This window comes from Natronospirillum operosum (assembly GCF_004768465.1).
GTDB lineage: Bacteria > Pseudomonadota > Gammaproteobacteria > Pseudomonadales > Natronospirillaceae > Natronospirillum > Natronospirillum operosum.
Window position 1 is genome coordinate 1,247,913 of sequence record NZ_SRMF01000001.1, and the last position, 57,121, is coordinate 1,305,033.

59 protein-coding genes, 1 tRNA gene and 1 riboswitch (2 of these 61 only partly in view) are annotated in these 57,121 nt (G+C 61.5%); of the genes, 18 read left to right on the forward strand and 42 right to left on the reverse strand.

Annotation, left to right across the window (positions count from 1 at the left end):
- A protein-coding gene (locus E4656_RS05815) for a Na(+)-translocating NADH-quinone reductase subunit A (RefSeq protein WP_135481963.1) crosses the window boundary here: on the reverse strand, positions 1-28 show its start. 1,313 nt of this gene lie to the left of the window's left edge; only the first 28 of its 1,341 coding nucleotides appear in the window; it begins with the start codon at positions 26-28; its stop codon lies beyond the left edge, outside the window.
- A gap of 438 nt (positions 29-466) precedes the next feature.
- On the opposite strand from E4656_RS05815, the gene mfd reads away from it, so the two are divergent.
- Positions 467-3,964 carry a transcription-repair coupling factor gene (gene mfd / locus E4656_RS05820; protein WP_240753900.1) on the forward strand — a complete coding sequence of 1,166 codons (3,498 nt, stop codon included), beginning with the start codon at positions 467-469 and terminating at the stop codon, positions 3,962-3,964.
- The gene (locus tag E4656_RS05825; protein WP_135481967.1) at positions 3,961-4,896 is read left to right on the forward strand and encodes a CsiV family protein; all 936 of its coding nucleotides are present in this window, start codon (positions 3,961-3,963) and stop codon (positions 4,894-4,896) included. Before mfd ends, E4656_RS05825 begins: the two co-directional genes overlap by 4 nt.
- Before the next feature lie 7 nt (positions 4,897-4,903).
- Here the strand turns inward: E4656_RS05825 and E4656_RS05830 are convergent, their stop codons facing one another.
- The 4 genes from E4656_RS05830 to E4656_RS05845 all read right to left on the reverse strand — a co-directional run bounded on the left by E4656_RS05830 (position 4,904) and on the right by E4656_RS05845 (position 9,102).
- Positions 4,904-5,512, reverse strand: a complete 609-nt coding sequence (locus tag E4656_RS05830; RefSeq protein WP_135481969.1) for an ATP-binding cassette domain-containing protein — start codon at positions 5,510-5,512, stop codon at positions 4,904-4,906.
- Entirely contained in the window at positions 5,505-7,124 is a 1,620-nt protein-coding gene (locus E4656_RS05835) for an ABC transporter permease family protein (protein ID WP_135481971.1), read from the reverse strand. Before E4656_RS05835 ends, E4656_RS05830 begins: the two co-directional genes overlap by 8 nt.
- A complete protein-coding gene (gene thiB, locus E4656_RS05840) occupies positions 7,121-8,104 on the reverse strand; it encodes a thiamine ABC transporter substrate binding subunit (RefSeq protein WP_135481972.1) in 984 nt (327 codons plus the stop codon). The genes E4656_RS05835 and thiB overlap by 4 nt, the downstream gene beginning before the upstream one ends.
- Before the next feature lie 66 nt (positions 8,105-8,170).
- Positions 8,171-8,309: riboswitch (TPP riboswitch) on the reverse strand.
- A 37-nt stretch (positions 8,310-8,346) separates the two neighbouring features.
- Complete coding sequence (locus tag E4656_RS05845) at positions 8,347-9,102, reverse strand: S-methyl-5'-thioinosine phosphorylase (RefSeq protein ID WP_135481974.1); 756 nt, start codon at positions 9,100-9,102, stop codon at positions 8,347-8,349.
- Between the two features lie 212 nt (positions 9,103-9,314).
- On the opposite strand from E4656_RS05845, the gene E4656_RS05850 reads away from it, so the two are divergent.
- Complete coding sequence (locus E4656_RS05850) at positions 9,315-11,543, forward strand: beta-glucosidase (protein WP_135481976.1); 2,229 nt, start codon at positions 9,315-9,317, stop codon at positions 11,541-11,543.
- On the opposite strand, the gene E4656_RS05855 is transcribed toward E4656_RS05850, so the two are convergent.
- From E4656_RS05855 to hemA, 4 genes are all read right to left on the reverse strand, one after another.
- Positions 11,461-12,690 (reverse strand): multidrug effflux MFS transporter, encoded by a 1,230-nt coding sequence (locus tag E4656_RS05855; protein ID WP_135481978.1) that lies wholly within the window; start codon positions 12,688-12,690, stop codon positions 11,461-11,463. The genes E4656_RS05850 and E4656_RS05855 overlap by 83 nt on opposite strands.
- Before the next feature lie 76 nt (positions 12,691-12,766).
- Positions 12,767-13,633 carry a peptide chain release factor N(5)-glutamine methyltransferase gene (gene prmC / locus E4656_RS05860; protein ID WP_240753901.1) on the reverse strand — a complete coding sequence of 289 codons (867 nt, stop codon included), beginning with the start codon at positions 13,631-13,633 and terminating at the stop codon, positions 12,767-12,769.
- The gene (gene prfA, locus E4656_RS05865; protein WP_135481980.1) at positions 13,630-14,721 is read right to left on the reverse strand and encodes a peptide chain release factor 1; all 1,092 of its coding nucleotides are present in this window, start codon (positions 14,719-14,721) and stop codon (positions 13,630-13,632) included. The genes prmC and prfA overlap by 4 nt, the downstream gene beginning before the upstream one ends.
- Entirely contained in the window at positions 14,722-16,002 is a 1,281-nt protein-coding gene (hemA, locus tag E4656_RS05870; RefSeq protein ID WP_135481982.1) for a glutamyl-tRNA reductase, read from the reverse strand. It lies immediately after the preceding gene.
- A gap of 125 nt (positions 16,003-16,127) precedes the next feature.
- On the opposite strand from hemA, the gene E4656_RS05875 reads away from it, so the two are divergent.
- The 7 genes from E4656_RS05875 (at position 16,128) to ychF (ending at position 22,989) form a co-directional block, all read left to right on the forward strand.
- Entirely contained in the window at positions 16,128-17,888 is a 1,761-nt protein-coding gene (locus tag E4656_RS05875; RefSeq protein WP_135481984.1) for a tetratricopeptide repeat protein, read from the forward strand.
- The gene (lolB, locus tag E4656_RS05880) at positions 17,885-18,496 is read left to right on the forward strand and encodes a lipoprotein insertase outer membrane protein LolB (protein WP_167855950.1); all 612 of its coding nucleotides are present in this window, start codon (positions 17,885-17,887) and stop codon (positions 18,494-18,496) included. Before E4656_RS05875 ends, lolB begins: the two co-directional genes overlap by 4 nt.
- Before the next feature lie 30 nt (positions 18,497-18,526).
- A complete protein-coding gene (ispE, locus tag E4656_RS05885; protein WP_135481987.1) occupies positions 18,527-19,408 on the forward strand; it encodes a 4-(cytidine 5'-diphospho)-2-C-methyl-D-erythritol kinase in 882 nt (293 codons plus the stop codon).
- A gap of 38 nt (positions 19,409-19,446) precedes the next feature.
- Positions 19,447-20,373: a ribose-phosphate pyrophosphokinase gene (locus tag E4656_RS05890; RefSeq protein WP_476703732.1), complete on the forward strand. Its 927-nt coding sequence runs from the start codon at positions 19,447-19,449 to the stop codon at positions 20,371-20,373.
- 110 nt (positions 20,374-20,483) lie between these two features.
- Complete coding sequence (locus E4656_RS05895; protein ID WP_135481989.1) at positions 20,484-21,146, forward strand: 50S ribosomal protein L25/general stress protein Ctc; 663 nt, start codon at positions 20,484-20,486, stop codon at positions 21,144-21,146.
- A 107-nt stretch (positions 21,147-21,253) separates the two neighbouring features.
- Positions 21,254-21,850, forward strand: a complete 597-nt coding sequence (gene pth, locus E4656_RS05900) for an aminoacyl-tRNA hydrolase (RefSeq protein WP_135481991.1) — start codon at positions 21,254-21,256, stop codon at positions 21,848-21,850.
- Positions 21,851-21,894: 44 nt separating this feature from the next.
- Positions 21,895-22,989, forward strand: coding sequence for a redox-regulated ATPase YchF (gene ychF, locus E4656_RS05905; protein WP_135481992.1), 1,095 nt, complete (start codon positions 21,895-21,897; stop codon positions 22,987-22,989).
- A gap of 175 nt (positions 22,990-23,164) precedes the next feature.
- On the opposite strand, the gene E4656_RS05910 is transcribed toward ychF, so the two are convergent.
- From E4656_RS05910 to E4656_RS05920, 3 genes are all read right to left on the reverse strand, one after another.
- Positions 23,165-23,401, reverse strand: coding sequence for a hypothetical protein (locus tag E4656_RS05910; protein WP_135481994.1), 237 nt, complete (start codon positions 23,399-23,401; stop codon positions 23,165-23,167).
- A 158-nt stretch (positions 23,402-23,559) separates the two neighbouring features.
- Entirely contained in the window at positions 23,560-24,000 is a 441-nt protein-coding gene (locus tag E4656_RS05915; RefSeq protein WP_135481996.1) for a DUF192 domain-containing protein, read from the reverse strand.
- Between the two features lie 79 nt (positions 24,001-24,079).
- Positions 24,080-24,547 (reverse strand): hypothetical protein, encoded by a 468-nt coding sequence (locus E4656_RS05920; RefSeq protein WP_135481998.1) that lies wholly within the window; start codon positions 24,545-24,547, stop codon positions 24,080-24,082.
- Between the two features lie 243 nt (positions 24,548-24,790).
- On the opposite strand from E4656_RS05920, the gene E4656_RS05925 reads away from it, so the two are divergent.
- Positions 24,791-25,177, forward strand: a complete 387-nt coding sequence (locus E4656_RS05925) for a helix-turn-helix domain-containing protein (RefSeq protein WP_135482000.1) — start codon at positions 24,791-24,793, stop codon at positions 25,175-25,177.
- Positions 25,178-25,210: 33 nt separating this feature from the next.
- Here the strand turns inward: E4656_RS05925 and E4656_RS05930 are convergent, their stop codons facing one another.
- The gene (locus tag E4656_RS05930; RefSeq protein WP_135482001.1) at positions 25,211-25,609 is read right to left on the reverse strand and encodes a hypothetical protein; all 399 of its coding nucleotides are present in this window, start codon (positions 25,607-25,609) and stop codon (positions 25,211-25,213) included.
- Between the two features lie 113 nt (positions 25,610-25,722).
- On the opposite strand from E4656_RS05930, the gene dsbD reads away from it, so the two are divergent.
- From dsbD to E4656_RS05945, 3 genes are all read left to right on the forward strand, one after another.
- Positions 25,723-27,525 (forward strand): protein-disulfide reductase DsbD, encoded by a 1,803-nt coding sequence (gene dsbD / locus E4656_RS05935; RefSeq protein ID WP_167855951.1) that lies wholly within the window; start codon positions 25,723-25,725, stop codon positions 27,523-27,525.
- 91 nt (positions 27,526-27,616) lie between these two features.
- Complete coding sequence (locus tag E4656_RS05940) at positions 27,617-28,132, forward strand: hypothetical protein (protein WP_205849104.1); 516 nt, start codon at positions 27,617-27,619, stop codon at positions 28,130-28,132.
- A gap of 29 nt (positions 28,133-28,161) precedes the next feature.
- On the forward strand, positions 28,162-28,473 hold the full coding sequence (locus E4656_RS05945; protein ID WP_135482005.1) for a BolA family protein: 312 nt from the start codon (positions 28,162-28,164) through the stop codon (positions 28,471-28,473).
- An 18-nt stretch (positions 28,474-28,491) separates the two neighbouring features.
- On the opposite strand, the gene E4656_RS05950 is transcribed toward E4656_RS05945, so the two are convergent.
- Positions 28,492-29,034, reverse strand: coding sequence for a YecA/YgfB family protein (locus E4656_RS05950; RefSeq protein WP_135482006.1), 543 nt, complete (start codon positions 29,032-29,034; stop codon positions 28,492-28,494).
- Between the two features lie 103 nt (positions 29,035-29,137).
- Here E4656_RS05950 and E4656_RS05955 point away from each other — a divergent pair.
- From E4656_RS05955 to E4656_RS05965, 3 genes are all read left to right on the forward strand, one after another.
- Positions 29,138-29,214: transfer RNA gene (locus E4656_RS05955), tRNA-Arg, on the forward strand.
- A 24-nt stretch (positions 29,215-29,238) separates the two neighbouring features.
- Positions 29,239-30,354 carry a phosphoserine transaminase gene (locus tag E4656_RS05960; protein WP_135482008.1) on the forward strand — a complete coding sequence of 372 codons (1,116 nt, stop codon included), beginning with the start codon at positions 29,239-29,241 and terminating at the stop codon, positions 30,352-30,354.
- A 3-nt stretch (positions 30,355-30,357) separates the two neighbouring features.
- Positions 30,358-31,560 (forward strand): GGDEF domain-containing protein, encoded by a 1,203-nt coding sequence (locus tag E4656_RS05965; RefSeq protein ID WP_135482010.1) that lies wholly within the window; start codon positions 30,358-30,360, stop codon positions 31,558-31,560.
- Here the strand turns inward: E4656_RS05965 and E4656_RS05970 are convergent.
- From E4656_RS05970 to E4656_RS06015, 10 genes are read right to left on the reverse strand one after another with little or no spacing between them, the layout of a single operon-like run.
- Positions 31,553-32,437: a hypothetical protein gene (locus E4656_RS05970; RefSeq protein ID WP_135482012.1), complete on the reverse strand. Its 885-nt coding sequence runs from the start codon at positions 32,435-32,437 to the stop codon at positions 31,553-31,555. The two genes, E4656_RS05965 and E4656_RS05970, sit on opposite strands and share 8 nt — an antisense overlap.
- Positions 32,434-33,363 (reverse strand): 50S ribosomal protein L3 N(5)-glutamine methyltransferase, encoded by a 930-nt coding sequence (gene prmB, locus E4656_RS05975; RefSeq protein WP_135482014.1) that lies wholly within the window; start codon positions 33,361-33,363, stop codon positions 32,434-32,436. The genes E4656_RS05970 and prmB overlap by 4 nt, the downstream gene beginning before the upstream one ends.
- Positions 33,363-34,238: a DUF4892 domain-containing protein gene (locus E4656_RS05980; protein ID WP_167855952.1), complete on the reverse strand. Its 876-nt coding sequence runs from the start codon at positions 34,236-34,238 to the stop codon at positions 33,363-33,365. The genes prmB and E4656_RS05980 overlap by 1 nt, the downstream gene beginning before the upstream one ends.
- A gap of 1 nt (position 34,239) precedes the next feature.
- Entirely contained in the window at positions 34,240-35,154 is a 915-nt protein-coding gene (locus E4656_RS05985) for an alpha/beta hydrolase (RefSeq protein ID WP_135482017.1), read from the reverse strand.
- Complete coding sequence (locus E4656_RS05990; RefSeq protein WP_167855953.1) at positions 35,147-36,019, reverse strand: alpha/beta fold hydrolase; 873 nt, start codon at positions 36,017-36,019, stop codon at positions 35,147-35,149. Before E4656_RS05990 ends, E4656_RS05985 begins: the two co-directional genes overlap by 8 nt.
- Positions 36,020-36,030: 11 nt before the next feature.
- Entirely contained in the window at positions 36,031-36,465 is a 435-nt protein-coding gene (locus E4656_RS05995) for a SixA phosphatase family protein (protein WP_240753911.1), read from the reverse strand.
- 2 nt (positions 36,466-36,467) lie between these two features.
- Positions 36,468-36,767: a DUF4389 domain-containing protein gene (locus tag E4656_RS06000; RefSeq protein ID WP_135482023.1), complete on the reverse strand. Its 300-nt coding sequence runs from the start codon at positions 36,765-36,767 to the stop codon at positions 36,468-36,470.
- Entirely contained in the window at positions 36,767-37,789 is a 1,023-nt protein-coding gene (locus E4656_RS06005) for an NAD(P)H-dependent glycerol-3-phosphate dehydrogenase (RefSeq protein ID WP_135482025.1), read from the reverse strand. Before E4656_RS06005 ends, E4656_RS06000 begins: the two co-directional genes overlap by 1 nt.
- 43 nt (positions 37,790-37,832) lie before the next feature.
- A complete protein-coding gene (locus tag E4656_RS06010) occupies positions 37,833-38,324 on the reverse strand; it encodes an STAS domain-containing protein (RefSeq protein ID WP_135482027.1) in 492 nt (163 codons plus the stop codon).
- Positions 38,321-39,505 (reverse strand): SpoIIE family protein phosphatase, encoded by a 1,185-nt coding sequence (locus E4656_RS06015; RefSeq protein WP_135482029.1) that lies wholly within the window; start codon positions 39,503-39,505, stop codon positions 38,321-38,323. The genes E4656_RS06010 and E4656_RS06015 overlap by 4 nt, the downstream gene beginning before the upstream one ends.
- Positions 39,506-39,688: 183 nt before the next feature.
- On the opposite strand from E4656_RS06015, the gene E4656_RS06020 reads away from it, so the two are divergent.
- Positions 39,689-39,985, forward strand: coding sequence for a PilZ domain-containing protein (locus E4656_RS06020; protein WP_135482030.1), 297 nt, complete (start codon positions 39,689-39,691; stop codon positions 39,983-39,985).
- 33 nt (positions 39,986-40,018) lie between these two features.
- Here the strand turns inward: E4656_RS06020 and E4656_RS06025 are convergent, their stop codons facing one another.
- From E4656_RS06025 to fliN, 18 genes are all read right to left on the reverse strand, one after another.
- Positions 40,019-40,453 (reverse strand): DUF2802 domain-containing protein, encoded by a 435-nt coding sequence (locus E4656_RS06025; protein ID WP_135482032.1) that lies wholly within the window; start codon positions 40,451-40,453, stop codon positions 40,019-40,021.
- 85 nt (positions 40,454-40,538) lie between these two features.
- Positions 40,539-41,021 (reverse strand): chemotaxis protein CheW, encoded by a 483-nt coding sequence (locus E4656_RS06030; RefSeq protein ID WP_135482034.1) that lies wholly within the window; start codon positions 41,019-41,021, stop codon positions 40,539-40,541.
- 18 nt (positions 41,022-41,039) lie between these two features.
- On the reverse strand, positions 41,040-41,936 hold the full coding sequence (locus E4656_RS06035; RefSeq protein ID WP_205849105.1) for a chemotaxis protein CheW: 897 nt from the start codon (positions 41,934-41,936) through the stop codon (positions 41,040-41,042).
- Between the two features lie 22 nt (positions 41,937-41,958).
- Positions 41,959-42,741, reverse strand: coding sequence for a ParA family protein (locus tag E4656_RS06040; RefSeq protein ID WP_135482036.1), 783 nt, complete (start codon positions 42,739-42,741; stop codon positions 41,959-41,961).
- 18 nt (positions 42,742-42,759) lie between these two features.
- A complete protein-coding gene (locus E4656_RS06045; RefSeq protein WP_135482038.1) occupies positions 42,760-43,800 on the reverse strand; it encodes a protein-glutamate methylesterase/protein-glutamine glutaminase in 1,041 nt (346 codons plus the stop codon).
- Between the two features lie 42 nt (positions 43,801-43,842).
- Positions 43,843-46,377 (reverse strand): chemotaxis protein CheA, encoded by a 2,535-nt coding sequence (locus tag E4656_RS06050; protein ID WP_135482039.1) that lies wholly within the window; start codon positions 46,375-46,377, stop codon positions 43,843-43,845.
- A gap of 11 nt (positions 46,378-46,388) precedes the next feature.
- A complete protein-coding gene (locus tag E4656_RS06055) occupies positions 46,389-47,225 on the reverse strand; it encodes a protein phosphatase CheZ (RefSeq protein WP_135482041.1) in 837 nt (278 codons plus the stop codon).
- An 18-nt stretch (positions 47,226-47,243) separates the two neighbouring features.
- Positions 47,244-47,624 carry a chemotaxis response regulator CheY gene (gene cheY / locus E4656_RS06060; protein WP_476703730.1) on the reverse strand — a complete coding sequence of 127 codons (381 nt, stop codon included), beginning with the start codon at positions 47,622-47,624 and terminating at the stop codon, positions 47,244-47,246.
- A 132-nt stretch (positions 47,625-47,756) separates the two neighbouring features.
- A complete protein-coding gene (locus E4656_RS06065; protein ID WP_135482045.1) occupies positions 47,757-48,482 on the reverse strand; it encodes an RNA polymerase sigma factor FliA in 726 nt (241 codons plus the stop codon).
- 27 nt (positions 48,483-48,509) lie between these two features.
- The gene (locus tag E4656_RS06070; protein WP_135482047.1) at positions 48,510-49,331 is read right to left on the reverse strand and encodes a MinD/ParA family protein; all 822 of its coding nucleotides are present in this window, start codon (positions 49,329-49,331) and stop codon (positions 48,510-48,512) included.
- A gap of 36 nt (positions 49,332-49,367) precedes the next feature.
- Complete coding sequence (gene flhF / locus E4656_RS06075; RefSeq protein ID WP_135482049.1) at positions 49,368-50,810, reverse strand: flagellar biosynthesis GTPase FlhF; 1,443 nt, start codon at positions 50,808-50,810, stop codon at positions 49,368-49,370.
- Between the two features lie 13 nt (positions 50,811-50,823).
- Positions 50,824-53,064 carry a flagellar biosynthesis protein FlhA gene (flhA, locus tag E4656_RS06080; RefSeq protein ID WP_135482050.1) on the reverse strand — a complete coding sequence of 747 codons (2,241 nt, stop codon included), beginning with the start codon at positions 53,062-53,064 and terminating at the stop codon, positions 50,824-50,826.
- Positions 53,065-53,196: 132 nt separating this feature from the next.
- Positions 53,197-54,336, reverse strand: coding sequence for a flagellar biosynthesis protein FlhB (gene flhB / locus E4656_RS06085; RefSeq protein WP_135482051.1), 1,140 nt, complete (start codon positions 54,334-54,336; stop codon positions 53,197-53,199).
- Positions 54,329-55,111, reverse strand: coding sequence for a flagellar biosynthetic protein FliR (fliR, locus tag E4656_RS06090; protein WP_135482053.1), 783 nt, complete (start codon positions 55,109-55,111; stop codon positions 54,329-54,331). Before fliR ends, flhB begins: the two co-directional genes overlap by 8 nt.
- Positions 55,112-55,121: 10 nt before the next feature.
- The gene (locus E4656_RS06095) at positions 55,122-55,391 is read right to left on the reverse strand and encodes a flagellar biosynthetic protein FliQ (protein WP_135482055.1); all 270 of its coding nucleotides are present in this window, start codon (positions 55,389-55,391) and stop codon (positions 55,122-55,124) included.
- 13 nt (positions 55,392-55,404) lie between these two features.
- On the reverse strand, positions 55,405-56,154 hold the full coding sequence (fliP, locus tag E4656_RS06100) for a flagellar type III secretion system pore protein FliP (protein WP_240753913.1): 750 nt from the start codon (positions 56,152-56,154) through the stop codon (positions 55,405-55,407).
- A 61-nt stretch (positions 56,155-56,215) separates the two neighbouring features.
- The gene (fliO, locus tag E4656_RS06105; RefSeq protein ID WP_135482059.1) at positions 56,216-56,665 is read right to left on the reverse strand and encodes a flagellar biosynthetic protein FliO; all 450 of its coding nucleotides are present in this window, start codon (positions 56,663-56,665) and stop codon (positions 56,216-56,218) included.
- Positions 56,665-57,121 carry the 3' portion of a flagellar motor switch protein FliN gene (fliN, locus tag E4656_RS06110; RefSeq protein WP_135482060.1) on the reverse strand. The gene runs 77 nt beyond the window's last position, so 457 of the gene's 534 nt are visible here — the last part of the coding sequence; its start codon lies off the right edge, out of view — the gene reads right to left on this strand; its stop codon occupies positions 56,665-56,667. Before fliN ends, fliO begins: the two co-directional genes overlap by 1 nt.

Below are 57,121 nucleotides of genomic sequence, written 5' to 3' on the forward strand. Positions count from 1 at the left end.
GGTCCAGACCTTTCTTTATAGTGATCATAGTGTATTGCCCGTCTCTGATTTCAAAGCATAAACCCGATCGTCCGCGCCGGAACCACCGGGACTGAATTCAATGTATTCTCTGGGGCTGAACGCCCTGGGCAGGTGCAGATTAGCAGTTGCCGAACCAGTCGAATTCGGCAGCAGAGCTTGCGGGCAGCACGATCTCGAATTCCGCTCCGTTGGTCACCGTGCTGCGTGAACCAAATCCTGAACACCCCCTGAAATCGGGCGTAAGTATAATAGCCATACATCCGATTTGCTACTGTCGTGCGGCGCCGCAGCCCAATAAATTGGCGACACACAGATGTGATTGACTTGCATCAGTTCACGACCTTGCAGCGAAGGCTGCCATGAGGTCGCCCCCCTGCTACAATACGCCGCCCCGCAGACCAGCCATTACACCTGCACAGAGATGACTGCAACGACAGGAGACACCGTGTCCGTATCAACTCCGACGCCCTGCCTGGCGCCATTGCCTGCCCCGGAACTGCCCACCAGAGCGGGTGACCGACGGCATCTGGGCAACCTGCCCCCGGGTGCCGACGGCTGGGCACTGGCCGGGCTGATCCAGAATCACCCGGGCCAGGTCGTCGTCATTGGTGGCAACACCACGGAACTGGAGCGCCTGCAGAGGGATACCCGCATCTTTCTGGACCGGGATCAACCCGAAGCCCGCTGGTTGCCGGACTGGGAGATACTGCCCTATGACACCTTCTCGCCGCATCAGGACATCATCTCCGACCGCATCAGCATCCTGTATGAACTGCAGCAGGCCGCCGCCACGCCGGCGCCGGTGTTTGCCACGCTGAGCACGGTACTGCATCGTTTCGTGCCGACGGACTATGTGCAGCGCTGGACACTGCGCCTGCAGGTCGGCGATCGCCTTGACCTCGGGACCTTCAGCCACCGACTGCAGGAAGCCGGTTACGAACACGCCAGCACCGTGACCGACCATGGTCAGTACACCCTGCGCGGCGGCCTGGTCGATATCTTTCCGATGGGCGCCGACGCGCCGCTGCGCATCGAACTGTTTGATGACAACATCGAATCGATCCGCCTGTTTGACCCGGATACCCAGCGTACCCGGCGACCGGTGGAGCGCTTCGAACTGCTGCCGGGCCGCGAATTCCCGCTGACGGACGCGGGCATAGCCCGCTTCCGCGAGACTTTTCGGGCCGAATTCGATGTCGACCCCCGACAATGCCCCCTGTATCAGGACATTTCGGACGGTCTGGCCCCGGCCGGCATCGAATATTACCTGGATCTGTTCTTCGAGCAGTTGCATGCCTTTTTCGACTATCTGCCGGACAATACGCTGCTGGTTTTCCAGGGTGACCTGCAGGAAGAGGCCCGGCATTTCCTCGCCGATGTGGCGCAACGCTATGAAAACCGCCGCCATGACATTTCGCGCCCATTGCTGCCACCACACCGCATCTACCTGCGGGAGGATGAACTGTTCGCCCAGTTCAAGCGCTTCCCGCAGATTCACCTGAGTACCGCCCCGGCCAGCGGCAGCGGTGCTGTGAACGCCGACTTCGCCATCCCGCAGCCCTACCCGATCGATCACCGGGCGGCGCGGCCGCTGCAGGCGGTGCAGGCCATGCTCGACAGCACCGATGCCCGCGTGCTGTTCTGCGCCGAAACCCCGGGGCGCCGCGAAAGCCTGCTGGACCTGCTCAATGACACCGGCATCCGACCCGTGCAGCTCGACAGCGTGCATGACTTCCTGGCCGGCCAGCAGCACCTGGCCATTACCGTGGCACCGCTGAGTCAGGGCATTGAACACCCGAATGCGGGCCTGCGCCTGGTCAGTGAAACCCAGCTCTTTGGCGAGCAGCATGTCTCCGCCACCCGCCGCCGGGCCGAGAAAGCCAGCCTGGATCAGGCCGACCTGGCCATTCGCAACCTGGCGGAACTCAAGCCGGGGCAGCCGGTGGTGCATCTCGACCACGGGGTGGGCCGCTATCAGGGGCTGGAAACCCTGCAAGTCGATGGCCAGGCCAACGAATTCCTGAAACTGACCTACGCCAGTGACGCCAACCTCTACGTGCCGGTCACCAGCCTGCACCTGATCAGTCGCTATGCCGGCGGCGAAGAGAGTACAGCGCCGCTGCACCGGCTGGGCTCGGAACGCTGGAGCACCACCCGCCGCAAGGCAGCGGAAAAGATTCGGGATACTGCGGCCGAACTGCTGGATGTCTATGCGCGTCGCGAAGCGCGTGAGGGCCATGCGTTTCCGCCGGTGGGCGAAGACTATCGTCGCTTCGCCGCCGAGTTTCCGTTCGAGGAAACCGACGATCAGCTGGTTGCCATCAATGCCGTCATTCAGGACATGACCCGTGCCCAGCCCATGGATCGGCTGATCTGTGGTGATGTCGGCTTCGGCAAGACCGAAGTGGCCATGCGGGCCGCCTTTATCGCCGCGCATTCCGGCAAGCAGGTGGCCATTCTGGTGCCCACTACCCTGCTCGCCCAGCAGCACCATGAGAGCTTTGTCGACCGCTTTGCCAACTGGCCGCTGCGGGTTGAAGTACTGTCGCGCTTTCGCACCGGCAAGGAAACCGACCGGGTACTGCAGGGGCTCGAGAATGGCCAGGTGGACATCATCGTGGCCACTCACAAGCTGCTCTCCAGGGGTGTCAAGTTCAAGGATCTCGGGCTGCTGATCGTTGACGAGGAACACCGCTTCGGCGTGCAGCAGAAGGAACGCATCAAGGCCTTGCGCGCCAATGTGGACATCCTGGCGCTGACCGCCACCCCGATCCCGCGCACCCTGAACATGGCCATGTCCAGCATCCGTGACCTGTCCATCATCGCGACCCCGCCGGCCCGTCGCCTGTCGGTGAAAACCTTTGTGCGCGAACAGGATCAGCCCCTGATCAGGGAGGCCATCTACCGTGAGATTCTGCGCGGCGGTCAGGTCTATTTCCTGCACAATGAAGTGCAGAGCATCGAACGCGTGGCCGACGAGATACGCGCAGCCATACCGGAGGCACGCGTGGCCATCGGACACGGCCAGATGCGCGAACGGGATCTGGAAAAGGTCATGTCGGATTTTTTCCACAAACGTCACAACGTGCTGGTCTGCACCACCATTATCGAGACCGGCATCGATATTCCCTCGGCCAATACCATCATCATCAACCGGGCCGACAAGTTCGGCCTGGCGCAGTTGCACCAGTTGCGCGGCCGCGTCGGGCGCTCGCACCACCAGGCCTACGCCTATCTGCTGACACCGCCCTGGAAGGCACTCTCCGGTGATGCCAAAAAACGTCTGGAAGCCATCTCCGAGGCGCAGGATCTCGGCGCCGGCTTCATGCTGGCCACGCACGATCTGGAAATACGCGGTGCCGGCGAACTGCTGGGCGAGGAGCAGAGTGGCCATATCGAATCCATCGGTTTCAGTCTCTACATGGAGATGCTGGACCAGGCCGTCCAGGCACTGAAGGCAGGCCGGGAGCCCGACATCAACCTGGCCGACCAGAGCCATGTGGAAGTCAACCTGCACGTGCCGACCCTGATTCCGGAAGCCTACCTGCCCGACATCAACACCCGGCTGACCCTGTACAAGCGTATTGCCAGTGCGCCGGACGACGAGGCACTGCGCGAACTCAAGGTGGAAATGATCGACCGTTTCGGGCTGCTGCCCGAACCTTTGAACAATCTTTTCAGGGTAACCCGGCTGCGCCATCGCCTTGAGGCCATGGGCATTGATAAACTGACCTGCAATGCTGACGGCGGTGTGGTCGAGTTCTCTGGCCAGACGCAGGTGAATCCGTTTACCATCGTGCAACTGGTTCAGCAGCAACCTGCGACCTACCAGATGCGCCAGGGTGACCGCCTCGGTTTCAGGGAAGTGTCCGCAACCGCTGAAGAAAGATTTGCTGTGGTGGACGCTCTATTGGACAGACTTAGCCAGGACCTGCAAGCATGAAGATATCCACCAGAACGGGCCCTGCCCTGCTGTTGATCGCCCTGCTGGCACTGCCGGTCTCGAATCTGCTGGCCCAGGGCGCCAACCCCAATGTCGGGCGCTGGTATCAGGTCGAATTGATTCTGTTCGAACAGCGTCAGGAGCCGGAGTACAACGAAGTCTGGCCGGAGAGCCCGGATCTGACCCTGCTCAATGGCGCCCAACAACTGCGTCGTGCACCCATGGGCAGCGGCGTCATGGCCCCTGTTCCGGCGGCACCCAGCCTTGCAGCCGACAGCGAACTGCCGCCACGCTGGCCGCTGGTGGATCTTGGTCAGGGTAAAGAAGAACCCCTGGTCATTCTGCCGGAGCCCCTGCTGCAACTGACCGATGAAGCCCGACGCCTTGATGAAAGCCGGGGTCGCCGGGTGCTGCTGCACACCGGCTGGAACATGCCCGTCGCCGCCGAGGCAGAGCGGGATGTGATTCGCCTGCACGCCGGCAGCCGTTTTGGTGATGCCTACGAAACCGACGGCACCATTGCCATTCATGTCGGTCGCTTCCTGCATGTGGAAACCGACATCTACCACACCCGTTATGAACAGGAACAGGCACCGTTGCCGCTGCTTTTCGGTGACAGCCTGCCACCGTCACTGATCCCCGAAGGCGAGCGCACGCCGCCGTTGCCAGCCGTGGTCGGCAGCAGTCCGACCTTCCGCATGGGCCCGCACTTTGTGCCCGTGGAGGCTGCCCGCTTCAACGAGCGACGCCGCATGCGCAGCAACGAGCTGCACTATATCGATCACCCCCGGCTGGGCATGATCATCCAGTTCACCCCCTATAACCCGGTCGAGATCACCTCGGGCGGCGATATTATCGAGGGTGAGCTCGACCCGGATGCCGATGACGGCCTGGGCGATCCGGATGATCTGGACGCTATCGACCCGCTCTAGTTCGATACTAGAGCGCCAGCACCTCGTCAGCCCAGCGCGCGGTGTCGTCAGGCTGATGCGTCACGAACAGCAGATGCCGCCGGCTGTCGCGGATCTGCTGATGTACCCAGTCCCCGGCGCGCTGGCGATTGTCGCCATCCAGCGCGCTGAAGGGCTCATCCAGCACCACGATCACCTGCGGCCGCAGCACGGTTCTGATCAGCGCCACCCGCTGGCGCTGTCCCCCGGACAGCTCCCCCGGATAGCGCTCCAGCAACTCATCGACCCCCAGGTGCGCACAGGCCGCCAGCACCTGCGACCAGGATGCCGCATCCGGTCTGCCATGCCGAAAACCCAGTTTCAGGTTGTCCGCCACCCGAATATGCTCGAACAGATTGTGCTGCTGGAACAGCGTCGATACCGGCCGCTGCTCCGGTGGCAGCCCTGTCAGCGCGGTGCCAGCCAGCAGCAACTCGCCCGAATGCACCGGCACAAAGCCGCCCACGGCCTCCAGCAGCGTTGTCTTGCCACTGCCACTGGGTCCGGTCAGGGCCAGTGTGCGTCCCGGTTCCAGCACAAAATCATGGTTCCATTGCCGGTCGCCCCGGCGCAATACCAACTGACGTGCTTCAAGCATGATGTCGATGATCCTCCAGCACCCAGAGCGCAATGAGCGCAAAGGCAAGCAGTAACAGTGAAGCCAGCGCCGCCGCCTGCAGTCGGTAGGACCCGGCCAGGGCATAGATCAGCCAGGGCAGCGTGCGCCAGCTGTCGTGTCCGAAGATGCCGAAGACGGCAAAGTCCCCCAGCGCGATCACAAAGGCCAGCGCCCAGGCCCGCCGCAGTGCCGGCAACAGCCAGGGCAGATAAAGCCGATGCCAGAACGGCCAGCCGCGCAGCCCCAGATCCGCTACCTGGCGCCGATAGTTGGCATCAAAATCGAACACTCTGGGTTTCAGTTGATGGTACACAAACGGGAGGGCCACCAGCGCATTGAGGCCAATGACGGCAACCCAGCCCCAGCGTATCCAGTTCACCCAGGGCAAAAAGAACAGATACAGACCCACCGACAGCACCATGCCCGGGATCACCAGATGGTGCAGGGCCGCAAACTCCACCCAGCGCCGAGCCCCCGGGGCAGTCCAGCGCCGCCACAGTTCCAGCCCCCCCAGCGCCAGCAAGGTGGCCAGAGTGGCGGCCGCAAAGGCAAAGCCCAGCGAGCGCAGGGTGACCGGCATCAGCGTACTCCAGGGCAGGCCCTGCCCACCGCGGAACAGCGCCACCGGAATCAGGGTGGCAATCGGCACTGCCAGAAACAGGATGGCCAGCACGTAGGCCAGCCGGCCCAGCGCCCGCGTGAACGGATGCAGGGCCGGCAGCCAGGGCTGACCCTGTGGCGGTGCCAGCCAGCGCAACCGGCCAAACTGACTGAACAGCAGAAACAGCCCGCCCGCCACCAGCAACTGGGTCCAGGCCAGGGTCAGCGCTTCGGCCGGATTGAAGGCAAATTTCAGCGCCTGATAGATGGCCACCTCTATGGTCGTGGCACGCGGGCCACCGCCCAGTGCCAGCACAATGGCAAAGCTGTTGAAACAGAGCAGGAAGATAAAACCGGCAACCCCCGGCAGCACACCCCGTATTGCCGGCCACTCTACCAGCCGAAAGCGCTGCCAGCCCGACAACCCGAGCTGGGCCGACACCTTCCAGGCGGTATCGGGAATGCTCTGCCACTGAAACACCAGCACGCGCAGCGCAAAGGGCATGTTCAGGAACACATGCGCGATAAGGATGCCGTTCAGGCCGTACAGGTTCCAGCCGGCGCCCAGCCAGGGGGTCAGCCAGCCGGAACGACCGAATACCGACACCAGGCCGGTGATCAGAATCAGGCTGGGCATGACAAAACACAGCAGGGCCCAGCGCAGAAACAGGGCCTTGCCCGGCAGCCGGGCATCCAGTGCCACAGCACGCGCCACCGGCAGTGCCAGCAGCACGGCAAACAGCGTGCTCAGCAAAGCCTGCCAGAGGGTAAAACGCAGAATGCGATGAAAATAGGCGTCATGCAGAATGCTGAGGTCGGGACGCCCCTCACTCCAGCCGAACAACGCCAGAAAGGCGAGCACGGTGGCCAGCAACATGCAGGCCAGAGCCGCCAGACCCCAGATCAGGCTGCCCCACTGACGGTTTGCCGTCGGCAGGGGGCGTCCGGCAAACACCGGCACCCCCTCATCATGACGGCGGTCAGTAGTCACTGACTGACGGCGTTACGCCAGGTACGGATCCAGGCCTGCCGATGCTCGTGGATCTCGGTCGGGCTGTGACCGATACGCTCGGGCGTGGCCAGACGATCGAAAGCTGCCGGCAGTTCCACGTCGGTCCGCACCGGCAGCATCCAGTTGGTCACCGGCAGAATCTGCTGTGCTTCCCGACTCAGCAGAAAATCCAGAAACTCGGCCGCCAGCTCGGCCTGATCGGTAAAGGCAGAAATGGCGGCCACCTCGATCTGTGCCACATGACCTTCCTCGAAGGTTGCCGCCTGATAGCGATCGGTATCTTCCGCCACCATGTGGTAGGCCGGCGATGTGGTATAGCTCAGCACATAGTCGGCTTCGCCTTCCTGGAACATGCCATAGGACTCGCTCCAGCCCTGGGTCACGGTTACTGTGCGCTCTGCCAGAGCCTGCCAGGCCTCGGTCACGCCGTTATCACCATACAGCGCCTGCATCCAGTGCATCAGGCCCTGTCCTACCGTGCTGGTACGCGGGTCCTGATACAGGATGGATACATCGCTGCTCAGGAGTTCCTCCATCGAGGTGGCCGGCGAGTCGATGTTCTCGGTGTCATACACAAAGGCAAAATAGCCGTAGTCAAAGGGCACATAGAGGTCATCCGACCACGCCAGGTCAGCGGCCAGCGGCAGGTCGCTCCAGTCGATACCGTGTGGCTGGAAGAGCTCCAGTGCACGCGCTTCCTCGATCAGGGCATCATCAACACCCAGCACCACATCGGCCTGGGTGTTGACCCCCTCGAGCCGCACGCGATTGAGCAGGGATACACCGTCATCGGAGCTGACAAAGTTCAGCGTGCAGTCACACTGCGCCTCGAAGGCACTCTTGATCTCGGGCCCAGGGCCCCAGTCACTGGTGAAGGAACTGTAGGTATAGACGGTCAACTCGTTGGCACCCAGTGTGCCCGCCAGGGCAAGGCCGGTTGCCAGGGTCAGTGTTCTCATGATTTCTCCCGGTCATTGAATTGCCGGCGAGAAGGGAATCAGCGGCTCTGAAAGGCCGCCCGAAAGGCGGTGTTGCATGCCATTCCCTTCGCCAGTACGAACTGGATCAGGTTCAACGGGTGTGCGGCACTCTGCACTCTGGCGCGAGTACCGACTGATCTCAGCCCGACGGCATTGCTGCTGCCGGGCACCCCGATGGACGTTTGAAGTTTAACAAGCTGACCTGTCTTAGACCAGACTGATCAGTCTTCGTAGAAGATGCGCACCGTTTCACTGATGACGTCGCGCACATCCACCATGCCGACGGTCAGCGTGGCCTGGATGTCCTTCAGCGTGATCACCTTGCTGCTCTTGCCGGCAGCAGGATTCACCACCAGCGCCAGGGACGCATAATTCAGCTTGAGTTCACGCGCCAGTGCGGCTTCCGGCATGCCGGTCATGCCCACCACATCACAACCATCACGCTCCATGCGGGTGATCTCGGCCGCCGTCTCCAGACGCGGGCCCTGCGTAACCCCGTAGACGCCGCCATCGGCAATCGCCTTGCCCGACTCGCGGGCGGCGCGGCGCAGCACATCGCGCAGGCTGTCGGTATAGGGGAAGGACAGGTCAACGTGCTTCACGCTTTCCATGTCACCCTGATAAAAGGTATGTATCCGTCCCCAGGTGTAATCGATGATCTGATCCGGCAATACCATGGAGCGGGTGGGCATGGCTTCGATATTGATGCTGCCTACCGCATTGATCGACACAATGTCCGTGGCGTACAGCTTCTGCAGAGCCCACAGGTTGGCCCGATAGTTGACCTGGTGCGGCGGAATCCGGTGCGGATGCCCGTGGCGGGCCAGAAACAGCACCCGGTTGCCGCCCATGTCACCCTCCAGAATTGGCGCTGACGTATGACCATAGGGCGTCTGGACATCATGCGCATTGACAACCTGTAATCGACTGGGCTCGGTCAGCCCGGTGCCGCCAATGATGGCAATGGTTCGCGTCATGGTGAATCTGTCTCCTTGCACTCGATGCGATCTGCTGCACAGTATAACAGGAATGTGACGGCTCGCATGGCCGGTCTGCAGCGCCTGCAGTGTCTTCTGTGGCCGGAGCGGAAGCCGCTGCTGAATCCACCCTCGGCAAACTGATCTGCGCCTTGAGTGTAATCGCTTACATGATACACTCTGCACCCTGCCGACTGACCCTGGAGACCCCTATGGCCAATTTTGATCCTGCAACCGTATTAAGCCATCTCAGCGTGGAAGAAAAAGTGCGTCTGCTGTGCGGCAAGGACGCCTGGACTCTGCACGGTCTGCCTGCAGAATCAGTGCCGGAAATCGTCATGACCGACGGCCCGCACGGGGTGCGCCTGACCGCAGCGGCCACCCTGAATGACGATACCCACCCTGCCACCGTGTTTCCGGTTGAAGCCGCCATGGCAGCCACCTGGAACCCGGAGCTGATAAAGGAGGTGGCAGCGGCCATCGGGCGGGAATGCCAGGCGCTGGGCGTTGGCGTCATTCTGGGCCCGGGCCTCAATGGCAAGCGCAGCCCACTGGGTGGCCGCAATTTCGAATATTTCTCCGAAGATCCCTATCTGACCGGCGTCATGGCCAGCGCCTATGTGCAGGGCGTGCAGAGCGAGGGCGTCGGTGCCTGTATCAAGCACTTTGTCGGCAACGAACAGGAAACCCGGCGTTTTCAGATCAACACGCAGGTGGATGAACGCACGCTGCAGGAAATCTACCTGGCCCCGTTTGCCCGCGCCATCCGCGAAGCCAGCCCCTGGACCGTGATGGGCGCCTACAACAGCGTCAATGGCGAGTTCGCCTGCCAGAATTCCGATGTGCTGCAGCGCCTGCTGCGTGACGAGCTGGGTTTTGACGGTCTGGTCATGTCGGACTGGTCGGCGGTACAGGACAAGACTCTGGCCCATGCCAATGGCCTGGATCTGGAAATGCCGGGGCCGGCGCTGCGCGATCACGAACTGCTGAATGCCGTGCAGTCGGGCCAGCTTGATGAAGCCAGCCTGGACCAGCGCGTGCTGCGCGTACTGAAGCTGATCCGCCAGGTCACCGACGCACGCAAGGCCGTGACCGTGGACTGGGATGCACACCATGAACTGGCTGTGCGCGCCGCCGCAGACAGCATGGTACTGCTCAAGCATGAACAGGAGTTGCTGCCACTCGCCAAGGCCGACAGCATCGCGCTGATCGGCCAGTTTGCCACCGAGCCCCGTTTTCAGGGTGGCGGCAGCTCCCACATGAAGCCCAAACAGATGAGCACCGTTCTGGATGCGCTGTCGGCACGGGGGTCGGTCTCCTACGCTGCCGGTTACACCGAGACCGAGGTCTCCTCCGCACAGCTGACTGAGGCCGTGGAGACCGCCCGTCAGGCCGACCGCGTGGTCCTGCTCACCGGCACCACAGACAGCATGGAAAGCGAAGGCTTCGACCGCGCCGACATGAAGCTGGCACCCGACCATGTGCGCCTGATTCAAGCCGTGGCGGCCGTCAATCCCAACCTGGTCGTGGTGCTGCACAGCGGCTCCGCCCTGGATACCCGGGACATCGAGGACATCTGCCCGGTACTGCTGCAGGCCTGGTTGCCCGGCCAGGGCGGCGGCGAGGCTCTGGCCCGCGTGCTGCAAGGCGAGACCAACCCGGGCGGCAAGCTGTCGGAAACCTTCCCACTGCGCCTGGAGCACAACCCGACCTATGAAACCTTCCCCGGTAACAAGACAGACACCACCTATCACGAGGGTCTGTTTGTCGGCTATCGCTACTATGATTCCAAGGTCCTGCCGGTGCAGTATCCCTTTGGTCATGGCCTGAGCTACACCCGCTTCGAACTGAGCGATCTCCGGGTCGAGCAGTCGGGCCAGCAGCCGCCCGTCGCGCTGGAAGTCACGCTGAAAAATACCGGCGCGCGGGCCGGCTCTGAGGTCGTGCAGGTCTATATTCAAGATGCACAGAGCACCTACCGGCGCCCCGAACAGGAACTGAAGGGCCTGGCCCGGGTGCACCTGGAGCCGGGCGCCGAACAGAGAGTCCGCATTGCGCTGGACGACCAGGCCTTTGCCTACTATGTCACCCATCTGGGCCGGTTCGCTGTCGAGAGTGGCCGCTTCGAGCTCAGGGCTGGCTTTTCATCGCGCGACATTCGGCTGACCGCATCGGTGGACGTGAACAGCGACACCGAGGTGCGCATTCTGCCGACCATGGAAGATCCGGTGAACGAGTGGCTGGCCGACAGCCGCACCGAGCCGGCCATGACTCAGGTTCTGGCGGACCTCGGCTTCGACGAGGACCATCCGATGTGGGCCATCGTCATGGGGTTCCCCATCCCGCAGCTGCTCAAGTTCATCCCCTGGATGGGCCATGATGAGGCGACAGCGGAGCGCGTTCGGCAGCAGCTGGCAGACCGACGAAACGCAGCAGGCTGAAGGCCAGCAGGCCCATGGCCGCCATGCCCCCGGCCAGGGGTATGGCGGTCGCCTGCGCCAGCGCACCAATACCGAAGGTGGTGACGGTAGCGATGGAGAACTGCATCACACCCAGCAGGGCGGAGGCCGTGCCCACGCGCAGATTCGGCAGCGACAGGGCGCAGGCCGACGCATTGGGATTGATCAGGCCAATACTGGCAATAAAGCAGAAGACCAGCGGCAACAGGAACCACAGCGGCGGCTGTTGCAGCAGCAGGGCGCCGGCCAGCATGGTCAGGCCGGAGATCGGCAGCACCCAGATCACTACCCGCACCACTTCTTGCATCGGCCAGCGGTGCAGCAGCCAGGTGTTGAGCTGGCTGAGGGCAATAAAGCCGGCGGCATTGGTGCCGAAGACGATGGCGTACTGCTCGGGTGTCAGACCATAGGTGCCCATCAGCAGCGCCGGTGACGAGCCCAGATAGGCAAAGAAACCACCCATGGCCAGACCCGTGGTGAGCGCAAACCCCATATATTCGGGGCGCCGCAGCAGCTCTGCGTAGTCACCAAAGACCCGCCGCAGACTGAGCTTGCGCTGGTCACCGGCATGCGTTTCCTCCAGCCCCCAGATCAGCCAGGCCAGGCAGGCCGATGCCGCCAGCGCCTGAAACAGGAAGATCCAGCGCCAGCTGCCCAGCGTCAGCACCAGGGTGCCGGCGATCGGGGCCAGGATGGGCGCCACTCCCAAGACCAGAATCAGCATGGAAAAGGCCTTGGCGGCATCCTGCGGGTCTGTCTTGTCCCGCACCACGGCCCGCGCAATGACCATGCCTGCACAGCCGCCCATGGCCTGCACAAAGCGCCATACCAGCAATGATTCGGCCGTGCTCACCAGCGCACAGGCCAGCGCCGCAATGATATAGAGCACCATGCCCACGATCATGGGCAGCTTGCGACCGAAGCGATCGCTGAGCGGACCATAGAGACCCTGGCCCAGCGCAATACCGATAAAATAGCTGGCCAGCGTCAGTTCGATGGCGTTGGTGGTGGTATCCAGATCATCGGCAATGGCCACAAAGGCCGGCAGATACATGTCGATCGCCAGCGGACCCAGGGCTGTGATCAGCCCCATCAGAATCAGCCAGGGAGGGAAATTGCGATAGGTCATCGGCCGATGTTACCAGATGTAACCGTTTTCTTTTGCCTCTCGAACTGCACACGCTCACGCTGCGGAGCATCGAGTGTCAAGCAGGATTGACAGTGATGCGTTGCGGTCGCCGACCCCAGGTAACGCGCACATGACCACCCAGATCACGCCGCCGCTGCAACTGCTCATAGCCGGCATCGATCAGCAACAGGGCGACATCATCCGCCTGATCATAACCATGCTCCAGAAACAGCCAGCCGCCAGCCCGCAGCACCGCCCGCCCCTGCTGTGCTATGCGTTTCAGGTCGGCCAGCCCGTCCTCTTCGGCCACCAGCGCCGAGGCTGGCTCGAAGCGCAGATCGCCCTGCTGCAGGTGCGGGTCGTCGGCCCGGATATAGGGCGGATTGCTGACCAGCACATCCTGGCTGTGTGGCGCCAGTGCCGCACACCAGTCGCTGCACAGAAACTGCACTCGCGTCAGCTCATTGCGCCGGGCATTGCGGGTGGCCAGTTGCACTGCCGCCAGCGAACGATCGGTGCCCTGCACAGTCCATTGCGGCCGTTCACGCGCCAGCGCCAGCGCAATGGCTCCGGTGCCGGTACCCAGGTCGGTCAGGGTCAGTGGCCGTGCGGGCACTTCCTCCAGCACCGCTTCCACCAGGGTTTCGGTATCCGGCCGGGGGATCAGCGTGCTGGCGTCGGTTTCCAGGTCCAGCGACCAGAAACCCCGGTGGCCGGTGATATGCGCCACCGGCTCGCCGCCCGCCCGGCGCTGCAGGGCGCTGTCCAGACGCTGCTGCTCGGTCGCGGACAGCTCGTGCTCCGGCCAGGTCCGCAGCCAGGTGGAAGAGCGCTCCAGCGCCCAGCACAGCAGATGCTCGACGTCGGTGGCCCGCGTGGTGTCGGGCAGCCCCGCTGTCTGCAGTTGCTGCAGGCCCAGGCGCCGGGCCTCGGCCAGGGTCACGCGTCCCCCTGCCCCAGTTCGGCCAGCAGGTCAGCCTGGTGCTCGGTCAGCAGCGGCTGGATGATGTCACCCAACTGACCGCTCATGACTTCGTCCAGCTTGTACAGCGTCAGATTGATGCGATGATCCGTCACCCGACCCTGTGGGAAATTATAGGTTCTGATGCGTTCCGAACGATCTCCGGAGCCAACCAGCAATCGGCGTTCCGAGGCCTGCTGCTGTTGGGCGCTGTCTTTCTGCGCCTGCTCCAGCCGGCTGGCCAGCAGCGCCATGGCCTTGGCCCGGTTCTTGTGCTGGGAACGTTCTTCCTGACACTCGACCACCAGCCCGGTGGGCAGGTGGGTAATGCGAATCGCCGAATCCGTGGTGTTGACGTGCTGGCCGCCGGCTCCCGAGGAGCGATAGGTGTCGATTCGCAGGTCTTCCTTGCGAATATCCACCGCCTCGGCGGCGTCGGCCTCCGGCAGCACGGCCACGGTACAGGCCGAGGTATGAATGCGCCCCTGCGACTCCGTGGCCGGTACGCGCTGCACTCGGTGCGCGCCGGATTCGAACTTGAGGTCACCATAGACGCCATCGCCGGTAACCCGGCTGATCACTTCGCGGAAACCGCCCTGCTCGCCTTCGCTGGCACTGATCATCTCGATGCGCCAGCCCCGGCTCTCGGCATAGCGGCTGTACATGCGAAACAGATCGCCAGCGAACAGGGCCGCCTCGTCACCGCCAGTGCCGGCCCGGACCTCCAGGAACACGCTCTTGCGGTCATCCGGGTCGCGCGGCAGCAGCAGGGCCTGCAGTTCCCCTTCCAGGCTCTCCAGCCGGGTTTCCACTGCAGCCAGTTCTTCCTCGCCCAGCGCTCGCATCTCGGCATCGCTGTCAGCCAGCATGGTCTGTGCTGCGGCCTGATCACCCAGGGCGCTGCGATAGGCATCGTAGGCGCGCACCACGGGCTCGAGCTCTGCATATTCCTGCGAGTAGCGCCGGAACTGATCCTGCTCGCCGATCACGCCCGGGTCTGCCAGCAGGGCCGACAGCTCATCAAAGCGTTCCAGCAATTGGTCCAGCTTGGCCTGCAGTGATGTTTTCATTCATCTATCCTGTTGGTCGTCGTCGCGGTCATCCAGAGCGAACAGATCCCGCACCTGGCTGATCTGATCCTGCCTGCCTTCGCGGCCCGCCTGGCGCAGGTAGAGTGTCGGCGCATGCAGAAACTTGTTGGTCAGGCCGCGCGCCATCTGCCGCAGCACCTGCTCCGGGTCATCACCCCGGGCCAGCAGGCGGCGAGCCTTGTCCAGTTCCTGCTCGGCCAGTTCCTGGGTGGTCTGACGCAATTCGCGGATGTGAGCGCCGGCCGAACGTTCGCGCTGGCTTTCGGCATAGGTCTGCACCGCCCGCACGATGATCTCGTCGGCCTCGCGGGCCGCGACCTGGCGCGACTGCACATTGTCTTCGATGACCTGCTGCAGGTCATCCACAGTGTAGAGATAGACATCGCCAAGATCGTCCACCTCGGGCTCGATATCCCTTGGCACCGCGATATCCACCATGAACATCGGGCTGTGGCGGCGCTTTTTCAGCGCCTTTTCCACCACACCCTTGCCCAGTATGGGCAACTGGCTGGCGGTGGATGAAATTACGATATCGGCGCCGGCCAGATTGTCCGGAATGTCGCCCAGCAGGATGGCGCGGGCGCCAAACTGCCGAGCCAGGCGTTCGGCGCGTTCCAGGGTGCGGTTGGCTACCGTGATACTGGCGATCCCGCGCTCGTGCAGGTGGCGGGCGACCAGCTCTATGGTTTCGCCGGCCCCGATCAGCAGCGCGTGGCAGCGCGACAGATCCGAGAACAGGTGCGTGCTCATGTCCACGGCGGCATAGGCCACCGATACCGGGTTGCGCCCGATCGCGGTATCGGTACGCACGGACTTGGCCACCCCGAAGCAATGCTGGAACAGCGTATTCAACTGGCCGGAGACGGTGTCTGCTTCGCGGGCAACGGCAAAGGCAGACTTCAGCTGCCCCAGTATCTGCGGCTCGCCGAGAACCAGAGAATCGAGCCCGGAGGCCACGCGGGACAGATGGTTGACCACTTCCAGCTCGTGAAACTCGTAGCTGCAGGAGGTCAGCTGATCACCCGGCACACCATGATAATCAGCCAGCCACGCGCGCAGCTCCGCCCCATCGGCAGACGAAGGCAGATTGCAGTAGATTTCGCTGCGGTTGCAGGTAGACACGATCACCGCTTCAGACACCCGGCCGCTGTCTATCAACTCCCGATGCGCCGCCACCAACTGGTCGGGCGCGAAAGCCACTTTTTCCCGCACCTCGACTGGTGCAGTTTTATGATTGATTCCCACGGCAACGAGCGGCATATTCTTTTGTGTGTCTTTACTGCATATACTGGGGGCGTGAGTTACACTCAGCCAGATTCAAATCGGCTCGCCATTCTACACGAAAAACCGCTGCAGTGGATGTGTTGCGGTCGGGAAGTCTACACTTGAAAAAATTCTGCATACCGTTGTCCACGCTATTCATTCTGCTGCTCTGGGGCTGCACCACAGCACCCTCGGCGCCGGATTCAGACACTTCTGATGATGCCGCACCTGCAGCAGACTCCACCCTGCCCACTGAGCCCCTGTCGCCGCCTCCGGTCCATTATGAGCTGGACGGTTCCGGGTTCTATCGCCTGCTGATGAGCGAACTGGCCCTGCTCAACGAGGAGCCCGAAGTGGCCCTGATGCTGCTGGGCGAGGCGCACGAACAATACCCGCGCGATCGCTACATACTGCAGCGCGTGGCCCCTCTGGCCGCGCAAATGGGTAATCTGCCGTTGTCGCTGCGCTATTTCAGCCACTGGACCGAGGTCTCCCCCCATGATACCGATGCCTGGCATGGTGTCTGGCAACTGGCGCTGGCCGATATCGACCCTGACCTGGCCATCGACGCCCTGCAGGCGCTGCTGGATCTGAATCCCGGCTATGAGTTCTACACGCCCTTCGAGCGCCTCACCGAGTGGGAATATCCGGATCTCGACCGCCTGTACAGCGCCGTCACCCAGTCCGATCTGGGTCAGAGTGACAATCCGGATGTCCTGTTGCTGCTCGGTTTCCTGGCTGAGCTGCAGGACGACATGACGCGCGCCGAGAGCTACTGGCACAGCCTGGCCGACCAGATGCAAAGCCGCCGCGACTATTACGCCTACGGTGAAATTCTGACCGACCTGAATGCGAGCAATGGTGCCCGCATCGTGCTCAATGCCGGCACCGAAGTCTATCCGGATGAACCCCGTTTTTACCTGCAACTGGCGCGCACCTGGCTGCAGGTGGATGATCAGGTCACGGCGCTGGAGGTGCTGCAGGCCGGTCTCGAACACAGCCCCGAAGCACCCGCCCTGCTGCGCTTTGCCGGCGAACTGGCATTCGACCAGGGACGCCCGGAAGCAGAAGACCTGTTCACGCGCCTGCTGGATACGCCCGAGTACTCGGCCGGCCACTATTATCTGGGGCGGCTGGCACAGGAAGACAATGAACCCGAGCGGGCGTTTGAGCACTATCATGCCATCAGCGACACCGAGTGGGCACTCGGCGCCATGCAGCAGATGATAGAGTTGTTGCACGCCAGCGCCCTGCCGGAAGTCAGCGCGCGTGACCTGTTTGCCGAGCAGCGCGACCGCTTCCCCGACCTGATCGTGGAGATGACCGAAGTCCAGGGCCGCTACTGGTATGACATCGGCAACTATGAAGATGCCTTTCATACTTTCAGCCTGGGCCTGCGGGTCGCGCCAAACGATTTCTATCTGCTGTACATGCGCGCCCTGTCCGCCGAGCCGCTGGATCGCCTGGACGACCTTGAAGCCGACCTGCGCCTGATTCTGGACCAGGACCCGGACAACACCGCCGCGCTGAATGCACTGGGCTATACGCTGGTCGACCGCACCGATCGGGTTGACGAAGCTGCCCCCATGATCGAGCAGGCCTATCAGCAAAACCCGGATTCCTATGCTATCAAGGACAGCCTGGGCTGGCTGCGCTTCCATCAGAGTCGCTATGACGAAGCCGTCGAGATTCTCGCAGAAGCGCTTGAAATGCAGGGCTGGGAAAACGAAGATGACGAAATCGTCAGCCACTATATTGAAGCCCTGTGGGCCAGCGGACAGCAAGACAAGGCAAAGGATATAGCCCGCCAGTGGCTCGAACGCCATGGCTTCACCGAGCGCCTGCAGGAACTGGCCAACAGACTGGAGCTGAACATCCCTTGAACATTCGGGTTCTGATCACGCGTTGCAGTGCCCTAGGTGCACTGATTCTGCTGGCGGCCTGTGCGGCCCTGCCGGCGCCCGAACCAGTCGATCAGCAGACCATGCTGGAGCCATGGCAGGAACACCGGGACAAGATGATGGCCCTGCGGGACTGGACGCTGGAAGGCCGCGTGGGTGCGCGCACCGGCGATGAAGGGGCCAACTTCAGTGTCTACTGGCAACAGCACAATGAATTCTACAACATTCGCATCAGCGGGCCGTTGGGTCAGGGCGCAGCCACCGTGTCCGGTGGTCCCGGCCATGCCGAACTGCGCACCTCGGACGGCGTCTGGACCGCAGACTCACTGGATGACCTGCTGGCCCAGACCACCGAGCTGGACATGCCGCTGGACCTGATGCAGTACTGGGTCCGGGGCATCCCCTCGCCACGCAGCCCGGCCGGCATCCGCCTCAATCATGTGCCGGTACTGGAGCGTCTGGAGCAGGAAGGTTGGGAAGTCGACTATGATCAGTTTCATGACGACAACATGCCGCGCCGCATGACCATACGCCAGAATGACAACTATGCCCGCATTGTTATTCAGTCCTGGGATATTCCCGGTGTCTGACCAACCACACCGAGCCGCCGGACAAGTATCATGAGCCACTCCCTGACTCTGCCCGCCCCGGCCAAGCTCAACCTGATGCTCCACATTACCGGCCGCAGAGCGGATGGTTATCACGAACTGCAGACCCTGTTTCAATTGCTGGATTACGGGGACCGTCTGCATTTCGAGCTGGCCGAGGACAGGGCTCGGGGTCCCCATATCGAGCTCGCAGACAGCGCCGGCATTCCCGGGCCCGACAATCTGATCAACCGGGCCGCTGCCAGCCTGCAGCCACATGCCCGGCTGCCGGTTGCGGTGCGGGTGCGGCTGGACAAGGTACTGCCCGTGGGCGGAGGCCTCGGCGGGGGCAGCTCCGACTGCGCCACCACCCTGCTGGCGCTCAACGAATTCTGGCACTGCGGCCTCAGCCGCAGTGATCTGGTCCGTCTGGGCACTACCCTGGGCGCTGATGTACCGCTGTTTGTGCGCGGACACAGTGCCTGGGCCGAGGGCATCGGGGAACGCCTGCATCCGGTGGATCTGCCGGCGCGCTGGTTCGTGGTCTGCCAGCCGGACAGCGCCGTGTCGACCCGGGCGGTATTTACCGATCCCGGTTTGACACGAAATAGTCAAATAACGACAATACGCACCGCATTGGAGGGGGGTGGCCGCAATGACTGCGAGCCCGTGGTGCGACGACGTTATCCAGAGATCAATACCATGCTGGACACCTTGAGCGCCTATGGCCCTGCGCGGCTGACCGGAACCGGAGCCTGCGCCTATACTGTTTTCGAGCAGGAGGGCGCGGCTCGCAGCGCAGCCGCTGATCTGGCGGCCCAATATCGGACCTTCGTTGCCCCCGGCATCAATCGCTCACCTGTAATCGATCTTCTACCCACCCTCTCCGATCTGACCGCACCCTACATCTCATGAATACGACAGCATTCGAGGAAAGTACCGTGGCAAACATGATGGTCTTCACCGGCACCGCCAACCCTGACCTGGCCGAACAGGTCACCCAGCGCCTGGACATCCCGCTGGGCGCAGCCCGGGTTGGCAAATTCAGCGATGGAGAAGTGGCCATCGAGATCGACGAGAATGTACGCGGTTCCGATGTATTCGTTATCCAGCCCACCTGCGCGCCCACCAACACCAACCTGATGGAGCTGGTACTGCTGATTGATGCCCTGCGGCGCTCCTCGGCCGGTCGTATCACTGCTGTCATGCCCTACTTCGGCTATGCGCGTCAGGATCGCCGGCCGCGCTCCAGTCGGGTACCCATCAGTGCCAAGGTGGTGGCCGACATACTCAGCGTGGTCGGTGCCGACCGGGTGCTGACCGTTGATCTGCACGCCGACCAGATTCAGGGCTTCTTCGACATCCCGGTCGACAACATCTATGGCTCCCCCATTCTGCTGGATGACATCATGAAGCAGAATTACGAGCGCCAGGTTGTGGTCTCACCTGATATCGGTGGTGTGGTGCGCGCCCGCGCCATTGCCAAGCAACTGGATGCCGACCTGGCCATCATCGACAAGCGGCGCCCCAAGGCCAATCAGTCCGAAGTCATGAACATCATCGGTGATGTCAACGACCGCACCTGCATTCTGCTGGATGACATGGTGGATACCGCCGGCACTCTGTGTCAGGCAGCGGCTGCACTGAAGAAGTTCGGCGCCAACAAGGTGGTGGCCTATGCCACCCATGCAGTGCTGTCCGGCCCGGCGATCGAACGTATTGCCCAGGCCGAGCTCGAACTGGTGGTTACCGACAGCATTCCACTCTCGCCTGCAGCAATCGGCTGTGCTAATATCCGCCAGCTTTCGATGGCGGGCATTCTGGCAGAAGCCATTCGCCGCATCAGCAATGAAGAATCCATCAGCGCCATGTTCCGCTAACTGCGGAACGTGGCGCTGGCGTGCCGCCGTCTTCGGCGGCACTCTCGAAGACCCTGTGATTGGTCGCGGTCACAGGGCCTTTAAAACTCAAACCAGGAGTCACAGCAATCATGTCTGAAGCTATTTATACCCTTGCCGCCGAGGAGCGTAAGGACACAGGTAAAGGTGCGAGCCGCCGCCTGCGTCACCAGAACAGAATCCCGGCAATCGTCTATGGTGGTACCAAGGCGCAAAAGCCTCTGGCCATCACTCTCGAAGGTGATCAGATCAAGAAAGCCACGCAGCACGAAGGCTTTTTTGCACACGTTCTGACGCTGAAAATCGGCAGCAAGTCCCAGCAGGCCCTGCTGGTCGATCTGCAACGTCACCCGTCACGGGGCTGGGTCACCCATATGGACTTCCAGCGCGTGACCAAGACCACAGTGGTGCACAAGAAGATACCGGTTCACTTCCTGAACGAAGACAAGTGCCCGGGCGTCAAGGCCGGCGGTATCGTGCAGCATAACATGACCGAGATCGAAGTCAGCTGCAAGGCGTCCGACCTGCCGGAATATCTGGAAGTCGACATGGCCGGCCTGAACGTGGGTGATGTGGTTCACCTGTCTGATGTGGCCGTGCCCAAGGGCGTCACCATCATCGAGCTGACGCATGGCGAAGACCATGACGCGCCGGTGTGCAGCGTTCTGGGTGCCTCCAAGCAGGTTGAAGAAGACGCAGAGGAAGACGCGGCCGAAAGCGCTGCCGCCTCTGAAGAGAGCAAAGCCGAGGAGTAATCCGGGCCGGCAGGCTCCCCGACTGTGGGGAGTCGCGCAGAAAAAGGGGCTTCAGGCCCCTTTTTTTGTAGAATCCGGTGCATCACGGCAAGTCGGAAACAGTGCAAATGGATTCATCGATCAGACTCATCGTCGGTCTCGGCAACCCTGGAGACCAGTATGCCGGTACTCGCCACAATGCCGGCTTCGCCTATGTGGACGCGCTGGCGCGTGCCGGTGGCGGCAACTGGCGGCATGACCGCAAGCTCGCTGCTGACAGCTGCGAAATCCGTCTGGGCCAGCATCCGGTCTGGCTGCTGAAGCCCATGTCCTTCATGAACCGCAGCGGACGCGCCGTTGCCGCTCTGGCCAACTTCTACAAGTGGACGCCGGAGCAGATACTGGTGGCCCATGATGAACTGGACCTCCCTCCCGGTGTGGCCCGTTTCAAGAAAGCCGGCGGCCACGGCGGGCACAACGGCCTGCGTGATATCATCGCCCACCTCGGAAATCAGAAGGATTTCTATCGGGTTCGCGTTGGCATCGGCCACCCGGGCCACGCCCGCGATGTGGTCAACTATGTGCTGTCCAGGGCCGCCCCGGATGAGCAGAAACAGACCGAACTGGCCATCGAAGCCGCCGTGGCGGAAACCGCGCTGGCGGTGGCAGGCAGTTGGGAAAAGGCCATGAACCGGCTGCATACCTTTCGGGCCGAAGGCGCCTGACAGGGCCCCGGGGCACACACCAAGAATCTGAAGAGGATCAATACATGGGTTTCAAATGTGGCATCGTCGGCCTGCCCAATGTCGGCAAATCGACTCTGTTCAACGCCCTGACCAAGGCCGGCATTGACGCCGAAAACTTCCCGTTCTGCACCATTGAGCCGAATACCGGTGTGGTGCCGGTGCCGGACCCGCGTCAGGACGCCATCGCCGCCATCGTGAAGCCGGAGAAAGTCATTCCGACCACGATGGAGTTTGTGGATATCGCCGGTCTGGTGGCGGGCGCCTCCAAGGGCGAAGGCCTGGGCAACCAGTTCCTGGCCAATATCCGCGAAACGGATGCCATTGCCCACGTGGTGCGCTGCTTTGCCAATGACAATGTCATTCACGTAGCCAATCAGGTCAACCCGGCGTCGGATATCGAGGTCATCAATACCGAGCTGGCACTGGCGGACCTGGACAGCGTGGAAAAGGCCATCACACGACTGCAGAAGAAGGCCAAGGGTCAGGACAAGGAAGCCATTCGGCATGTGGCGCTGCTGGAGAAGCTGCTGCCCGGTCTGAACGAGGCACAGCCGGTGCGCTCCATGGACCTGGACCAGGATGAAAAGGCCATACTGAACCGGCATTTTCACCTGCTGACGCTGAAGCCGACGCTCTATATTGCCAATGTTGACGAAGAAGGCTTTGCCGACAACCCGCTGCTGGATCAGGTGCGCGACATCGCTGACCGCGAAGGTGCTCAGGTTGTGCCCATCTGCAACAAGCTGGAAGCCGAGATTGCCGAACTGGATGACGAAGAGCGCGGTGAATTTCTGGCTGACCTGGGCATGGACGAGCCCGGCCTGAACAAGGTGATTCGCGCCGGCTATTCCCTGCTCGGCCTGCACACCTACTTTACCGCCGGCCCCAAGGAAGTGCGGGCCTGGACGGTCCGTGTTGGCGCCACAGCACCCCAGGCCGCCGGTGTCATCCATACCGATTTCGAGAAAGGCTTTATTCGCGCCGAAACGGTTGGCTACGCCGACTTCATTGCCGGCAACGGCGAACAGGGGGCCAAGGAAGTCGGCAAGATGCGTCTGGAAGGCAAGGACTATGTTGTGCGTGACGGCGACATCATGCACTTCCGCTTCAATGTCTGACCGGCACCGTGCCAGCCGCCCCTCGGGGCGACCGGTGCAGTCAGCATGCCGTACCGTGCGCAGGTAATCCATGCGCCCCTGCCGCACGCAGAAGGTCAGACCGTGCCGCAGTTGATAGGTGCCAAACGGTGCCCGAGGTGTAACCGGATGGAAAACTGAATTCATCTGCCGGCTGTTATGAAGGCGCGGAAACCGGCAATGGCGGCCGGTGCCGACAAAAACGGTTCTTGGCCACGAAATAGAGCAGACGTTCAATGGCGAAGGCGCTCGCCACCGCACCCAGCCAGAGGCTGTCGAACGGCGGATACCACCGGAACAGAGCCAGCACAATCAGCCCGCAGGCCGGACCATCGGCCGACCTGGACAGGTAGCGGCCCATGGTGGCGAGCAGAGTGCGGCTTTTGCGCTGCATGCACCAGTGGAAAACCTGCAGATCCAGTCGCTGAATACCCGGCAGAACCCCCCATCGTCGTCGCCTCCCCTTTGGTGGATTGAGACCCATGATGGGTTTGTCAGATGACGGTCCGGTGGCGCTTCAGTGAACTTACTGTGACGGTCGACCATCGGGGTTCAGGGCAGGCCCTGCACGCGGTCGCCCAACCCCAGGCCATGCTGCTCGAACCAGCCCTGGTTGACTTCCAGTGCGTACTGCACCGGCATGGCGGAACAGTGCACGTCGCGGCTCTGCGGCGTCATGTCCACCAGTTGCAGCACGGTGCCGTCGTCAGCGAGAAAGGCCAGGGTCAGTGGGATCAGGGTGTTGTGCATCCAGAAACAGCGCTGACCTGTGGCTGCATAGACAAACAGCATGGCGGCATCTGGCGGCAGGTGTTCGCGGTGCATCAGGCCGGTATTGCGCTGTTCCGGGGTCACAGCCAGTTCGGTCTGCAATGCCTGATCGCCAATGACCAGGGTAGTCACAGCCAGCTCTTCGGCCGCCAGACTGCCGGCCAGCACCAACACCAGCAGACATTGCCAGAGGCCTGTGCGAAACCTGCGCCAGAAAATCAATGACAGCCCTTCTCCGTAAACCTGAAGCCGCTTCACTATAGCGAGCGGCGGCGCACTCGACAAGCGGTACAATGGCCTGTCAGTTGAGCAGGAACCCGGGTTTGAAGAATCGCAGCCGACTGCCGACGAGAGTATCTCCGCGCGCCGCCTGAGCGGCCACAAATACCCGCGTCAGCAACGGCGCCAGGCGATCTCCGTCGACCGGGAAGATGCTCACCCCGGTATGTATGCGCGGCCAGCCGGCATTGCCGCCCTGCTGCAACGGCAGCTGCAGCAGCGCGGAGTGCACCCCTACCACCGCACGCAGAACGGCGTCCTCGTTGCGCGCCTTCAGGGTAATCAGCACCCGGTCGTGCGACTGCCAGGACAGAACGTCACCGGGTTGCAACAGTTTCTGCACCGACGTGGCGATGGTGTCCGGCCCCACACCCTGATTCAGCACCAGATCATCCACATAGCTGCAGACAAAAGCTGCACTGCCACCATCCCTGCGGGCAGACCGAAGCACCTCATTGCTGTAGAACAGATAGCGGGGTTGTTGAATCAACTGGACACTGTGAACAGACCTGATCCTTGCAGGTTCAATCTCAGGATGCATCTGATGCACCTCCCTATAGATTACTCCTCCCTCCTGGGAGCGCATGTCGCGGTCAACCCGAACACCCGGAACATGAGGGCGAGAGTGACTCACTGCGTTAACAGTAGTTGATCTATGACGTCATTTCAAATTGATATAGTTACTGTGAGAATTACGTTTCATGTTAACTTTCTTGACCTCTGGGGACGTATAATGAACGATAGAGAGGCGACCAGAGAGCTGGGGCAAGCCATTGCTCGTCGTCGTAAGGAAAAAGGACTCACCCAGGCACAGGTGGCCGAGTTCATGGGCATCGAGAAAGAGACGGTAAGTCGAATCGAAAATGGCGCCATTTCACCAACGCTGCAGCGCCTGAAGCAGTTTGCGGAAATACTGGATTGCTCGCTGAGCGATCTGTTTCGCACCGAGGATGACCGCTCGGTCGCCCTGAGCCAGGATCTGACAGAGGCCATCAGGAGCCTGTCGCCCGAAGAGCAGGAACTGGTACTCCATTTTGTCAATGAAGTCGTCCGCGTCCTGAACGCGAAAGGCAGGGATCAGCTGGAAGACGAACTGAACAGGGAAGACCGATCAGGATAACAGCAGCGCGGCGCCGTCGATCACCGGCAAACCCTACAGGGTTCTGAAATACTCCCAGGTTTTTTCCAGTTGATCCTGATGCCACATCTGGGCCTCGGTACCGGTATCCGGCCCATGGTACGCACCCAGCGCCTGTGCCACCTGGAAAAATCCCGGCCGGGGAAAGGGCTGTTTCTTCTGAATCACCACCGCCGCCAACTGCGGCCTGTCCAGAGTGACATCCTGCCATTGCAGTGTTTCCAGCCCCCGGGTCAGCGTCTGCATGGACGGCGCCGGGATATTCAGCAGACGGATCACGCCCTGATAGGGCACTGTAGCCTGTTCACGGGCAACACCCATGAGCAGCAGTCGCAATTGCTGGAGATCGAGCATTTGATGGCCCTGCAGCGTCAGAATGCCGCTATGGTAGCGGATGCGTCTCCCCGTTCGCAAACACGGTCTTTACGCAGCAGGGACGCAGCCGGCGATATAAATTGTTAGAATGCTCCTGCTTTCGAAGCGACCCGCACTGCATCGCTTCAGAACCATGACTGGAGACACCTGACTTGCATCGCCTGGCGAACCATCTGCTGACCCTGACCTTGCTGCTGGCGAGCAGCCTTGCTGCCGCGCAGGAGTTTCTGCCGGTGGACGAGGCCATGCCGATGACCTTCCACAGCGATGGCGACACCCTGGTGGTGGACTGGGTAATCGAGCCCGAGCACTACATGTACCGCGACATGTTCTCCATTCGTCCAGTGACGGAGACTGACCCCGAGCAGTTGACTGACCAGGGGGAGATGACCCTCTCCAACCACCATGTCGAACGCTACGACCCCACCTTTGATGAGGTCATGCCGGTCTACTACGAGTACATGGCCCTGCGCCTGCCGGTGACCGCCAATGGCCCGGTGGATTTCGAGGTGCGCTATCAGGGCTGTGCCGAGGCCGGGCTGTGCTATCCGCCGCAGACCCGCACCGTCACCTTTGACCCGACCAACGAGATTACCGGCGGTACCGACAGCAGTCGCAACGGTGCGCCGGTGGCGGCCGCCGGCACGGGCGCAGGCACTCTGTCCGGGCCAGCCAATCTGACCGGCGGCGGGCTGGCCGAATTTCTGGCCGGAGGCAGCCTGCCACTGAGCATCGGGCTGTTTTTCCTGCTGGGCATCGGGCTGGTATTCACGCCCTGTGTACTGCCCATGATTCCGATCATGAGCGCACTGGTGCTGGGTGAACAGCGGCCCAGTACACCGCGCGCCCTGGCCATCGCCCTCACCTATGTACTGGCCATGGCCCTCACCTATGCCGTGGCCGGGGTCATTGCCGCCTCGCTGGGGGCGGCCGGCAACATCCAGGCAGCGCTGCAGCAGCCCTGGGTACTGACGCTGTTCGCGCTGCTGTTTGCGCTGCTGGCGCTGGCCATGTTTGGCCTGTTCAACCTGCAGACGCCCGGGCCGCTCAGCCAGTGGGTTATCCAGATTCAGAATCGTATCCAGCAGGGTGGCCTGCCTTCGGTGGCCGGTATCGGAGCGCTTTCTGCACTGGTGGTGTCGCCCTGTGTAACCGCCCCTCTGGCCGGTGCCCTGATCTATATTTCGGCCAGCGGCGATGCGGCACTCGGCTTTGGCAGCCTGTTTGCACTGGGCCTGGGCATGGGCGTACCGCTGATTCTGGTGGCCGTGGGGGGCGCTCGCTGGCTGCCGCGCTCCGGGCCCTGGATGCAGCATGTCAGGGTCCTGTTCGGCATGCTGCTGCTCGGTGTGGCCATCTGGCTGCTCAGCCGCTGGCTCGACCCGACCCTGAGCCTCGGACTGTGGGGCCTGCTGGCGCTGGGCTATGCCATCTGGCTGGGCGCGCTGGACCGCTTCCGCGCCGACACCGGCCGCTGGCGCAAACTGACCGGCACCGTGTTGCTGGTCTATGGCATGGCCGCACTCTGGGGCATGTTCAGTGGCGGCACAGATCCGCTGCGGCCCATTCCTCAGGCCAGCGAGCAGCAAGCCGTGGCGGCAGCGCCCTTCTATCGCTTTGATTCGGTGAATGAGCTGTCGGCCCAACTGGCCCAGGCGGCTGCAGCCGGCGAACCGGTGATGCTCGACTTCTATGCCGACTGGTGCGTGTCCTGCAGGATCATGGAGCGACGCATCTTCGAGCAGGCCGATGTTCAGGCCGGACTGTCCGACCACCGCTGGCTGCAGATCGATATCACCCGGTTCAATGCACAGCATCAGCAACTGCTGGATGAGCATGGGCTGTTTGGCCCGCCTGCCCTGCTGTTCTACACTGCAGAGGGTGAGCTGAACGATCAGCGCACCATTCAGGGCGAACTGAGCAAGCGGCAGTTCGTGCAGCACCTGGGTATCTGAAACTTCGCTACCCGGCCAGTAACCGGCATTGGTCAAGGCTCTGCCCGCTGGTTACAATGCAGCCAAAAAAAGACAGTCAGGGAGTCTGCGAGTGGCCTTACGTGTGCCCGCCATTCTTGATATTGAGGCGTCCGGATTCGGGCGTGGCAGCTATCCGATCGAGGTAGGCGTAGCCATGCCGGACCGTTCCGTGGTGAGCTTTCTGATTGCCCCGGACGACGACTGGACGCACTGGAGTGAAGAAGCGGAAAACCTGCACGGCCTGTCGCGTGAGCTGCTGGTGGAAAAAGGCTTCAGCCCGCGCCAGGTGGCCGAGCAACTGAACCTGCTGCTCGAGGGCCAGGTGGTCTATTCGGATGGCTGGGGCGTCGACAGCGGCTGGCTGGCACTGCTGTTCTACTATGCCGGGCTGCGCCAGGCCTTCCAACTGGAGACCCTGACCCGTATTCTGACGGAAGACCAACTGCGTTGCTGGGACGACACGCGCGACGCCCTGTTCGCCGCCAATGACGGTCGTCGGCACCGCGCAGGCTTTGACGCGCATATACTGCAGGATACCTATATCGAAACCTGGGAACAGGCACAGGCTGCCGCCCGGGATACCTGAGCAGACCGCGAACGGAGACAGAAAGTACCATGACCGGACCCGTCCAGACCGCCATCATCGACAAGCTGACCGATGCCCTGCATCCGCAGCATCTGCAGGTGGACAACGAAAGCCACAAGCACAGTGTGCCGCCCAACTCCGAAACCCATTTCAAGGTTACCCTGGTCTCCGAGCAGCTCCGCGGGCTGACCCCGGTGCGCCGCCATCAGGCCGTCTATGCGGCACTGAAGGAGGAAATGGACGGCCCGGTGCATGCCCTGGCCATTCATGCCTATACCCCGGAAGAGTGGCCCGGTCAGGCCCCCGACTCACCCCGGTGCCGGGGTGGCAACGGGCTCTGAGCTCTGGCCTGTGCGGTCTCAGGTCTCCGGCACATTGCACAGCAGATAGAGGTCGACCAGCACCTCGGGGATCTGCTGTACCAGGCTGGCCAGCAGCGCCTCGTCGCGGTAGATCTCCACAAACTCGGGCTCCTCGGCAAACAGCCCCGAGCCGACCTGCACTGGCAGCAGGATTTCAGCCAGATCACTTTCGCTCACATCGGCGAACGCATGCTCCTGACTGAACAGCATCTCCATGAAGCCGATGCACCAGGCCTGCTGGTCGGAATCCTGCCATTCCAGGGTGGTGTCAAAGGGCAATGCCAGCTCGGTGTCGTCGTAGAGCCCCTGGCCGATCTCGGCCAGCAGTTCCTGCCACAACTGATGCAGGGCTGCCTGATTGTCGGCGTCCACCTGGGCCAGATCATCACCGAAGACATGCGCCGCAAAGTCTGCCGGCAGCTCCGCATGTCCGGCAACCGCCCACAGCGTCAGCGCCCCGTGTACCGATTCGGCGGTCAGGGTATCAGGGCCGGCCAGATCGTCGAGGCGCTCGGCCATTACTTCAAACAGTTGATCCATGAAGGGTCCTTGTCACCTGCAAAGTTGTTCTGCCTGCATGATAGCATCCTGCGGTCATCGGGGTGCAAAAATGGATATGATCCATTATCATCCCGCAAGCACTGACCCCGTAGCTCAGCAGGATAGAGCAGCCGCCTCCTAAGCGGCAGGTCGCGCGTTCGAATCGCGCCGGGGTCACCACTACCTGCCTGTTCGAGGAAGACCATGAAGCCGGCTGTACGCCCTGCCAATCCCCGTTTTTCGTCCGGTCCCTGCAGCAAACGCCCGGGATACGACCTGCAGAATCTCGATCAGAGTGTGCTGGGGCGCTCCCACCGGTCGGCTCTGGGCAGCTCAGTGCTGCGCCATGCCGTGAACCTGACGCATGAACTGCTGGCGCTGCCGGCTGGCTACCGGGTCGGTATCGTGCCGGCTTCGGATACCGGTGCCATGGAGATTGCCATGTGGTCCCTGCTGGGCCCGCGCCCGGTGGATGTGCTGGCCTGGGAATCCTTCGGCAAGGGCTGGATTACCGATATCCGCACGCAACTGCGCCTGGACGACGTGCGAGAGCTGACGGCCGATTACGGCCAATTGCCTGACCTGTCAGCAGTCAACTTCGACCACGATGTCGTCTTCACCTGGAACGGCACTACCTCCGGGGTACGGGTGCCGGACGGCGACTGGATTGCCGCCGACCGCCAGGGGCTGACCATCTGCGATGCCACCTCTGCCGTCTTTGCCATGCCCATGCCCTGGGACAAGATCGATGTGGCCACCTACTCCTGGCAGAAGGTGCTGGGGGGCGAGGGCGCCCACGGGGTGCTGGTGCTGTCACCGCGCGCGGTGGCACGGTTGGAGAGCTACACCCCGCCCTGGCCCATGCCCAAATTGTTCCGGCTGACGCAGGGCGGCAAGCTGAACGAGAGTATCTTCGAGGGGTCCACCATCAATACGCCCTCCATGCTCTGCGTGGTCGACTATATCGATGCGCTGGAGTGGGCCCGCTCGCTGGGCGGCCAGGCGGCCCTGATCGAGCGTTCACAGGCCAATCTGGCCGTGCTGGCAGACTTTGTGGCCAGCCGCGAATGGGTCCATTTTCTGGCGCAGGAGGCTGACCAGCGCTCCAGTACCTCGGTCTGCCTGACGCTGGACATCACCGACAGCCAGGTCGATGCCATGGTGCGCCTGCTGGAAGACGAAGGCGTGGCCTATGATATCCAGGCCTACCGGGATGCCCCGGCCGGGCTGCGTATCTGGTGTGGCGCTACCGTGGACCAGGCTGATCTGAAAGCCTTGCTGCCCTGGCTGGACTGGGCTTATGCACAGGTAACAGGCTGAACCATGCCCATTCTGGCGCTGCTGCCTGTGCTCTGCCTGGCCCTCGTGCAGGCGTTCTGGCCTGATCATGCGTTTTATCAGGCAATGCCCTTTCCGGCCACGGCCTTTACCGCCATGGCTCTGGTGGCCCTGATCGCCACACTCATGCGCCAGACCGAGTGGCTGTATTGGCTGGCCATCCTGGGCGGTCACTACTGGGCTACCCAGAACGGCCTGCAACGCCCCCTGAGCGAGCCCGACGTTGCCGCCCTGCATCAGTTGCTGCCGTTGACGGCATCGCTACTGATGCTGGCCCTGTCGGCCCTGCCCAAGCCCGGCCTGCCTTCAATCGCCGGGGTACTGGTACTGGGCCTGTGTTTCCTGCTGCCGGCCAGCCTTGTCTGGTTGCCGCTGGCCGACTGGCTGGCTGCCTCCGGTCTGCCCCCGGCCCTGTTCGAACGGCCGGTCGAAGGGTTCTTCATGAGCTGGGCCCACCTCTGGTGGTTCAGCGGCCTGCTGTTTCTGTGGCTGGGGCTGATCAGCTTCCGCCCGCAGGACCCGTCGGTCTGGGGGCAGTTCAGCACCTGGCTGGCCATCCTGCTGTTCTATGCCTTCATGGATCGGCAGCAGATCTCGGGCTGGGCAACACTGGCCGGCAGCATGGCCCTGCTGATCACGCTGGCCTACCGCATGCTGCACCTGGCCTACATGGATGAACTGACCGCCCTGCCGCAACGCCGGGCACTGGAGAACCGTCTGCGCCGGCTGGGCCGCAACAGTGCCGTCACCATGCTGGATGTGGATCACTTCAAGTCGTTCAACGACACCTGGGGCCATGATGTCGGCGACCAGGTGCTCAAGCTGCTGGGAGCGATTCTGGGACGCCAGCGGGGCATGCAGGCCTTCCGCTATGGCGGTGAGGAATTCACGCTGGTATTCAGCCATGCACGCAAGAAGGCCATTCGGGATGCGCTGGAGGCTGTGCGTGCCGAAGTGGAAGCCTACCCGCTGCAACTGCGGCAGGATGACCGCCCCAATGACTCGGAAGATGGCCGCCGCCAGCGGGGCAGCAATGACGGCACCACCGAGACCGTCAACATCACCATCAGCCTGGGCTGTGCACTGCGCCAGCCGGGTGAAACACCCCAGACCCTGCTCAAGCGCGCGGATGAAGCCCTCTACAAGGCCAAGAATGCCGGCCGCAACTGTGTGCGCATTGTCAGTTGAAGCGGTAGGTCACGCCCCCGGCCAGACCCCAGTCTTCACTCTGCTCCACAAAGCCGGTGCTGACCGTAGCAAAAGCTGACCAGGCGTCATGGCCCAGCAGGGTTTCACGCACACCGGTCAGTGCCAGTCGCTCGCGGCTGTAGCGCCCGGTCGTACCCTGGGTGAAATCATACCAGCGCCCGGTCACTTCCTCGTCCCGGTTGTATTCCACGCCGGCGCGCCAGGGGCGTGTCGTCGGCAGATACCACAGAGCCGCATTGAACTTGAACACATCATCCTGACGGTCACGCAAGTCGCTCTCATAGATGCCGGTGCCAACATTCAGGTCGGCCCGCCACTCGCCCTCGATCGGGCCCAGATCCATGGCCCAGCGCCGGCTGAAGACCAGAAAGGCATAGAAAGCCAGGTTGTCGGCCCCTACCGGCGTATTGGCAGCCGGTTCCAGCACCCCCCAGACGAAAGCGCCGGCCGGCCGGTAATCGCCGGCAGACATGAACTGCAGCTTGGTGTAGAACCAGGGATCGCCACCGGCCGTGGCGCTGTCTTCATGGTCGGAGCTCAGGCTGCGCCGTACGGTATGGCCCAGCACGGCTTCCCCGCGCTCGCCCAGCCCCACATTGAGCTGCAGTTGGGGTGCATTGAACATGCGGCCGTCGAACTCGGGCACACGGCCTTCAATGGTGCGACCCTCATAGAGGCTGAAACCCGTGCTCAGGCGAGTGCCGTCACCGATCTCGGCGCTGAAGGTTTCCCAGCCTATGGTGCGCTCTGCCTGTACCGGGGCAGCAGCCAGTACGCCGACCATCAACAGCGGCCCGAGCCAGAGATTGCTGCCGCCGGTCCGGCGCCAACACTGAGTTTCTGTTTCCGTGCTCATGCAGCGGGCAACTCCTCTCTCCGTAGCAGGGCAATGCCATGCCCGCCATCTGCCAGTTCCAGCCAGGTGAAGGGCAGCTCGGGAAAGGCGGACTCCAGCGCGGCAGCACTGTTGCCCACCTCCAGCAGCAGCAACCCACCCGGGTGCAGATAGTCACGGGCCTGCGCCAGCAGGCGCCGCGACAGGTCCAGGCCGTCTGCGCCGGAGCCCAGCGCCAGGGCCGGTTCGGCCTGGTATTCGGGCGGCATGTCAGCCAGGTCTTCGGCATCCACATAGGGCGGGTTGGCCAGGATCAGGTCATAGCAGCGCCCGCTCAGCGCATCAAAGCCATCCGACTGCACTGTCCGTACCCGGTCATCCACCCGATGGCGTTCGCAGTTGCGCCTGGCCACGGCCAGTGCCGCCGGGCTGATGTCGACCAGGTCCACCAGCGCCTGCTCGAATTCCAGCGCCGCCAGAATGCCGATACAGCCGGAACCGGTACACATGTCCAGAATGGTACCGGGCTCCTGCTGCAGCCAGGGTGCACAACGTTCTGCCAGCACCTCGGCAAAGGGCGAGCGCGGTACCAGCACGTCCCGGGTCACGGTAAACGGCAGACCGCCGAACCAGGCCTCGCCGGAAATGTAGGGCAACGGCAGGCGGTCGTCGATGCGCCGGCGCAGCCAGTGCGCAACCCGGTGTTTCTCTGCCGGCACCAGCCGCAGATGCAACAGCTCCGGACTGCTGTCCAGCGGCTGTGCCACCGCCGACAGCACCAGGAAGGTGGCTTCATCCCACGCATTGTCCGAACCGTGGCCAAAATAGACCTGGTGCCGGGTCATTTCGCTGCTGCACCAGCGGATAAAATCGCCGATAGTCTGCAGCGTCAGATACTGGTCGGGTGTTCTGGTGTCTGCACTGTGCAGATCCTGCTCTGCCGACATCAGCGGGCGTTCCCGTGGTATTGCGGCGGCAGAATAACGGAAACACGGCTGCTCCGACCCGGTTCGGGGGCCAGATAGCCCACACTCTCTACGCGCACCCGGTCGGTATCGATGCCCTGCTCGGCCCATTCGGCCAGAAAGGCTTCGGCCTGCTGCCGGCCATTGGCCCGCGCCTGCTCGGTATCACTGGCATAGTCATGCCCGACCAGCACCAGCTCCCAGTCCGCCTGGCTGGCCAGCATATCCGCCCATACCGAGGCCGGAAACGCAGACGCCATTATGGCATCGCCACTGCGCAGATTGGCCGCAAGACGGTCTGCCGGATTGGTGCGTACCGCCTCCAGCCAATACAGATAGTTCAGTTGAGTGCCGCGCCGCACCGCATACAGCACGCGGATATCGTCCCCTACCCGGCCGGTGCTGTAATGCTGATGGCGATCCAGACCATAGAGGATGGACTGCCCGAATACCTCATTGGCCCAGTGCTGACTGGTCCCGCAGGCAGAACCGGAACAGCCGAAGATTTCTTCGTAACCGTCCTCTTTCCAGGCGGACAGCACACGCTCAAACACGTCGGCCTGGTCATGCGCCCGATCAATCTCGATAACCTGCCAGCGGCTGTAGCGCACCTGCACCCGCTCGGCATCGTCGGGCTGGAAGTCGCGCCCGATGCGCCGCAGCGGACTGCGCACCCACCAGTAACGATGCGCTTCCTCGCGCACGCCTTCACTGCGCACCTGGCTGGGCTGGAAATCCTGCAAGGCTTCCAGCGCCAGTTCCGCCCTGGCTTGTGGGCTGGCTGCAAGTCCGAGCGCCAGCAGGCCAAGCGCGGCCAAAAGATGTGACCATCGAACTGTGCTCGCTGTCTGGTTCAAGCTATACCCCTTGGCTGTTCTGATTGTCTTCGAGTTCATCCGCAGCTGCGTGCAGCAGGCCGCGCATGGTATTCCACAGAGCCTCCGGAGCGGACTCCATGTGAAAATGGTGATTGCCGGGCCACCAGTATACCCGCGCCTGCGGCCAGTGCATCTGCCCACGCTGCACCACCCGCTGGCTGAACATCCCCTGTTTGCCGAGTATAGCGTGCCAGGGGCAATGGATCATGCCACCCAGGGCAATCACCTGTTCCGTGGTCAGGCGCATGACTGACCCCAGACGGACGCGCGGGTCCAGGCGGAAGACCCAGCCTGTGGCTGTTTCCTCGGCGCCGCGCTCGACCAGATGCTGGTTGGCGGCTGCGGTCGCCGGGCTGCCAAAACGCTGCCGGCGGGCCACGGCATGGGCCAGGTCCGGCGACGGACGACTGACCGCCAGAGGCTCTGTTTGCTCGCGCAGCACCCGCACCAGCCGGCTGACCTGGTCGGTTGGCGAGTCATCGGTTGCCAGGCCGAACATGTCCAGCGTAACCAGGCCGCGCACCAGGTCCGGACGCACCGCTGCCAGCACCGAAGCAATCATGCCGCCCATGGAATGCCCGCACAGCCAGACTGGCCCGGTATCGGCGCGCAACCAATCTATCACCAGAGATACGTAATCCCACAGATTATAGAACTGGGCTGCGGGTAAATGATCGGAAAGGCCGTGACCGGGCAGATCCAGGGCGGTCAGTTGCCAGTCGGCGCCCGAGGCGGCAACCGCTTCTCCCAGCGCGCGGAAACTCCAGGCATTGTCCTGCCACCCATGCAGACACACCAGGGTGCGCGCAGCCGGTGCCGCAGCCGAACCCCAGCTACAACTGGCCATACGCACACCGCGTACCACCCGTGCTTGCTCACGGCAGGCGTCACCCATAAGCCACCCCTGCTGCTGGTTGCGGACTGTGCCCGGCAGGCAGCCCCAGCAGCGTCAGCAATTGGTCGGCCGCCAGTTCGGGGTATTCCAGCGGAAACAGATGGCCACCTCTGGCCTGATAGACCGGAATGTCGAGCTTGTGCTGCATCAGGCGGACATGGTGTGGCCTGACCAGTGATGTCTCCGCCCCGATCACCACCTGCAGGTCGGGATGGCGGCGCCGGTAGTGGCGCACCCAGTTGGTCGGATAGGTGCGGAAGATATCAGCTTCGATCTCGGGCCTATAGCGCAGCATCCAGCCCTGGGTCTGCACCGAGTCGGCCCCGGCGTCGGCTGCCGTTACCGGCTCGGTTACCGCCTGCACATAGTCCCAGAGCACGGAATCGGGGAACTGACGAAACAGCGCCCGGGCGCGCATATAGTCAAAGGCAGCCTGCTGGCTGGGCCAGACACTGCGCCGGCGGGCAGCGCGCCCGGCCGGCGTAACGCGGTCACGCCATGGGGTCATCTTCAGTACCGCAAAGACAGTGGCCTCCCAGAATGTGATCAGGGGCACATCCAGCAGGGTCGCCGACCGGAACAGATCCGGCCGCTGCAGGGAGGCCATGAAGGTCAGGCCGCCGCCCAGAGAATGTCCGATACCGTGGACCGGCTGCCCGGTGCGCTCAACCACGGTTTCCACATCCCGTATCAATTGATTGCACAGATGAAACCAGTTGTCACTGACCGGGAACTCCGGATGATGACCGATAAAGTCGGTCACACTCACCGCTGCAGCATTCTGCAGCGGCGCCAGAAACTGACGATAGGAGGCAATCGGGAAGCCATTGGCATGAGCGAAATGGAGCTGTGGCGCTACTGACACACCCTGCCCTCTCAGAGCCATTCGAAGGTCAGACAACCCGCCAGATAGCGGCCGCCCGAAAGTCGAGCCACGGAGCCGGTACCAAAGGTGACAGCAGTTTCCGGCTGGGCACTCAGCAGCGCCGCCAGCCGCGTTACCAGGGGGTTGTGCGTGACCAGCAGCAGGGACTGGCCGGACAGCAGTTCCAACTGCGCCAGCGCCTCTTCCGGCACTGTATCCGGGGTCAGCCAGCGCGCCGCCTGCTCGGAACGCACACTGATATGCTCCCTGATGGCCTGCGCCGATTCGACGGTGCGCACATAGGGGCTGTGGTACAGCGTCAGGCCCTCGACCGGCAACAGGCCTGCGGCCCGCCGCACCTGCTGCCAGCCCCGGTCGGTCAGCCGCCGCAAGTCATCATGCGCCCCGGCGGGCTCGGCCTCTCCGTGACGCAGCAGGAAAAGCACACTCAAGGCCGGTCCTCGCTGGACCCCGGAGCCTCGGAAGGCGGCCAGTCGTTGAACGGAAACGGCTTGTATTCACTCTGGAAGGTCAGGTAGTCACCACACTGGCGTGCAAACAGCACCGTACTGCTGCTGAAACGCAGCAGATCCGGCTGGCGTTCACTGCGGATGACCACGAAGATCAGTTGCACCACGGCAAAGATACCCACCAGCACCCAGGCCAGACGACTGAGCAGCCAGAACAGAATCATGTACAGGATACGAAATAACAGATATTCCCATTTTCCCTGGTTGTCCGCAGCCATCAGCAGTTCTCCGAATCAAATATGAATTCCACGTCGCTTGCACGCTCTCCCAGCATAAGCTGCTGGGCGATCACGTCAACATCCTCGTTCTCGTGCACCACCGCATACAGGCCGGCGACCAATGGCATGTACACCTCGAGTTCGTCGGCTTTGGCTTTCACCACCTTCAGGGTATTCACCCCTTCTGCGGTTTCACCCAATTGCTTGACCGCCTGCTTGAGGTTGTAGCCCTGGCCGATAGCCTGGCCGATCCGGTAGTTGCGACTCAGCGGCGAGGTGCAGGTGACCACCAGGTCGCCCACACCCGCCAGGCCGATGAAAGTCAGCGGATTGGCCCCCAGGCGGGCGGCAAAGCGGCTCATCTCGGCCAGACTGCGTGTCATCAGCAGGGCCCGAGTGTTCTCTCCCATACCCAGTGCTGCCGCCATGCCGCTGGCAATGGCATAGATGTTCTTCAGGGCTCCGGCCAGTTCCACCCCGTACACATCGGGGTTGGTATAGACCCGGAAACTGCGATCGGACAGCAGATCATGCACCTGATTGCGCAGCTCCGGCGACTGCGAGGCCACCACGGTGCCGGTCAGATGGCCCTGGGCAATTTCCTTGGCCAGGTTGGGACCGCTGATCACGCCGATGGGATGGTCGGGCACCAGTTCCTCCAGCACCTCGCTCATCAGCCTAAAACCTTCCGGCTCGATGCCCTTGGTCAGGCTGACCAGTGCCGTCTCGGCCCCCAGGTGCGGTATGGCATCATTCAATACCACCCGGAAGGCCTTGCTGGGCACGGCCATGAACACGATGTCGGCGCCGACTACGGCCCCGGCCAGATCATTGGTGGGTATGAGGCGTTCATGCAGCGGATACTTCGGGACATAGCGGGTATTGATTCCGGTCTCGAGAATATCCTGCAACTGCTTCTCGCTGCGCATCCAGAGATGGACGTCAGCCCCACGCGTGGCGGCAATGTTGGCGACGACGGTGCCGAAGCTGCCACCGCCGAGAACGGCTATTTTCTGGGTCATAGGTTGTCTGTTGTCTTGTTTTGTCGGTTTCGGCGCTGGTGCACTAGCAGCCACCCTGCTCCAGGGCGCAGACCAGATCGCGAAAAGCGGCCGCATTGGTATCATTGAGTGACATCAGCACCCGATGGGCCTCCAGCACACGCTCGCGAATCTCTTCTTCGTTCGAGTCCAGCGCTTCCACTGCCTGCGTCGAGGTGCCGGTCATGCTGTCTTCCTTCAGCATCAGGTAGACCGACCCCTCAAAGCCCATGCTCTCGAGCACCCGATGGATATCCTCTGAGCCATAGACCAGCAGGGGTACGAAACCCATGGTCTCCTGCACATGGATACTGAGCTTGGCCAGCATGCCGAGACTGGTGCTGTCGATACCGTCGGTGTCGGTCAGATCAACCACCACCTGCTGATAATTGCGTGCTGCCAATACTTTCTGAATACAGCGTTCCAGCGTCGTGGACAGAGTCAGCCTGACATCGCCCACCAGCCGCAGCACGTAGGTGGTATCAGTTTCAGCATCCAGTATCTGGCCTTGCTTCATGATTCGGAATTCCAGTGTGTTACAGCCATCACGGTCATATCATCCGGAGCTTCGGTCACGTCATCCATCCCCATGGCCGTGCAGATATCGGGAATGTGAAAGCGGTGCTCTGTGACCACCTGCTGCCAGTGCGCCTCTCTCTCGGCCAGCGAGCTGTTGTCCTGAGTTTCCAGCACCCCGTCGGAACAGAAAGCCAGGGCAATATACCCAGTGTAGCTGAACTCATGTTCCTCATAGGTCGCTTTTTCGAAAAGGCCCAGCGGCGAACTGGGTCGTTCCAGCGTCAGCACTTCTCCGTCCCGTTCCACAATGGGATAGGGAAAATGCGCCGCATTGGCATAGCAATAATAGCGCTGGCGCGTATCCAGCAACCCGATAAACAGGGTGGCATGTTTGCCGATCTGACTGCGCAGCAGTTCCTGATTCAGATGCTGCAGAATATTGGCCGGGTGCTCGATATGATCGGATATGCCATAGCGCCACTCGGTACGCAGGCGGTTGACTTCATTGCGGATCAGGATGGTGACCATGGCCGATGACACGCCGTGGCCGGACACATCGACAATGTAGTGCAATAAAACACCCGGTTTCAGTTCGAAATAATCGACAAAGTCGCCGCTGAGATACAGCGAGGCGCGCAGGGCATAGTCAACGCCCACTCCGCGCGAGGCAAAGGGCCGGGCCGGCAGCATGGCCTGCTGGACATGGCGTCCGGCGCGCAGGTCCGCTTCCAGTGTTTCCACCGTCGCCTGCAACTGCTGGTTGGTGTCTTCCAGGCGCTCGCTGTAGGCTTCGTTCTCGGCCAGCAGGCGCACCCGCTCCATCGCCTTGTCGATTGCGTGTTCGACCACCACCAGGTCGGTAACCGGCTTGACGATGTAGTCCGAGGCACCCAGGCGCAGGGCTGATACCACATCCGACATGACGCCGGCCCCGGAGATGACAATGAACGGCACCGAGCTATCACCGTCGACAATATCCTGCAACAGGGACAGTCCGTCCTTCTTCGGCATTTTCAGGTCACAGAGAATCAGATCCGGCCGGGTCTGATCGAACACGGCCAGCCCTTCGACCCCGTCAGCCGCCTGCACCACTTCATAGCCGGAGTCTTCCAGATAGCCCGCAAGCGACTCCCGGACCGAAGCATCATCGTCAATAACCAGCAGTTTTGCTTTTACCACGATGCCCTACCATCCCGGCGAACCATTTGGCGGCAGACTACTCCCTTGCCCGAAGCGGTGCAAGAGCGGGCTGCGATCCCGACCCCGGGACCGGGAAGTACAGATTACGACAGGTTCTCTTTGACAGGGTCTGGACGAGCCCTTATAAAGGAAAGAGCCCGGGAATCAGACAGGACCTTGCTGATGATAGACAGAGATTACTCGGAAAAACGCGGCTATATGCGCATGAACATGGATGCCCCTGCCACGCTCAAGCTGGCAGACGGCACCCAGAAGCACTGTACCTGCAAGGATCTCAGTGCCATCGGTATGCTGCTAGAAACCGACACGGCCATACCTCTGGATGATACTCTGGAGGTTCATGTTCCAGCTTTCTCGAACCAGTTCTCACCGCTTGATGCGGAAGTTCGGGTAACCCGCGTGGATGAGCCCGAACCGGGACTCTATCACCTGGGCGTCGAAATTCTGCAGATGAAGTAAGGCAGAGCAGGCTGCAACCCCCGGCCGCTGCATTCAGGCGGACTGGGGTTGATAAAGCAGCTGGATCAGTTCAGCTTCCGAACGGGTGAGACCGGTTTGCCGGATGACCTGATCCAGATCATTGCCCTGCGCCAGCAGATGCTGCGCCTGATCAAACTCGCGCAGCGCTTCTTCCGCCTGCCAGTCCTGATCGTTCGCGGCCGAAGCGCGCACCGGTACTGTCATGGCACCGGCGCCAGAATCCTGACGCTGGCGAAGCAGATCCCGCTGCAGGGTCAGCAGCTTCTTGCCCAGACCGATATTGCCGGCCTGAATCATGCCCAGTTCCCGCTGCAGCCTTTTGAGCATCAGCCCCTGCTCGCGGCTGCGCCGGCTGGCGCCCAGCCAGCACAACAGAAAAAACAGGGTCAGCAGTGCTGAGCCGGCAAAGGCAATCAGCAATGGCGTCAGTTCGGGTAAAGGTGGCATTGCGGCCTCCTGTCATTGTTTTGTCAATACAGGAGGCTCTGCAATTTACAGGCCAGGAGGGGATGTCGCAGATGGTGGGCGGAAATCAGAGTTCAGCGATTTCCTGCCACTCGTCATCACTGAGCAGCTTGTCGAGATCCACCAGAATCAGCAACTGATCGTTCTTGTGGCAGACGCCCTGGATAAAACGCGAGGTGTCATCGTTGCCGACGTTCGGTGCGGTCTCTATCTCGGACTGCTTGAGATAGACCACCTCGGCCACAGCATCAACCATGATGCCGATCACCTGGCCGTCGGACTCGATGATGACAATACGGGTATTGTCCGTGACCTCCTCTGACGGCAGACCGAAGCGGTCACGGGTATCAATCACCGTTACCACATTGCCGCGCAGATTGATGATGCCCAGCACATAGCCGGGCGCTCCCGGTACCGGCGCGATATCCGTGTAGCGCAACACCTCCTGCACCTGCATGACATTGATGCCATAGCTTTCATCAGCCAGTCGGAAAGTCACCCATTGCAGAATGGGATCGTCTTCGGATGATTTCGTCGCCTGAATACTCATAATTCGAATACCTGTCGTCTACCCTTTCTTTTTATCACTGAGCAGCACTTTTTCAAAGGCTTCCAGATCAATCAGGGCGCACATATGATCCACCACTGTACCCGCCAGCCAGGGACGGCGCGTCCGTTCGGACCGCCACTTGACCTCGTCCGGATTCAGCGTGATGGAACCCACCACTTCGTGACAGGCCAGTGCCCAGTCACAGCCGTGAATACCTACTGCGTACTTCAATCCGTCTGACGCCCCGGGGCGATAGCGCTCCGGCATCACCAGCCGCGCTGTTTCTATGACCCGGATATTGCGCCCTTCACCCAGCGGCAGCAGACCCAGAAACCAGTCCGGCTGACCAAACAGGGGAGTCAGCTCCCGTGCAATCGGCTGAATGGTGCCCAGCAATACCATGGGTACGGCCAGTGCCAGGCCATCGACCTTGAACAGGAGGCAGTCAAACCGCTGCTCGGCCCAGGCCGGCCGGCCATTCGACTGCCAGGCCAGCACTTCGCCGGCTTCAGCCAGTTGCGCCGCGGTCAGGGCAGCAGAACTATCAACGGTATCGGCTCCGGGCGGGGGTTCTTGAGGTGCGGGCTCTGGCTCCGGGGCTGGTTCGACTGCCGGCTCGGGCTCCGGCATCAGGTCGACTTCCGGCTCAGGCTCAGGCTCGGGTTCGGGTGCCAGGTCGACTTCCGGCTCAGGCTCGGGTTCGGGTGCCAGGTCGACTTCCGGCTCGGGCTCAGCCACGGGCGCGGCTGCAGGTTCTGCAGCGCTATCCCCGTCTGCCAGATCGGTCAGGGTCGCGGTATCTTCGTCCTGCGCGGTGGCATCTTCCAGCAATACGGCCAGATAGCTGTTCAGCGCATGTTTCGGCGGCGGCGGTAACACACGAGTATCACGCTGGCGGGACTGATTCATGGCCATCAAGTGCTCCAGTCACGTCGCATCAGGCTTTCACCGGCTGCATCTGCAGCAGGCTCTTCAGCAGGGCCCGGTAGGCCTCGCACCCTCTGGAGGCAGAGTCGAATTGATTGATACCCACACCCTCACGGGATGCATCCCGCAGCCGTGTATCCACCGGAATGGCGGACACCCAGAGATCTTCTTCGTATTGCTGTCGCAACACCCGCAGGGCCTTGTGCGAAGCCTGGGTGCGGCGGTCAAACATGGTGGGCACAATCAGGTACTGCAACGGTTTGTGGCGCGAACCGGCGACCATCTTGAGCGTGTGCATCATGCGCTCCAGGCCCTTCAGGGCCATGAACTCGGTCTGTACCGGCAGCACCAGTACCTGCGCTGCCGCGATGGCGTTGACCAGCAGCACACCCAGCAGTGGTGGTGTATCAATCACCACATAATCGAAGTCATCCCACAACTGGGTGAGCGCACGCGACAGTACCAGCCCCATGCCACCCTGCTGGGAAATATTGCGTTCCAGTGTCGCCAGCGCAGAGGTCGCCGGCATCAGCTCCACACCCGGCATACCGGTATCTTGCAGCAACTGGCCAGGCAGATTGTCCGGTACCTTGCCCTGATGCATGAACAGGTCATAGACACTGTGCTCGATGGCATCGGGGTTCAATTTGAAATAACTGGTCAGACTGCCTTGCGGATCCATATCCACAATCAGCACACGCTTGCCCGATTCACCGAGCAGAGCGGCCAGGTTGACGACGGTCGTAGTCTTGCCGACCCCACCTTTCTGATTGGCTATTGCCCAAACGTGCACTGTACTGCCTCCTGATGCCTACAACGCCTTAAGCAAGACCTGCGCCATGCTATCCAAGGGTATATCGGCATCGGACATGCCTTCTTTACGAATGGCTGCCGGCATTCCATCAATGACACAGCTGTCACTGCCCTGAGTCCACACCGGTGCCCCGACTTTCTTCAGCATCCGTGCGCCTTCCCGGCCATCCGCACCCATGCCGGTCATGACGATGGCCAGTACCCTGTTACCGTAGTATTTGGCCGCACTGCCAAAACTCAAGTCTACCGATGGCTTGTAGTTCAGACGGTCGTCCCCTGCCAGCACCTTTACCCGCTCGCGAGAGGACAGCATCATCTGCTGTCCGCCCGGCGCCAGCAGGGCCAGGCCCGGCTCCAGGGCCATATTGTTCTGTGCCTCGACAACACGAATCCGGCACTGCCGATTCAGGCGTTCGGCAAAGGGGCCGGTAAAGGCGGCCGGCATGTGCTGGATCAGCAGCAGTGGAATATCGAACCCGGCCGGCAATTGCGTCAGAAACTTCTGCAATGCTACCGGCCCCCCGGTGCTGGTACCCACCATGATCAGTTCCGGCCGTGGGCTCAGCCGCGGCTGCCGCGCCGGAGCCCGCTCAACCGGGGCCGTTCTTTCCGCTGTGGTGCCGCTCAGCGGCTGCCCCTTGCCACCCCGTTTGACCACAGCGATCAGCTTTTCGATCAGTTGCTGCTTCAGACGTTCGTTGGCGCTCAGGCTTTCACGAAACTTGGGCAGGTAATCTACCGCCCCCGCATCCAGGGCATCCAGGGTAACCCGGGCGCCGGATGTGGTCAGGGAGGAAAACATCAGTATCGGGGTGGGTTGGCGGGCCATGATTTCCCGCACCGCCGAGATGCCATCCATGATCGGCATCTCGTAATCCATGGTTATGACATCGGGTTTCAGCTTCAGAGCCTGCTCCACCGCTTCCTTGCCGTGGCTGGCAGTACCTGCAACGCGCAATTCAGGGTGGCCCTTGAGCATGGAGACGATCTGCTGGCGAAAAAACGCCGAGTCGTCAACCACCAGGACACTAATGGGCATAGTCATCTCTCTTGACAGTCGCCGACCCGCTTCCAGCCGAGGTCAGGCGTATTCCTTCAACATGCTGGGAACATCCAGAATCAGGGCTATGCGCCCGTCTCCGGTAATGGTAGCACCCGCCATGCCGGCGGTGCCAATCAATGTCTTGCCCAGCGGCTTGATGACCACTTCTTCCTGGCCGACCAGTTGATCAACCACAAAACCGACTTTCTGCGTCCCCACCGAGACCACGACCACGTGTCCGCTCTCTTCACCGTGCGTGACCGCGCCCTTGATCAGCCAGCGCTTGAGGTAGAACAGGGGCAGCGGCTTGCCGCGCACGATCACCACTTCCTTGTTGTCCACAACATTGGTCTTGGTCAGGTCCAGATGAAAGATTTCATCCACATTGACCAGCGGCAGCGCAAAGGCCTGTTCCCCCAGGGTCACCATCAGGGTCGGCATGATCGCCAGCGTCAGCGGCACCTTGATCCTGATGGTGGTGCCTTCACCCACCTTGGAATCGATATCGATAAAGCCATTGAGCTGGGATATCTTGGTTTTCACCACATCCATGCCCACGCCACGCCCTGAGACATCGGAAATCTCGGTCTTGGTGGAAAAACCGGGAGCAAAGATAAGATTGAAGGCATCCTTGTCACTCAGGCGATCCGCGCTGTCCTGGTCCATGACACCCCGCTCAACCGCCAGCGTCTTGAGCTTGCCGGCATCCATACCGCCGCCGTCATCGCGAATCGACAGCATGATGTGATCGCCTTCCTGCTCGGCGGACAACACCACCTTGCCGGTACGCGGCTTGCCCTGCTGCTCGCGCACATCGGGCAGCTCTATGCCGTGATCCACAGAATTACGCACCAGATGCACCAGCGGATCAGCCAGGGCCTCGACCAGATTCTTGTCGAGATCAGTATCCTCGCCCACCAGCTCCAGATTGATTTCCTTTTTCAGGCTGCGCGCCAGATCTCGTACCACCCGCGGGAAACGACCAAACACCTTCTTGATGGGTTGCATGCGGGTCTTCATGACGGAGTTCTGCAGATCAGTCGTCACCACATCCAGATTGGATACCGCCTTGGTGGTTTCATCATCATCACCGGCCTCACTGAGCCGCACCAGGCGATTGCGCACCAGTACCAGCTCGCCGACCATATTCATGATGTCATCCAGGCGCTTGGTATCCACCCGTACCGTGGTGTCCTGCTGAATGGGGGCTTTCTCCGGGGTGCCGCCGCCCTTGGGCGCTGCGGCGGGAGCGGGTTTGGCGGCGGCAGGGGGCGCTGTCGCCGCCGGTTCGGCAGGCTTCTGTGCCTTGCTGTCCGCTTTGGCGGTGCTCTTCTCCGCTGGGGCCGGGGTCTTCTTCTCGACCTTGTCTGCCTCGGGGGCTGCAGCGTCCGCCTTCGCGGCCACATCGTCGCGCTCTGCCCGATGTTCTTCCGCCGCCTGGGTGACCTGACGGATGGTGTCCTGATCATACTTGTCGGAGACGGCGCTATCGAACTTGCCCGAACCGTGCAGCTTGTCGAGCAGGGCTTCGAACTCGTCGTCGGTTATTTCGTCGTCATCGCCGGCCTTGCTGGCCTGCTCTGATGAGGCGGCCTTTTTGGATTTGTTGGGTTTGGGCTTCTCGGGCGCCGGTGTAGCCTCGTCCTCAAGACTGGCGGCAGCCTCGCCGGCCAGTGTCTTGGCCGGGTCAAAGCGGCCCTCGCCATGCAATTGGTCCAGCAGTTTTTCGAACTCCTCTTCGGAGATCTCCTCATCGCTGGCGCCGCTACCGCTGTCGCTGTCACCACCACCGCTGTCGCTGTCACCACCACCGCTGTCGCTGTCACCACCACCGCTGTCGGCACTGTCAGAAGCAGCCGGCGCAGACTTGGTGGCCTTGCTGCCTTTCTTCTCCTGTTTGCCGGACTCCAGCGCATCCAGCAGTTGTTCGAATTCGTCGTCGGTAATATCTTCGCCCGGCTCCCCTGGCTCTGAACCTTCGTTCATGGTCGGTTCGTTGCCGGCGGACAGGTCCTCGTCATCATGCGTGCTGTCGGCAGTGTCTTCTTCGCTCTCGGCAGTGTCTTCTTCGCTCTCGGCAGTGTCTTCTTCGCTCTCGGCAGTGTCTTCTTCGCTCTCGGCAGTCTCGTCCCCACTGTCGGCAGTATCATCTGCAGCCGTCGGTTCCGCCGCAGACACTTCATCTTCGGCCAGTGTCAGGCGTTCCAGGGCGGCCAGCAGTTCAGGGGTGGCAGGTTCCGGTTCCTGTCCCTGGCGCACCTGATCAAACATGGTATTCACGGTATCCAGGGCGTTGAGCATGGTATCCATCAGCTCGGAAGTAACGGCCCGGTCCTGCTTGCGCAGCATGTCGAACACGTTCTCGGCTATATGACAACAGTCCACCAGCGCATTGAGCTGCAGAAAGCCGGCACCCCCCTTGATGGTATGAAAGCCACGGAAGATGGCGTTCAGCAGGTCCAGATCGTCCGGCCGCTGCTCCAGTTCCACCAACTGGCCAGACAGGGCCTCGAGAATCTCCCCTGCTTCAACCAGAAAGTCCTGGAGGATTTCGTCATCTGTATCAAGGCTCATACCGCGGCTCCCTAAAAACCGAGACTGGACAGCAGGTCATCGACCTCGTCCTGGCTGGACACCACATCGTCGGTTTTCTTGATGCTGGGGCCGTACCCCTGGTGATTGTCATCAACCGACGATTCATTTTCCTTGTTGTTGTCTTCCGTCGCTGCCTGGTCTGCATTCTGGGCTTCAGCCCGACGCTCCATTTCGGCAGCCAGGCCGGCGACGCCCTCTACCTTGGCGGCCATGCGCATCAGGTCCACCAGGCTGTATTCCACATCCCGGACCAGGCCAGTCACACGTTGAATCAACTGGCCGGTCAGATCCTGATAATCCTGTGCCAGCAGGATGTCGGACAGGTGTCCATACAGGGCACCGGAATCACCGGCCACGCGCCCCAGGAACTCATCCATCTGCCAGTACAGGGTGCGGAATTCCTCCGGCGACATGTCCCGATCCACCAGCCGCTTCCATTCACCCCTGAGGGCATCGGCGGTAGACCCCATGTCGCTGGCCAGCGGCATGCACTCATCGACCTTGTCCATGGTGCGGTTGGCGGCGTCTTCGGTCATCTTGATCACGTGATCAAGACGATCTGTGGCATCCGTCATTTCCGAGAGGGTGTCTATTTCGCCCTCGCTACTGGTGCCATCAACATGAAAATTGGTGATGGCACTGTGCAACGCCCGGGTCAGTCGGCCCACCTCGTGGTACAGCGTCTGCTCCCGCGCGTCCTGAATTTCCTGTATCAGTCTGACCGCGTGGTAAAAGTCCCCGTCCTCGACACTGGCCTGGAGTTCATGCGCTTTGTCCTTGAGCAACTCCTCAAATTCGGGCTTTAATCCTGAACTGCTTGCGGTCATAAGGACTCCATGTCAGCACTACTTGCTGGCGTCTACGCGCTCGAAGATCTTTTCGATCTTTTCTTTCAGCGCAGCTGCAGTAAAGGGTTTGACGACATATCCATTCACACCGGCCTGCGCCGCCGCCACGATCTGGTCCCTTTTTGCTTCCGCCGTAACCATCAGCACCGGCAGGGTCTTCAGGCGATCATCGGAGCGCACCTTCTGCAACAACTCAATACCGCTCATGCCCGGCATGTTCCAGTCCGTTACCAGGAAGTCATAGTCCCCCGTCTGCAACATCGGCCAGGCCGTGGTCCCGTCATCCGCTTCATGCGTGTTCGTGAACCCGAGGTCCCGCAACAGATTCTTGACGATCCGCCGCATGGTGGAGAAATCATCCACAACGAGGATTTTCATGTTTTTATCCAAAGCAACCTCCAAAAGCGCTTTAACGGTTTATCGGCACCTGTCCGATAACTTGAAAGGATTCCGGCATTATAGCGCACGCGACACCCTGCGGAGCAAGGAACTTAGGGCGGGGAGACAAGATTACTGGTCGTTTTCCCGCCAGTCGCGCAGACGAGAGCGCAGACGATGCGCCGCCTGGGAGTGAATCTGACTGACACGGGACTCACTGACGCCGAGGATGACACCAATTTCCTTCAGATTCAGTTCTTCGTCATAGTAGAGGGACAATATCAACTGCTCGCGCTCCGGCAGTGTCTTGATGGCTTCGGCCAGTGCCACCTGCATGCTTTGCGCTTCGTTCTGGCGATAGGGGCCGCTGTCGATGGACGGCCACTTCTGCTCGCCCTCCGACTGCGGCTGGCTTTCAAGCATTTCCTCGAAACTGAACAGACGGGCGCTCTGGGTATCCTTCAGCAGGCCATAGAATTCATCCAGGCTGATGTCCATTTCATTGGCCACTTCCTGATCCTGCGCATCGCGCCCGGTACGGGCCTCGACAGCATGAATGGCTTCCGACACCCGCCGACTGTTGCGATGCACGCTGCGCGGCACCCAGTCACCCTTGCGCACCTCATCCAGCATGGAGCCGCGAATGCGGATGCCGGCATAGGTTTCGAAGGTTGCGCCCTTGCTGCGATCATAGTTGCGGGCCGCTTCCAGCAGACCGATCATGCCGGCCTGAATCAGGTCATCCACCTGTACGCTGTCGGGCAAACGCCCCATCAGATGATGGGCAATACGCTTGACCAGCACCGCATGGGTGTTGACCAGCTCATCCATCTGATTTTTGTTCTGCGACTCATACATGTATGGCTGCACCCGTAACATGGTCGATTACCTCATACCACCTGCAATCAGACGTTCTACAAAGAATTCCAGGTGCCCCCGGGGTGCGGTGGGCAACGGCCAACGCATCATCTGATCTGCCAATTGATTATAGGCGCCCGCAGCCTTGCTGCCCGGATACAGTTCCATTACCGACTTCTGGCGCCGTACCGCACGCCGGACATGGTCGTCGTACGGGATGGCCACACTGTAAAGCAGCGTAACATCCAGAAACCGCTCGGTCACACTGGCCAGCTTCTGGAACAGGCGTTCGCCTTCCTTGTCCGAGCGCACCATGTTGGCCACAATACGAAAGCGGCCGAGGTGGCTGTCCTGATTGATTACCTTGATCAGGGCATAGGCGTCGGTTATGGAGGTTGGTTCATCACAGACCACCACCAGCGCTTCCTGACAGGCACGCACAAAACTGACCACTGTCTTCGAGATACCGGCCGCCGTGTCGACGATCAGTACATCCAGGTCGTTCTCGAGCTGGGAGAAAGCGTGAATGATGCCGGCGTGTTCCTGCTCGCCCAGATTGGCCATGTGTGGCGTGCCCGACGAGGCCGGGATGATGCGGATGCCGCCCGGACCTTCAACCAGAATGTCCTTCAGTTCACAGCGTCCTTCAAGCACGTCCGACATATCATGCTGCGCACGGATGCCCAGCAGAACGTCAATATTGGCCAGCCCCAGGTCACCATCAAGCACTACAACACGCTTGCCCTTCTGGGCCAGTGCCACAGCGGTATTGATGGCGACGTTGCTCTTGCCCACGCCTCCCTTGCCGCCGGTTACCGCAACGACCTGTACCGGTTCGAGTTTCGCCATGCTGTGAAGATTCCTTACTGCCATGTTCATATGATTCTAGCCGAAACGAACCAGTTTTTCGCCGCTCTGCGACCGCTGCAGCTGACGTCCACACTGTTCGATCAGGCGCTTGACCTGCCCCTGGTGCAGATCCTGTGGCACCAGGGTACCATCACTCCAGTACAGCAGCGGCAGCTTGCGGATCAGCCCGAGGCTGATCACCGGCCCTACTTCAGGGCTCTCGTCGGCCTTGGTCAATACCAGCCCGCGCGGCTGCAGCGGGCTGAAGCGCTGCCAGGCCAGATCCAGGCTGTGTCGCGACAGGTTGGCCGGCAATACCAGCAGCGGCCGCACCTGGCGCTCCAGCATACCCCCGCCCATCTGATCACGGAAGGCCTGCAGCCCGCGATCGGACCCGTTGGTATCGATCAGAATCAGTTTCTTGTCACGCAGACGTGCCAACTGGTCTTCCAGCGCTTCGTTGTGGTCGGTCATCAGAACGTCACAGCCCAGGATGCGCCCCAGAATCCGCACCGGTTCATGAGCGCCGATCCGGTAGTGATCCAGCGAGATGATACCCAGACTGTCGGCGCCATGCTGCATGGCGAAACGGGTGGCGATCTTGGACAGCGTTGTGGTCTTGCCGGCCCCGGTCGGGCCGATCAGGGCCGCCACACCGCCCTGGCGAATCAGACAGTCACTGTCCTTCTCGATCAGCCGTGCCACCATCTCGGTGCTCAGGGTCCAGGCCTCGGCTACCGGCTGCTGCCCGTATTTCTCCACCATGGGTGAGATACAGCGCAGATCAAAGCCCATCAGGCTGAGGCGGCCAGCCAGCGGATGCGGGCGGGCGCCGGATTCACCGGGCAGATCATGGGTTTCCAGCCACTGGCGCAGCGAGGCCAGTTCGGCCCGCATGTCGCTCAGATCGTGCTGACCGAATTCGGCGGCCCCGCTGTTCTGCGGCTCCGGTCGGTAGGGCTCGGGCGACGGCGTGCTGCGCCGAGTCGGCTGCGGGGCCGCCGGCCGGGTCGGCGCCGCAGCGCCGATGCCAGGCTGTTGGCGATTCAGCTGTTCGCGCAGTTTCTGCCGCTTTTCTTCCAGCGGATGGCGGTGTTCATTCAGCAGCGACAACAGCGACTCGCGGGACAGGCCGCCCGAGTCCTGTTCCGACATGCGCAGAATGCTGTCCTGCATGGATTCGGTGGTGCCCTTGCGTTCAGCCTGCAGCCTGGCCCGGGCATCGCCACCGGTCCAGTCCGATACCGGCGCATTGGCGGTCTGGTCGGGTGCCGGCAGGCCATTCTGCGCCGTGCGCACTCCCGGGCGAGGTCGTGCCGGTTCCGGCACGCCATCCGTATTGGGTTTGACTGCAGCAACAATCTCGATGCCACGCGGCACCTTGCGATTGGAGAGAATCATGGCATCCGGCCCCATCTCGGCAGTGACTGCCTTCAGGCCTTCGGACATGTTACGGGCTATGATCTTCCGCACTTTCACGATTGTTCTCCTGTTACTGTCCTACTGTTGCCACGACCGTGATCCGTTTGTTTTCCGGCACTTCGTCGTAGGCCAGTACACTCAAGTTATCAACGCTGAAGCGGAAGAACCGGGCCAGCATCATGCGTAGTGGACCGGGTACCAGCAATACCGCTGGTTTACCTTCTGCTTCCAGTCGCTGCGCCGTCTCCGAGACGGAACGCTGCAGTTGCTCTGCCAACGCCGGTTCAATGGCTACATTGTCGCCACTGCCAGTTTGTTGACTTTGCTGCAGTATCCTCTGCAACAACTGTTCCAGTTCTCGATCCAGAGTCACCACCGGCAGTTCATCCTCCTGCCCGATGATGTTCTGCACGATCAGTCGGGACAGCGCCGTGCGTGCCGCCGCCGTCAACTGATTGGTATCCTGGCTGCCGGCATTGCTGACCGCTTCGGCAATGGTGCGGATATCGCGAATCGGCACTTGCTCCAGCAACAGGTTCTGCAGCACCTTGAGCAACTGGCTGAGACTGAGGGTGTTCGGCACCAGTTCCTCGGCCAGCTTCGGCGAATGCTTGCCCAACTGATCCAGCAGCTTCTGTACTTCCTCGTGACCCAGCAGCTCATGCGCATGCCTGAACAACACCTGGTTCAGGTGCGTGGCCACCACGGTACTGGCGTCGACTACGGTGTAACCCAGTGCCTGTGCCTGGTCCTTCTGGTTGCTCTCGATCCAGACGGCTTCCAGACCGAAGGCCGGATCACGGGCACTGATGCCGGCCAATTCACCGAACACCTGCCCCGGATTGATCGCCATGTCGCGCTCGGGGTGAATCTCCGCTTCGGCGATGGTGACCCCCATCAGGGTAATGCGGTAATGATTGGGCAGCAGGTCCAGGTTGTCGCGAATGTGGATGGACGGCATCAGGAAGCCGACCTCCTGTGACAGTTTCTTGCGCACACCCTTGATGCGGCCCAGCAACTGACCGCCCTGCGACTTGTCGACCAGCGGAATCAGACGATACCCGACTTCCAGGCCCACCATGTCCACGGGCTGCACATCTTCCCAGCTCAGTTCACGCGGTTCTTCCACCTCGCCTTCGCGCGCCGTCTGGCCCGGTTTGGGTGCCACGCCATCAGGGGCACTGCCCGGCGGACCACCACCCGGACCACTGCCACCTCCGGCAGGTCGGGCACCCGGCCCGCCTTCATCGACAAACAGATCCAGCTCGCTGCCCTTGTCACGCAAGTACATCCAGATGGCGACCACGGTGAGCACGGCAGCCAGGGACAGGAAAACGACATGCGGCATGCCCGGCACACTGCCCATGATCCACAGCATGATGGCGGCAATGCCCAGCACCTTGGGCGAACTGACCAGTTGCTCGCGAATCTGGCTGCCCATTTCCTGGCTGGACGAGTTCCGCGTCACCATGATGGCGGCGGCAGTCGACAGCAGCAGTGACGGAATCTGCGCCACCAGGCCGTCACCAATGGTCAGCAGCGCATAGTTTTCCACCGCCTGATTGAACGGCAGACCATGCTGGGCCATACCGATGGCCAGGCCTCCGACGATATTGATGATCAGAATCAGAATACCGGCGACCGCGTCACCACGCACAAACTTGGAAGCACCGTCCATGGAGCCGTAGAAATCCGCTTCCTGGGCAATTTCCTGGCGTCGCGCCTTGGCCGTATCGGCATCAATCAGGCCGGCGTTGAGATCGGCATCAATGGCCATCTGCTTGCCGGGCATGGCATCCAGGGTAAAGCGGGCACTGACTTCCGACACCCGGCCGGCACCCTTGGTCACCACGATAAAGTTGATGATCATCAGAATCAGAAAGACCACCAGACCGACGGCGTAATTGCCGCCGATCAGAACGGCGCCAAAAGCCTCGATAACCTTGCCGGCGGCATCTCCGCCCTCATGACCCTGCAACAGCACGATACGGGTGGAAGCCACATTCAGCGACAGCCGCAGCAGCGTGGCCACCAGCAGGATGGAGGGGAAGACGGCGAAATCCAGTGGCCGCAGGGCATAGATGGTCACCAGCAGCACAATGATCGACAGCGCGATATTGAAGGTAAAGAAAAGGTCCAGAATCTGCGTTGGAATGGGCAGCGTCATGAACGCCAGCAGGACCATCAGGAACATGGGCACGGCCATGTGGCCGGTCAGTACCGACTGCAGGCCGGTGCGCGAACCGGTCAGTACCTTGCCGCGATCCAGTTGCTGCAGTCGGCGCAGCTGTTCAACGCCGGGTAATGCCATGGGGCGTGGAATCCTGTGTCAAAAGAATGTCTGTTAACACCTCTTCTGCAAACAGGGTGCCAAAGGCGGCAATCGGTTGCCGCTGGCAGCCGGTAGCCTGTGAAGTCCCGCCCGGGGCGGCTGAAAGGCGGCTCAGTCGTCGCGCCGGAACTCCGGCGGAATCTTGACATCGGGTTTGCGTTTGGGTCGTTCCATGCGCCCGGCCTTGGCCTCCTGCAACTGGTAGACATAGGCCAGCACCTGCGCCACCGCCAGGTACAGCTCGGCCGGCACCTCTTCGCCCACCTTGCTGTGATGGTAGAGTGCCCGCGCCAGCGGTGGCATCTGTACCACCTCGATATTGTATTCGAAGGCAATTTCGCGGATCTTCAGCGCCACATCGTCGACACCCTTGGCCAGCAGTATCGGGGCCGGCATGCTGAACTGGTCATACTGCAGGGCCACAGCATAGTGATCGGGGTTGGTGATCACCACATCCGCCTTGGGTACATCGGACATCATGCGCCCTTCCGCTATCTCGCGCTGCAGCTGCCGGATCTTGGCCTTCACCTCGGGCTTGCCCTCGGTGTTCTTGTACTCTTCCTTGACCTCCTGAAAGGTCATGCGCAGCTTCTTGGTGTGTGAATAGATCTGAAACGGAATGTCGATGGCCGCTATGATGGCCGTGGTCAGGCACATCAGCAGGAAACTCCAGGCCAGTATGGTCAGCGCATGCACAATGGCCTGTTCGGTCGGTTCGCGACTGATACCGCGCAGCGACTCGACCTGGGAGAACAGAATGACCACGGCCATGGTGCCGACAAAGCCAACCTTGCCGTAGCTCTTGAGCAGTTCCACCAGGGAATTCATCGAAAACATCCGCTTGAGCCCGCTCAGCGGATTGATGCGATTGCCCTTGAATGCGATGGACTTGGTACTGAAGTTCCAGCCCCCCAGCCCCAGCGGGCCGGTAATGGCGGCGGTCAGCAGTACCAGCAGAATCCAGGCCAGCGGCCAGCCCAGGTGCGCAAAGGAAGAGCCCAGATAATGGAACATCAGCCCGGTATCACGGGTGGCTGCGTATTCAAACGAGAAGGTGAAGCGCGCCACTTCGAGAACCCGCTGGGCCAGCAGAGGCCCAAAGAAGATCAGCGCCAGCGCGGCGGCTACCAGCAGCACCGTGGTCTGCAGCTCCTTGGACCGCGCCACCTGCCCGTCTTCACGGGCCTTCTGCAGTTTTCGCGGCGTGGGCTCTTCTGTTTTTTCCTGACTGGTATCCTGACCTTCAGCCATTGTGCAGCTCCAGGTCGCGCATCATGGGTACCAGATCCAGGGTCAGCTCGGACACCATAGTGAAGACACCGGTGAACGAAGCCCAGGTGATGAAGATGCCCATCAGCATGGTGATCGGAAAACCGAGGGCGAAGATATTCAGCTGCGGCGCCGAGCGGGTCATGATGCCGAAAGCCAGATTGACGATCAGCAGTGCCGTTACTGCCGGCAGCGCAATGACAAAGGCCGAGGCGAACATCCAGCTGCCCATCATGGCGATGTTCATCAGGCTGCCCTGAGACAGCCCCACCATGCCGACCGGCATGGTATGGAAGGAATCAATCAGCACCTGGAACACCACCAGGTGACCGTCCATGGCGATGAAGATCAGTGTCACCAGGTTCACATACCACTGGGACAGAATGGCCACCGTGACCCCGTTCGAGGGGTCCATCATGGAGGCGAAGCCCAGACCCATCTGCATGGCAATGGCCTGCCCGGCGACCACGAACACCTGGAACATCACCATCACCATGAAGCCCAGTGCCAGGCCGATACCCAACTGGTGCGCAATGGTAATGAAATTCTCCAGCGAGACCCCTTCCACATCGGGCATCGGCGGCAGAATCGGCACCAGCGCCACCGTCACCACAAAGGCCAGCAGCACGCGCACACGCATGGGCACCGTCTGCGCCCCGAAGATCGGCACAATGGCAAAGAAACCCAGAATGCGAAACAGCGGCCACATGTAGTGCGTGACCCAGCTCGCTATCTGTTCATCGGTGATCTCGATCATCAGGCGCTCATCAACTCAGCAGGAATGGAATATCCATATAGATGCGGCGGGCAAAGTCCACCACCCGAGTGGTCAGAAAGGGGCCGGCAACAATGACCGAAGTCAGTGTCATCAGCAGGCGCGGCAGAAACGACAGCGTCTGCTCATTGATCTGCGTGGCCGCCTGAAAGGTACTGACCACCAGCCCCACCAGCAGACTGGGTACGATCAGCACCGACACAATGACGAAGACCAGAAACAGGGCTTCACGGAACAGGTCACCGATATACATGGCTCCCATAATCAGACTCTCCTCATATACCGAAACTCGCGGCCATCGACCCCATCACCAGGGCCCAGCCATCCACCAGCACAAACATCATGATCTTGAACGGCAATGAAATGATCAGCGGCGACAGCATCATCATGCCCATGGACATGAGGACACTGGCGACCACCAGATCAATGATCAGAAAGGGAATAAAGAGCAGGAAACCGATCTGAAAGGCGGTTTTCAGCTCGCTGGTCACAAAGGCAGGGATCAAAACCGTCAAGGGAATGTCAGTCGGGTCTTCAATACCGTCCACATCCAGGCCCGACTGCGACTCTGCCAGGTTGGTAAACATGTCCAGATCATTCTGGCGGGTCTGGCTGAGCATGAAGTCGTGAATCGGCTCGCGCGCGATCTGCACGGCCTCCAGCGGCGTGATGTCTTCCACAATATAGGGCTGGATGGCCCGCGTATTGATGTCCTGCAGGACCGGATACATGATGAAGAAGGTGAGAAACAGTGTGATGCCGATCAGTACCTGATTGGACGGTGTCTGCTGCAGACCCATGGCCTGACGCAGTATGGCCAGCACCACGATAATGCGGGTAAAGGCGGTCATCATGATCACGGCAGCGGGAATGAACGCCAGCGCCGTCATGATGGCCAGGATCTGCAGCGTGACCGTGTACTCGCCCTGGCCGGCCTCGTTGGTGGTCACGGTGAGCGCCGGAATACCGGCAGCCTGCAGGGTTTCTGCCTGCTGCGCCGAAGCAACACCACTGAGCACCAGCAGGCTCAGCAACAGCAGGCCAAACAACAGACGCCGTACCCGGTTGGGTACGGCGACGGGGGGTTCAGTTCTTTCTGTGGGGGGACAGGTCCGCTTGTTTACCACCTAACAACGCTCCTAACTGACGGGCAAATGGACTGCCCTCCGGATGCGCTGTCAGGTCAAGAGGCTCTTCCAGCTCCAGGAGCCGGGTCACCTGGTGGGCCGTGACACCCAGCAGAAGCTGCTGCTGTCCCACGGCCACCAATACCAGTTTTTCTTTCGCACCCAGGGGCGTCACTGCCAGTACCTTGATGGCACGGCCATTGACCGTGGTACTGCCATTAAATCGACGCACTACCCAGGCGAATGCAAATATGAGGCCGATTACGACCAACAGACCCAGAATCACCGTGACCATGTCACCGGCACTGACCCCGACCGGGCTCGCGGGCGCTCTCTGCCCGCTCGCAGCGGCCAGCCCCGGTGCGGCCATGGTCAGCCCTGCGAGCAGCGATTTGGCTTGCTGTCTCATCAGTTGTTCAACCGACTGATGCGTTCCTGCTGACTGACTACATCCGTCAGCCGGATACCGAACTTCTCGTTGACCATGACCACTTCGCCATGGGCAATCAGTGTTCCGTTGACCAGCACATCCAGCGGCTCACCGGCCAGCCGATCCAGTTCGATCACCGACCCCTGGTTCAGTTGCAGCAGGTTGCGAATGGCGATATTGGTGCGGCCGACCTCCATGGAAATGGTCACCGGAATATCCAGAATCACTTCCAGATCGGGCGAGGTCCCGTCGGCGCGGCCGACACTGTCATCCTTCAGTTCTTCCAGCGGCGCGCGCTCGGCACCTTCCTCGGCACTGTCGGACTCGTCATCCCCGGTTTCACCGGCTTCTTCCATGGCTGCCGCCCATTCATCAGCCAGTTCCGGATCATCCGCTTCCTGTCCGACCTCTTCGGCCAGCTTGTCGGGGTCCATC

Bases quoted from the DNA above. Each gene is read 5' to 3' on its own strand.
- E4656_RS05825 (WP_135481967.1), top strand. From the start codon at position 3,961: ATGAAGATATCCACCAGAACGGGCCCTGCCCTGCTGTTGATCGCCCTG.
- E4656_RS05830 (WP_135481969.1), bottom strand. From the start codon at position 5,512: ATGCTTGAAGCACGTCAGTTGGTATTGCGCCGGGGCGACCGGCAATGG.
- thiB (WP_135481972.1), bottom strand. From the start codon at position 8,104: ATGAGAACACTGACCCTGGCAACCGGCCTTGCCCTGGCGGGCACACTG.
- E4656_RS05845 (WP_135481974.1), bottom strand. From the start codon at position 9,102: ATGACGCGAACCATTGCCATCATTGGCGGCACCGGGCTGACCGAGCCC.
- E4656_RS05850 (WP_135481976.1), top strand. From the start codon at position 9,315: ATGGCCAATTTTGATCCTGCAACCGTATTAAGCCATCTCAGCGTGGAA.
- E4656_RS05855 (WP_135481978.1), bottom strand. From the start codon at position 12,690: ATGACCTATCGCAATTTCCCTCCCTGGCTGATTCTGATGGGGCTGATC.
- prfA (WP_135481980.1), bottom strand. From the start codon at position 14,721: ATGAAAACATCACTGCAGGCCAAGCTGGACCAATTGCTGGAACGCTTT.
- hemA (WP_135481982.1), bottom strand. From the start codon at position 16,002: ATGCCGCTCGTTGCCGTGGGAATCAATCATAAAACTGCACCAGTCGAG.
- ispE (WP_135481987.1), top strand. From the start codon at position 18,527: ATGAGCCACTCCCTGACTCTGCCCGCCCCGGCCAAGCTCAACCTGATG.
- E4656_RS05890 (WP_476703732.1), top strand. From the start codon at position 19,447: ATGGTCTTCACCGGCACCGCCAACCCTGACCTGGCCGAACAGGTCACC.
- E4656_RS05895 (WP_135481989.1), top strand. From the start codon at position 20,484: ATGTCTGAAGCTATTTATACCCTTGCCGCCGAGGAGCGTAAGGACACA.
- pth (WP_135481991.1), top strand. From the start codon at position 21,254: ATGGATTCATCGATCAGACTCATCGTCGGTCTCGGCAACCCTGGAGAC.
- ychF (WP_135481992.1), top strand. From the start codon at position 21,895: ATGGGTTTCAAATGTGGCATCGTCGGCCTGCCCAATGTCGGCAAATCG.
- E4656_RS05910 (WP_135481994.1), bottom strand. From the start codon at position 23,401: ATGCAGCGCAAAAGCCGCACTCTGCTCGCCACCATGGGCCGCTACCTG.
- E4656_RS05925 (WP_135482000.1), top strand. From the start codon at position 24,791: ATGAACGATAGAGAGGCGACCAGAGAGCTGGGGCAAGCCATTGCTCGT.
- E4656_RS05945 (WP_135482005.1), top strand. From the start codon at position 28,162: ATGACCGGACCCGTCCAGACCGCCATCATCGACAAGCTGACCGATGCC.
- E4656_RS05950 (WP_135482006.1), bottom strand. From the start codon at position 29,034: ATGGATCAACTGTTTGAAGTAATGGCCGAGCGCCTCGACGATCTGGCC.
- E4656_RS05960 (WP_135482008.1), top strand. From the start codon at position 29,239: ATGAAGCCGGCTGTACGCCCTGCCAATCCCCGTTTTTCGTCCGGTCCC.
- E4656_RS05965 (WP_135482010.1), top strand. From the start codon at position 30,358: ATGCCCATTCTGGCGCTGCTGCCTGTGCTCTGCCTGGCCCTCGTGCAG.
- E4656_RS05970 (WP_135482012.1), bottom strand. From the start codon at position 32,437: ATGAGCACGGAAACAGAAACTCAGTGTTGGCGCCGGACCGGCGGCAGC.
- prmB (WP_135482014.1), bottom strand. From the start codon at position 33,363: ATGTCGGCAGAGCAGGATCTGCACAGTGCAGACACCAGAACACCCGAC.
- E4656_RS05985 (WP_135482017.1), bottom strand. From the start codon at position 35,154: ATGGGTGACGCCTGCCGTGAGCAAGCACGGGTGGTACGCGGTGTGCGT.
- E4656_RS06000 (WP_135482023.1), bottom strand. From the start codon at position 36,767: ATGGCTGCGGACAACCAGGGAAAATGGGAATATCTGTTATTTCGTATC.
- E4656_RS06005 (WP_135482025.1), bottom strand. From the start codon at position 37,789: ATGACCCAGAAAATAGCCGTTCTCGGCGGTGGCAGCTTCGGCACCGTC.
- E4656_RS06010 (WP_135482027.1), bottom strand. From the start codon at position 38,324: ATGAAGCAAGGCCAGATACTGGATGCTGAAACTGATACCACCTACGTG.
- E4656_RS06020 (WP_135482030.1), top strand. From the start codon at position 39,689: ATGATAGACAGAGATTACTCGGAAAAACGCGGCTATATGCGCATGAAC.
- E4656_RS06025 (WP_135482032.1), bottom strand. From the start codon at position 40,453: ATGCCACCTTTACCCGAACTGACGCCATTGCTGATTGCCTTTGCCGGC.
- E4656_RS06030 (WP_135482034.1), bottom strand. From the start codon at position 41,021: ATGAGTATTCAGGCGACGAAATCATCCGAAGACGATCCCATTCTGCAA.
- E4656_RS06035 (WP_205849105.1), bottom strand. From the start codon at position 41,936: ATGGCCATGAATCAGTCCCGCCAGCGTGATACTCGTGTGTTACCGCCG.
- E4656_RS06045 (WP_135482038.1), bottom strand. From the start codon at position 43,800: ATGCCCATTAGTGTCCTGGTGGTTGACGACTCGGCGTTTTTTCGCCAG.
- E4656_RS06050 (WP_135482039.1), bottom strand. From the start codon at position 46,377: ATGAGCCTTGATACAGATGACGAAATCCTCCAGGACTTTCTGGTTGAA.
- E4656_RS06055 (WP_135482041.1), bottom strand. From the start codon at position 47,225: ATGACCGCAAGCAGTTCAGGATTAAAGCCCGAATTTGAGGAGTTGCTC.
- cheY (WP_476703730.1), bottom strand. From the start codon at position 47,624: ATGAAAATCCTCGTTGTGGATGATTTCTCCACCATGCGGCGGATCGTC.
- E4656_RS06065 (WP_135482045.1), bottom strand. From the start codon at position 48,482: ATGTATGAGTCGCAGAACAAAAATCAGATGGATGAGCTGGTCAACACC.
- E4656_RS06070 (WP_135482047.1), bottom strand. From the start codon at position 49,331: ATGGCGAAACTCGAACCGGTACAGGTCGTTGCGGTAACCGGCGGCAAG.
- flhA (WP_135482050.1), bottom strand. From the start codon at position 53,064: ATGGCATTACCCGGCGTTGAACAGCTGCGCCGACTGCAGCAACTGGAT.
- flhB (WP_135482051.1), bottom strand. From the start codon at position 54,336: ATGGCTGAAGGTCAGGATACCAGTCAGGAAAAAACAGAAGAGCCCACG.
- fliR (WP_135482053.1), bottom strand. From the start codon at position 55,111: ATGATCGAGATCACCGATGAACAGATAGCGAGCTGGGTCACGCACTAC.
- E4656_RS06095 (WP_135482055.1), bottom strand. From the start codon at position 55,391: ATGGGAGCCATGTATATCGGTGACCTGTTCCGTGAAGCCCTGTTTCTG.
- fliO (WP_135482059.1), bottom strand. From the start codon at position 56,665: ATGAGACAGCAAGCCAAATCGCTGCTCGCAGGGCTGACCATGGCCGCA.